Source organism: Falseniella ignava, assembly GCF_002847645.1.
GTDB classification, from domain to species: domain Bacteria; phylum Bacillota; class Bacilli; order Lactobacillales; family Aerococcaceae; genus Falseniella; species Falseniella ignava.
In genome coordinates this window covers 1-57,671 of sequence record NZ_PKHE01000009.1, presented here as the reverse complement: position 1 = coordinate 57,671, position 57,671 = coordinate 1, and the positions used below count along the sequence as shown (strand labels likewise).

The following is a 57,671-nucleotide window of genomic DNA, read 5'->3' as shown; positions in this document are numbered from 1 at the left end:
TTGATGAACTGAGTTTTCGTGTAGCCCAGTCTTGATACAATTCGATGATTGCTGCGCGCTGATCTTCAAGCTGTTGTAATAAATCCGAATACGTCCCATCTTGTTCTAAATTATTAATTTCCACTGCACAATTAGCGCGTTGATGTTGCAGTGGTTCAATACTATCTCTTAGGCTTTGTAATTTCCGTTGATGGCGTTCAATAATTGCTTCCAATGAAGCTTGATCCCCAATTTGCTCGAGTTGTGCTTCCTTATCGCCAATTTGTTCAAGATAAAGTCGTTCTTTCTCTTCTAATGAACGAATATATTCATTACGTTCTATTAATTGATCAAACTCTTTGCGGTTTTCAACATTCAACTTTTGGTATTCGTCTTGGATAAATTGATTTAAACGTTCAATTTCTTGCATATTTATATCGATTGACTCTTGTGTTGCTGTTTGACGTTCGAGATTAATCCGTGAATTATTTAATACAAGTTGTAAATTCGACTCAATCGTCTCAACATGTCGAATCAAATCACGCAATTGCGCACTTGATGCAGGGAAGCGCTCAAGCATTGGTGTTATTTTTTCTAGCCAGTTCGCTAATCTTGCTTGTAACCCACCGGCTTCCTTTTGAAATTGAGACTGCTTTTCCTTCTCATCAATATATTGTTGTACAGGATTAGTTTTAACAATTAATTCTAAATCCGCTGTAGGATAAAAACCATGCTGCGTTAACCAATGTCGTTTTTGTTGATTAAATTCTGTCAATTGTTGCTTGCTATGATTTTGTTCATCTTCACGCGCATTAATCGTTAGCGATAATTGCTGCATCTGTTGTGCAAAATGTTCGATCTCATGTTCGAGTGCTAAAATCGATTGATCAATTGCATCTAAATCATATTCCTGGCGTTTTCGTGCGTGAGAAAATGCAATGTAACCGATCATCAAGATCCCCGCAAGCAATAAACCAAACCCAGAGCGTATTAATAATTGATTGAGTGGTTGGAATTGATTATATAACCAAATCAACCCCCCTATCAATAGCATCAGCAATCCGACTAAATAATCGGATGGTCGTGTCACTTCTTTCAATTGCTCTTTTAAATTTATGGCTTGATGTTCAAAATATGTAATCTGTTGCTGGCGCTGAGCAATTTGATTTTGGACATCTTTTCGTTGATCAATAAAATGTTTTCGTTCAATGCCGATACGGTCAATTTGTCGCTCTATCTCAGCAGTTTGGCTTAATAATGATTCTGCTTCTTCATAAGGTATCGTTTTTTGTTGATTAATCTTATCTGGATAAAATTGACCTCTTTGAGCTAGCTGATTGAGGCGATGCTCAATCTCAACCAACTGTCTCTCTAACTTCTCTAAATTATTGTAATCCTCTTTAGCTTGAATCGTCAGTTGTAGCCACTGTTCTCGCTCTGTCGTCCGATTATTGGCCCATTCGAGTCGAGTTTCTTGTTTTAATTGCGACTGTAGCTCTTCGAGTCGCGATGCAAGACTTACATTTTCATTTTGAAGCCGTTCAACCATCGCTTCCGTATTGGTCAATTCAGTATTGAGTGTGTTTGTAATTGGGATATAAGTCAATTCACCCAATTCTTTTCGAACTTTAACTAACCGTTGATAAATTTGATACATCGCCAGAAGTTGTTCCGATTGATGCAAGGCAATTTCTGCTTCTTTTATGGCTGCAATATTTTGTTCGATTTGCAATTCAACTTGTTGTTTTTGGGCGATAAATTGTTGATACGTATCATTTTGACTTTCATATTGAGCCGTGCGCTGTTGTAATTCTTCATATTCATTCAACAGAACATTGAGTGGTGGAACTGACCCTCCTTTTTTATATAGCTGAGTCGATTGTTTCTCCAAATGATTTGACAGCTCAATAAATTTATCACTACCTAATGTACCAATCCCCAAAAAGTAATCGTTCAGTTGGTCCGAACCAATATTCGCTAGTTCTTGTAAATTCGCTAATGTAAATGAATAAAAACTATCATACAAGTTAACATCGAGTCCCGCCAAAATTTGATCAAGTTGACTCTCAGGTAAAATTTGTCCATCAGGGGTAGTAATAGTCACACCCGATTGCGTTCTTTCAACCCATACGTCACCCATCGTAGTTTCTCTCAATAAAAGACGACCGCCATATTTTTCGCTTGTTTTGGGCTCATAAGTATTGAGTTGATTCACTCGACGATGGCGGGTCGGAAAACCAAACAAAATAGAACGAATAAAGGATTGTAAAGTGGATTTGCCCGCTTCATTCTCACCCACAAAGAGTTGGAGCCCATCACTCAATTCAAATTGTTGATTAACCCATTTTCCATAACCATAGATATCTATTTTATCGATGATCATTGAACTCCCCCTCTTCTTATCGCTCCATCCCGACAGATTGAACGATTAATTCTTTAGCTTGATTAATATAATCTTCAGATAATGCTAATAACTCTTCTTGCTCAAAGTAACGGCGAACGATTGGATGCGCCAAGAAGTCGTCTAGAACTTCCTTCCGATTTGATACCTCAGACATTGCCTGCTCTACTTCTGTAAATTGATCCTTCAATGCTTGATCAAATTCAAACACATTAAAATTCCGAAGATTAGCAAGTTCAAATTGATTCACAAGTACAAACTGGTCACCTTTCATCCGAGTTGTAATCACTTCGAAAAGCTCTCCTTGCTGAATTTGTTGCCAGAGATCTGCGTTCAACCGTTGTGACTGTAATAAATGGACTGTCAAAATAAAGGAGACAGATTCTTCGATTGCACGTTGCTCATATTGATTCAGTTGAGAACGAATCAATTCAACCAAGTCATTGGCAGACGCATCAACTGGACACTCAATTTCACAATTTTCCCAAATAATTTCTGCCAGAGGGATAAATTCATTTTTAATAACGCTGCCTTCGACTAACTCGATTAGATAACATCCATGAGCTCCGACTTCATTCCGGTGACGTCCCTGTGGCGTTCCAGCATATTGAATGAGTGGAAATTCAGATAGTATCTGTGGTTTATGAATGTGACCTAGAGCAAAATAGCTATATTGTTTGTCTTTTAAATCTTGCAGTGTGAAAGGAGCATACCGGTTTTGTTGAGGATGACTCGTTTGCAAGGCCCCATGCAAGAGTCCAATCACATTCGAACGATTGTCTTGATTTACTGGAAATTGATCGATCATCCGCTCCGTTAATGATTGATGACAATAACTAAAGCCGTAGACCGTCAACGTTTCTTCATTTCGAGTAGTTAATTGGACTTTCGATACGCTCTCATCTTTTAAGAGATGGATGCCCTCAGGGTAGTGCAACTGAGAATACCCTTCACGGATAAAATCGTGGTTACCATGACAGAAGACAACTTGAATTTCTTCTTGCAATAATCGCTCTAACTGTTGATTAAAGAAGCGTTGAGCTTGAATTGTTTGACGCTGACTATTATAAATATCTCCGGTAATCAACATAACATCAATCTGATTCGTAATCGCATAATTAACGCATGATTCAAAGGCTTGATAAGGGGCTTGAATTAACGCTCGATGAATTGATTTTGATGTATGGCTCATCCCTTGAAAAGGGGTGTCCAAATGTAAATCACTAATATGGATTATTTTCACCTTGCTATCGCTCCTTTCATTATAATAAAAGCCAACTGCTCGTCGAATAAATGACACTGACAGCTGGCTTTCTGGTTAGATCGGTAATTATTTATGATATAAATCACTTAATGGTTGGGTAATAACGCGATTCAGATCATTAATTAAGTAACTCATTTGTTGTTCTTTAAGAATTAAATCACTAATTAATTCATCCAGTCCTACTTGCTCTGTTAAAGCTTGGATTTTCTCTAAATCTGCCTCTTCCATCTCTTGACCCGTCATTTGTTGGCTTTGTAACTTAACACTCAACTCGCTAAATTCTTCAAATAATTTCTTGCTAGTCTCATTTGCTTGAATACGTTCAAATGCTTCTTTTAACGCATTATATTGACTTGATTCGCGAATCTCTCTTTCAAGTTGATTGGCTGTGTCATAAATATTTGTTTCTGACATGCTCTCACTCCTTTATCATTTCATTCATTTTATCATTTTTTTAATAAATTATCTATTCATCCTAGAAGATAATAGGTTAATTCAGTAAACTTTTAATGGTTTCAGAGATATTTTCACTCGCATACTGAAGTTGTTCCATTAATTTTGTAATATTCTCACTGAACCACTCGCCCATTTGGGAAAGAAATTGATCTGCTTGATCTTCCCAGTGTCCTTCAGACGAATCAACTTCTTCAGGTATTTCCCCACCTTGCGAAGCAGCAGTTACTTGAAACGGTGTTTGGTTAGAATAACTCATTAAGCCGGTCGTTTGGACATTGAATAGACTCCCTAGACCACTTGGCATTAATTCATCAAGCGAGACACCGCCTTCTTCATCTAATCCGACCCATGTCGCAATCACAAAGTCTGGCGTGTAACCTACCATCCAGCGGTCACGCGTTGCCATATTTCCTTCACTTACTTCTGTACTCCCTGTTTTACCCGCGAGTTGACCATAATCAGGTCCCGCACCGTAACCCGTACCGTACCCACCATAAGTATCAAGCATCATTCGGGTCATCTCAAGGGCAACTTTCGACGTCATTACCATATGCTTCGTAGGACGTTCGTTAGAATAAATAACTTTCCCAGATGTATCTTCAATACGGCGAATCAAGGCACTTTCTAGGCGAATCCCTCGATTTGCAAAGGCACTATAAGCATTTGCTAATTCCAATGGACTAATTCCTTTTTGCATTGCTCCTAGAGCTAATGTCAGTGCTTCATCTTTTGGATCGATCGTAATTCCAAATTGCTTCAATTTATTAACCGATGTACCAATACCAAGTTTATCCATCAAATAAACAGCGGACGTATTTTTACTTTGGGCTAAAGCATAATACAACGGTGTTTCGCCACTCGGTTCCGTATAATGATTATAGTTTTCGGGTGCGTAATGATCTGGACCGTAGCCTTGAACTACGTCAGGAACTAATGTATCTACTTGATACCCCGCTTCAATAGCTGGTACATAGACAGCTAATGGCTTAATGGTCGATCCTGGAGAGCGGCGCATATCGATCGCTCGGTTAAAACCTCGGAACACATAATCTCCTCGTCCTCCATAAAGCGCGGCAACACCTCCTGTTTTCGGATCAATTACGACACTAGCACTTTGAACGAGCGGTTCTCCGCTTCCATCATCAGGAAAAACCCAAGTATTCGCATAGGCTTGATCAATCACTTGTTGATAAGCTGGGTTCAAATATGTATAAATTCGATAGCCATTTCGTAATAATTCTTGTTCAGGAATATCAGCACGCTCAATCGCTTCATCGATCACCGCATCAAAATATTGTGGAAATTGATGGTGCTGATAAGAATTATACGCATCTGCTAAGTAGATACCTGATTGATCTAGATATGCTTCATCTTCAGGTGTAATCGTCTCGTTTTTTGCCAGAACGCTTAGTACTACATTACGTCGCTCAATCGCTGCGTCATAATCATCAATTGGATTATAGATGGACGGTCCTTTAAGAATACCTGTTAATACGGCACTTTCATTCCAATCTAAAGTAGCCGCAGAATGCCCAAAATACTTCATTGAGGCATCTTCTACCCCCCAGACTCCATTGCCAAAATAGGCATGATTCAAATACATTTCAAGTATTTGATCTTTTGAATAGTGCTTCTCAACTTCTAATGCAAGGAAGAACTCCTTTAACTTTCGTTGTAAGGTTTGGTCTAGGCTAAGGAAAGCATTTTTTACAATTTGTTGAGTAATCGTACTTCCTCCACCACCACTGGCATTTCGGTTAATCAACAGCCGGACAAAAGCACGTCCCATTCCGAGCGTATCAAACCCATTATGTTCATAAAATCGTTTATCTTCTACACTTACTACAGATTGGCGCATTTGCGGAGAAATCTCACTCAATTCAACATAAGATCCTTTTTGTGACGAATAACTTCCTACCTGTGTATCATCATAGGCGTAGAGGGTTGTTTGAGAACGCAAAGCATCTTGTAGTGTCGATACACTGGTAGTCTTCGCAATAAAAACTAAGTAACTTGATGTAATTAAGGCAACTAATAATCCAATAAAAATCAGCCATTTCCATCCTCGATAATAAGTCCACATGTACTTAAAACGATAGGGTCGATTATGTCGTCTCAACTGCTTCCCTCCTTTAATCATTGTAATTGTATTATAGCATTGAGTTGTGAATTATTTTAGAAGATAAGACAGAAAAAAACCAGCCGATCACTCTTCTCAGAGTAAATCGCTGGCTTCTTAGGTTAATCATAACCTTTCGAATCGCAAAACAATACCAAAAGGTATTATCAATCAGCATTGTTCACAGCAAGCTGATACGCATCGTCTTCCTGACTTGAGATTAAACTCAGATGCTTGCATTGGACAATATAAGCTATTGTCATTCGACTCATCGCATGACAATCATTATAGACGAATCGAAGTGATTGTCAAGCGTGTGGAGATTAGTTCGATTTAAGTTTATTTCTTATTTGACATTACTTCCACACGATACCCATCTGGATCCGTTACGAAGAAATATTTATTATCGCTACCAGATAAGCTCTTGAATTCGGTCATCTCATAACCTGCAGCTTTAGCTTTCTCATAGGTTGCTTCAAGATCATCCACACCGATGGCTAGATGACTAAACCCATTCCCAATTACATAAGGATCGCTCTCGTAATTATAAGTTAACTCGAGTTCAAAATCTCCCTCTGGGGCAATTAAATAACATAAAGTAAATTTATCGTCTGGGTAATCTTTTTCACGATTAACCTTTAAATCAAATAACTCCATATAAAATTTCTTTGACGCCTCTAAATCTAATACGCGATAACATGCATGTAACATTTTTACTGCCATCTTCTTACTCCCTTTCTTTTATTAAATATCCATCGAATCAAATGCGAATGGTACTAATTCGCTAACGGTCGTTGTTAAAATTGTTCCATCCTGCCTCGTCAAATACACCGGGGTATCTGCATCACAAAATTCAACCATCACTTGACGACAAATACTACAAGGTGATAAAAAATCCTCTGTTTGTCCCGCTACAGCAATACTTTCAATGCTTTTAGGTCGGTATCCTTGACTAACCGCTGAAAAAATTGCACTGCGTTCCGCACAGTTCGTCGCTCCAAATGACACATTCTCAATATTCACTCCCGTATAGATCTTTCCATCCTTCATTCGAATGGCACAGCCCACAGGGAAATTAGAATAAGGACTATAAGAATGCGTCATCGCTTCACGAGCTCTGTTCATTAATTCAACTATGTGTTGTTCCATAAGCCCTCCTAATGTCTAGGCTAACTGCTCAACAGCTTGTTGAACATCAAAATATAGGTGGTCCGATGAGTCTATTAATAATGGAACACCGACGGCGGTTTGGCGGATCGCATCAAACTCATTTCGTTGATCACGATATTGGAGAAACTGCTTTAAATTCGCAATCGATTCATTAATATTTATGGCTTCATATGGAATTTGATGTTGGTCCAATTGGGCCATAAAAGGTTCTGTCTGAGGACACTTATCACTATAAAATAATCGATTCACTAATCACTCAACCCTTTCCAACCTCTAAATATTAATTTTATTGTATCAAATATTTGCGCCAGACAATAATAAATTGATTTAATTTTCAGAAAAGATATAATACGGATGTTATTAAAATTTGAATAAAGGAGTTTGTATCATGGAACAACAACTGAAACACCCTGGACAGAACTGGTTATTCCGTTTTGTCAAAGGAATGTTTATCGGGTCTGGTTTTATTATTCCAGGAGTAAGTGGGGGTGCTTTAGCAGCCATCTTTGGGGTCTACCAACAAATTATTACATTTTTAGCGAACCCCTTTAAAAAATTAAAAGAAAACATCTTATTCTTTATACCGATTGGACTGGGTGCATTATTTGGCATTGGAATTTTAGCATGGGGTGTAAGTTACTTACTGCAAAATTATCAAACGATTGTTAGCTGGTTCTTTGTTGGGGCGGTCGTTGGTACACTTCCAGCACTCTGGCAAGAAGCTGGCAGTCAAGGCCGAACACTTCAAAGTTATCTAACAGCGATCATCGCTTTTATCGCTGCTCTGGCCCTTTTATTTTATGGGAATCAATTATTTACTGAAGAAGTTCCCGCTCATTTCATATCATGGATGGTGTGCGGTGGATTAATTGCTTTAGGTATTTTAATTCCGGGATTGAGTCCGTCTAATTTTATTCTTTATATGGGACTTTACGAGAAGATGTCCGATGGTTTTAAACACTTTGATCTATCGGTCATTATTCCGATCGGTTTGGGTGGCATTGTTATTCTACTCGCTTTAGCAAAGCTGATTGAATGGATCTTTAACCATTATTACACGCTCTTCTTCCATTTTATTTTTGGAGTCGTCGTTGCCTCAACATTGATGATTATCCCTACTCATTATCCGGCCTCATTCGGTTGGGTACAATATACTTTTTGCGTTGGAATGTTAGTCTTAGGTACTGCGCTGGGACACTGGATGACGCAACTGGAAGCAAAATACAAGTAAACAAAAACTCGTCTACCTCTTGAACTGACCCCCTAAAGTTGGACCAAGAAAAATCCAACTTTAGGGGGTATTTGTATGGCTAAATATCGTTTAGAATTCAAGATGAAAGTGGTCGCAGAGTATCTTTCTGGAACCATCAGCTTAAGATCATTGGCTAAAAAATATCAGTTCAAATCGACTATTCAAATTAGAACATGGATCAACGCTTATCAAACTTTAGGTATAGAAGGTTTAAAACGTTCTCGCAAAAGTAATTCATACAGTGTAGAATTTAAGTTGAAGGCAATTACGTTGTATGAAGCAAGTGAGAAGTCCTATCAAGACGTAGCGAATGAGTTGGGATTAAATAATCCAAGTCTCATTGCTAGATGGCGTCAAGAGTACCATAATCAAGGGGTTGAAGGACTTTCTCGAAAACGAGGGAGGCCACCGATGTCTAGAAATAAACAATCTAAAAACAAAAATCAAATGGATTCTCAGCCACTGAAAATAACGGATTTAGAACGGGCAAACAATCGCATTAAAGAGCTTGAATATGAGCTTAAAATGCAGACCATTAAAAATGAGTACTTGGAAATGCTAAGGAGCTTGCGGCTACAGAAAGCAACGAAGACAAAGCAAGAATCATCCACAAGCTCCGTCAACAAGAAAGATTTACCTTAACTGAGATTCTTGCGGCAATCAACTTCCCTAAATCCACCTATATGTATTGGCAGTCTCAATGGAAAAAACCAGATCCAGATCAAGAAGTAAAAGAAAAAATAATGTCAATCCGTGAGGCACATTCAAATTATGGCTACCGTCGAATTCATGCAAAACTTGTAAAAGATGGCTTGAAAATCAATCGAAAGAAAGTTCAACGCATCTGTCAAGAATTAAAGATTCAAGTCAAAAACTTTGGACGCAAATATCGTCGATATAATAGTTATAAAGGCATTGTCGGACAAATTGCACCCAATCGAATCAATCGTCGATTCGAAAGCTCGATACCGTATCAGAAGATTACGACGGACACAACAGAGTTCAAATACTATGAAGCAGATGATTCGGGCAAGCTTCAAGTAAAGAAATTATATTTAGATCCTTTTATGGACTTGTACAATCTAGAAATCATTAGTTTTAAAGTTTCTCATCAGCCTAATAAAGAAACGATGCTTGAAGCATTAGTGGAAGCGATTGAAGTTTCAAAAGACTGCTCTTATCGACGAACCTTCCATTCAGACCGTGGTTGGGCTTATCAAATGAAAGAATATCAAGCGTTATTGGAAGAACATCAAATATTTCAAAGTATGTCACGTAAAGGCAACTGTTACGATAATGCACCGATAGAGAATTTCTTTGGTGTAATGAAACAAGAGATGTATTATGGAAAAGTTTATCGAAGTTACAAGGAATTGGAACAAGCAATCATTGATTATATTCGTTACTATAACGAAGAGCGAATTAAGGAAAAGTTGAGCTGGTTAAGTCCTGTTGAATATAGACAGGCACAAACTGCTTAAGGATTAAATCCTATACACATAAAAAAGAGACAAGCAAAATATGCTTATCTCTTTGGTCCAACTAATTGGGGTCACTCTATCTTTTGAAAGGTAAGCGAGTTTTTTTTAGTTATTACTCGGTTTCAAGTGTATATTCAATATTATCGAATACTAATTTATCATCTTCAATTTGTGCGTCAATGACAACAACTTTGTTATATCTAACTCTTAGAACGTTATCTTTATTATAGATATCAATTCCATTAAATTCTATAATAAACGATCCATTTATTTTAACGACATATTGAACTTGGTCATAAATTTTAGACAATTCTCCATAAATTACTCTATCAGCAAGACCTTGTTCTTCGAGTTCCTTAGCTTTTGAAACTAAAGACTCATTCGGTTGATTTTGACTTGGCATAGTTGGATTTGCATTTTTAATTGCCGCTTCGTCTTCTATTTGTAAGTATGGTATGATTTCAATAAATTTTTCGTATATAGCACCTCCAGCAAAAGATAGGATTAATGAATCTTCCGAAATTAAAATTTGTTCAATAACCGCATTTTCGTCTGAAGTTGTATATACTTTGTAATTTTCCTCAGCAAATATATTTTGTGAAGGTAACAGCCACACGATAGACACGATGGTTAAAAATAATTTTTTCATTTTATCCTCCTTTTATTAAAAACATTTGCAAAATCGACAGTACTTAGCTCGATACTATCTCCATTGTACAAAAGTTTTAATTTTTTTCAACACTTTATTATATTTTGATTAAAATATTTTTTCGTTTTTAATATTATTTTAAAAGTGTCGAAATAGGACAACGAAAGAAATGGCAGTTAAAAATAGATTTTAATTAAAACATATTATGAATGTTTTTTGAACCAATCTTTGATAGCTTGAATGCGAGCCACTCGCAAATTAGGTAGTCCATTGCGCGAAAGTCCATGGCTAGAAGATGGAAATTCAATCATCTTCGTATCAATTCCCTTTTTCTTCATAGCAATATACATTTGCTGGGCTTGTTCAAGTGGACAGCGATAATCCTCTCGACCATGGAGAATTAATAGTGGCGTTTTTGATTGGTGAGCGTACTTCAATGGCGATAAATTCCACAATCCTTCACTATCCGATAGATCACGCTCAAGTTGGCACTCTACAAAGAAAGCGCCAATATCACTCGTTCCATAGAAGCTAATCCAATTACTGATGCAACGTTGCGTACATGCCGCACGGAAACGATCGGTATGGCCTACAATCCAGTTGGTCATAAAACCACCATAACTGCCTCCTGCTACATACAAATGGGATTGATCAATTTCAGGATGTTGTTCAAGCACGTAATCTAATCCTGTCATCAAATCTTGATAATCCACATTACCATAATCACCTAAAATTGAAGCGACATGCGCTTGTCCATAACCATTCGATCCGCGTGGATTGAGCATCATCACACCATACCCTTGAGCAGCAAAATATTGCATTTCATGGAAGAATGTTTCTCCATAACAAACTTGTGGTCCACCATGAATATATAAGATCGCTGGATGTGACTTCTCGTTAGCGCTACTCTCCTCTACTGGAGGTAAATACCAACCATATATCGGCTGTCCGGTTGAATCAGTATAATTAATTTCTTCAGCTGCTTGATAATGATATTCTGTCGTAGCGTTCGGATCATAAACTAATGTCAGTGTTCGTTCTTCAATATCAAACTTTCCTAAGGCACTCGGCAAAGATACTGATGAATACGTCACTGATATTTCCTTGCTACCAGGACAAATATTACCACCTGTGAGATGTAACGGCTGGTCTAGTAGACAATGGTAATTCCCCGCAATATCTCCTCGATAGAGATCGGTTCGCCCTTGCGCTGTGACAATAAATAAAAATGCTTCATCATCGAGCCATTCAATGGGAAACTCTTCTTTATTTTGTTGGAAATCTGCCACAATAATGTCCCCAATATAATCATCAAATTCAGGGTTAATAGCAGTTAACTGACCCGTAGCAACTTCATAGCGATACAATACTGGAAGCGTCACAAAAGCATAGTCAAACGTATTTGCAATCATGAGTAAATCTGTTTGACTCGGATTCGCACTCACGAAAGATATTGAGCCTTTCTTTGGTGGAATCGCAATTAATGTATCTTCTCCATTTGAAAGATTGTGCCGATATAAATTCTCTCCAAGCTGCCATTCATCGTGGTAGCTACGGCTTTCAGACCATAGAAGATAGTTCTCATCTCGAGCTACAAAATTAACTTTAAACGGTTTAGACCGTTCCATTATTTGCTCGGATTTTAGTGAATTTAGGTCTAAATTCGATAAGTAGTACGCTTTATCATATTCAAGATAACCTGCGCCATCGGCTTTATATGTTAGGTCTTCAACGATGACTGCTTCCGGTTTTTCTGATTTTTCAGCCTGTTCAGCACCCTCTTTATCTTGAGTTGCTTCACTCCATTGGTAATAAATGGAGTGGTCATTTGCCTGTAAGTAATGACTAATGCCTTTCGGTACTTTCGTTAACTGCTCTGCAGCACCTCCTTCGAGAGACATGCGGAATAATTGTGCTTTTTTATCTTCAGTGTGATTTGAGATAAAGAATAAATATCGTTGATCAGTACTTAAAGTTAAATGTTGATTGACAGTTCCACCAGGGCTCCACACTTTTACTTCTTCCGTCTCTGTATGGTAACTTTTAATCGTTTGAACATAATGATTGGAATCCATTTGAAGTTCTGTTTCAATAAAGAATATTAATTTACCAACTTGAATCGGGTTGCTCACACTTTTTAGTTGTTCGAGTGCTTGTATATCAACTAATTTCATCGTTTCCTCCGCTTAATTAAAAATTCGCGCAAATGGATCTAAACTAATTTGTTGATCTAGTACTTGCTGGGCATAAATTTTTGCACTAAAAAGTGAATGATCGCGATAATTACCACATTCTTTTGCGGTAGTTGCTTCTACGTGGTCAGCTTCAGTCACAATTTTCAACACATCTTGAACAGCTTGTTGAATTTCCTGAACCGAATGTTCTCCCCAAATCACTAAGTAAAAGCCAGTGCGACACCCCATTGGCGAAATATCAATCACACCTTCTAGCTCATCACGTAGATGAATGGCTAGAAAATGTTCCAAAGTGTGGACTGCTGCTGTTGGGAGTGCATCTTGATTCGGTTGGATGAAGCGAATATCGTACTTTTCAATGCGCGATCCCTCTTCAGAAACTTCAACACCTGCTAACCGAATATAGGGAGCTTTTACTGCGTTATGATCTAGACTAAAACTTTCAACTTTTGCCATGATTTATTCTCCTTTTCTTTCACCAAATTTATATCGCTTTATTAAGGTAATTTCTTACCGGTACTTCGATAAATTTCGTACCATTCTGGACGGGTTAATTGAACTTCGCTTGCTTTAGCAATGGCTTCAACACGCGCTGGATTCATCGATCCTACCAGCGGTTGCATCTGAGCAGGATGACGCAATATCCAAGCAATAACCATCGCTTCAAAGGATACACCGTACTGATCAGCACAACGCGTTAACGTCTCCGTTAATTGTTGGTAGTCCGGATGCTTCATAAAGAGTCCCTCTTGTAAATTGACGTGGAACGGTGACCAAGGCTGCAACGTCATTTGGTGAATTCGACTATAGTTTAGCAAATCACCACTGCGATCAACCGATGCTTCGTTAACTAGATTGACGTTAAATTGTTGATCAATTAATGAGGCATAGGCTGGGCCAAACTCAACTTGGTTAATCTCTAATGGTCGCTCAACCGCAGTTTTTAAATATTCAATTTGCCCTGCACTATAATTGGATACACCAAAATGTCTAACTTTTCCTGTTTGATATAAATGATCAAATGCCGCAGCAACTTCTTCAGCCTCCATCAACGTATCTGGACGATGTAATAATAAAACATCGAGAAAATCAACTTGGAGCCGCGATAATATTTGATCGACTGAAGAGAGAATATGCTCTTTGGAATGATCATAATAGCCGCTACAAATTCCCACCTTCGATTGAATTAAAATTTGATCCCGGTGAATCGAACTCTTTTTGAGTGCTTGACCAAAAATTTCCTCCGATTTTCCGTCACCATAAATATCTGCATGGTCAAAATAATTAATACCGACTTGGTGCGCCGTTTCAATGAGTTCTGTCGCTTCTTCAACGGTTTTATGTTGCATACGCCAGCAGCCTAACGCTACCGTACTTGCCTTTAAGTTACTTTTTCCAATTTGTATTTGCTTCATGATTTTTCCTTTCTAGAGGGTTGCTCACTATATTGAATTGTACTTTGGACAGCTCTTTGCCAACCAGCAAATAATCGTTGACGGGTTCCTTCAGTCATCTTCGGTTGCAATAAAGCCGACTGCTCAATACCACTTGGTAATTGATCCAATGAATCCCAATAGCCCACAGTCAATCCTGCCATATAAGCAACACCTAAGGCGGTTGTTTCCAACTGGACACTTCTTCGAACCGGAATTCCTAATATATCTGCTTGAAATTGCATCAAATAATTGTTTTTAGCCGCGCCACCGTCGGCTTTTAAGACTGTGACATCGAGATTAGTATCTTTCATCATCGTATCAACTACATCACGTGACTGATAAGCGATCGCTTGAAGCATCGCTTTAGCAAAGTCAGCTCGATTCGTTCCACGGTCAATGCCATAGATTGCCCCGCGAGCCTGTGTATTCCAATATGGGGCGCCCATCCCAGTAAAAGCAGGTACGATATATAAATCATCACGCTCATGTGATTGCATTGCTAATGCTTCTGAGTCACTCGCTTTTTCAAATAATTCCAATCCATCACGTAGCCATTGAATCCCTGCGCCCGTAATAAATATCGAACCTTCAAGTGCATAATAGGTATTATCCTGTAATTGATAAGCAATCGTCGTAACGAGATTATGTTCAGATAATTGCATTTGCTGACCGATATTCATCATAACAAATGACCCCGTACCGTATGTATTCTTTACTGTGCCAGGCTCAAAGGCCTGTTGTCCGAACAATGCAGCTTGTTGATCCCCGGCTACGCCTGCGATAGGGATTTGTTCCCCATAAAAATGATAGGTCTGCGTATAACCAAAGATTTCTGAATTAGACTTAACTTCCGGTAACATGACCTTAGGAATATTAAATATCTCCAACAACTCTTCATCCCACTCGAGCGTTTTAATATTATATAACATCGTCCGAGCGGCATTCGTAACATCCGTTGCAAAGACTTTACCTTCGGTTAATTGATAAATTAGCCATGTATCAATTGTACCAAAACATAACTCTCCTGCCTCGGCTTTAGCTTGAGCATCAGGCACTTTATCCAAAATCCATCGAATCTTTGTTGCAGAAAAGTATGGATCCACCTTCAATCCTGTTTTCGATTGAATGAGTGTTTCGTAACCTGCTTCAATCAGTTGATTCGAGATGGCTTCTGTCTGACGGGATTGCCATACAATCGCTGGATAAATTGGTTTGCCGGTCTGACGGTCCCATACAACCGTTGTCTCGCGCTGATTGGTAATCCCAATCGCTGCAATTTGATGGGGTTGGAGATTACTTGTAATCAACACTCTTGAAATGACATTTTGCACACTTTGCCAAATTTCTAATGGATCGTGTTCTACCCAGCCATTTTCTGGGTAGTATTGAGAGAATTCTTCTTGCGCAACGGCAACAATCTCCCCTTGATGATTGACGATGACAGCTCGACTGCTCGTCGTTCCTTGATCAATCGCCATAATAAATTGTTTTTGCAACGCTTTCACCTCACTTTCATTTCATTTTATGGTAGTCCTTATATGAATTCAAGCAAAAAAAGAATTACCCATCAACGAGTAATTCTTTCAGAAATTATTTCTCGTACTGCGCACGAGGACCCCCAATATATTTAGGACGACTGCGTAATGCTGTTACATGAGCGCCACCTAGCTCTTTAATGGTTGGACGAACAGGGACTTGAACATGCTGAACGTGCATCCCGATAAATGTGTCACCAACATCAATCCCACCCGATACACAGACATGTTCAACATTAACTGGATCATCAAATTGATTATAAGCAGCGACCGAGGCAGCGCCTCCGGCATGCATTGCTGGCACTACATTGACAATTTCCCAGCCATGTTGAATCGCATCGGCTCTCTCTACCACCAGACTGCGATTTATATGTTCGCACCCTTGAACACATAAAAACATTTCGCGTTCCTTCAAGGCTGCTAAAAGAACACGAATAATCATTTCACCAACATCAGCATTAGATCCTTTTCCAATTCGTTCGCCCATCACTTCACTTGTACTACACCCTAACACAAACCCTTGTCCTGGCTGTGGATTCAGTTGATTAAGGACATCTTGAACGATTTCACGCCAAGTATTTTCTAATTCATTTAAATTCATCCTTCTCACCTCAATCTTATTATAACGCTTTTTTAAAAAACAAAAAAGCCAATACCAACGTATTAGCTTCAATACTGTGAATTCACACTATTTAGTTAGACGATTCGCTCGCTCATGGGTCAGCTGGCAATAACGCTTATACCATATATCGATAAAACTTGGTGAAAAAGGACCACGTTCCTCTTCTATCCAACGTACTAACTCTTGGATTTGATCTTTAATGATTGTATCAATTTCATTCGAGTAATGGTATTTTCTACCATGTAGTTCATATTCATCCAAATCTAATAAGCGTTTTTCTCCATCCGGAAATACCTTAATATCCAAATCATAGTCTATATACTTTAATGCTTCTCTATCCATCACATAAGGTGAGGCCAAGTTGCAATAATAGGTCACACCGCGTTTACGCAGCATAGCAATGATGTTAAACCAGAAATGCTTATGGTAGTATACTAAAGCGACTTCTCGAGTAACCCAGCGTCGTCCATCCGATTCAATTACAAGTGTGTGATCATTGCATGCAATCAATGAATTTTCACTTGTCTTCAACACCATATTGTCTCTCCAAGTACGGTGCAGCGAACCATCATGTTTATAACTCTTAATAGTGATGAATTCTCCTTCACGAGGTTGCTTCATCACCTAACCTACTTTCGTTAAAGGCAAGATATTTTATCCGCCAAATTCACTTCGTCAAACATTATATCATACCCTAATTATTTTGTAAGGTGATAAAGCTTTTATTATGATTTTATTTGTTTCATTAATTTTTGCTGTAAGGTGGACAAAGGTAACTCAGCCATTTGAGCCATACTTACCCATTTTAATGATTCAAAATTGGATATTGCTGAATCGTTTAATGTAACTTCTACAAGGGTCACTGTCCACTTGCGATGGCTAAATTGATGGATAATGGTAGGTGCTTGTAACTGATCACCATTAAATTGAATCAACTGAGCTTGTTGCAAGAGTGATTCGGTAATTTCGGGATATTGTTCCAACAGTGGCTCCAATAACTCATGCTGAGTCACACCTTCCATGACCATCTCAACATCTGACATGGGAAAATGCCACAATCCATGAAGTAACTCATCTTCTCTATGTTGCCGCACTAAGTATTCTCCTTCAACATTTCGAATAGCATAGGCAAATTTCATTTGTGGGATCACTTTAACTTTTTTCGCTTTAATCGGAAATAAATGCGCCGTTCCATTGTGATACGATTGATCAAAATCTAATAGTGGACTTTCAAGCGGCTCGTAATTCGTCGGCGTCATAATCGTTGCGCCAATATCCATTAAAGCTTGGTTAAAATCTCCAGGCCGCTTTGGATCAATCAATTGGTATAAGTATGCGGCCATACGTTTACGCGTACTCGTTAACGTTATATCTTGTTCAATCTCAAATAAACGGCTCATAATTCGCATCACGTTACCATCGATAGCAGGTTCCACTAACCCAAAAGCGATACTCCCGACCGCCCCAGCGGTGTAGGGCCCTATTCCTTTCAAGGATAAAAGCCCTTCTAATGTCTGAGGCATCTCCCCCTCATATTCCGACATTATTTGTTGTGCGGCAACTTGTATATTGCGCACACGCGAATAATACCCCAGTCCTTGCCAGAGCGACAACAGCTCCGCTTCACTGGCAGTAGCCAATGCTTCAATCGTCGGCAGCGCCTCAATAAAACGTTCATAATATGGCTTCACCGTATCTACTTGTGTTTGCTGCAACATAATTTCGCTAACCCAAATATAATAAGGATTATCCGTTCGACGCCACGGCAGGTCCCGTTGATGTTGGTCGTACCACCCTAATAATTGTTCACGAAAAGATTGGATTTTGGCTTCAGACCAATTCAGTGGGTACTGTTCAATCAATTGTTGTTTAGCGTTGCTCTTCAAAAGCCTCCTCCTTATCTAATAGCCATTGTTGGATTAAATCATAATCATATCCTTTGCTGTAAAGCCCGCTGGATACACGGTGTTGGAGCTCATATCCAGTATATTTACGTTGATGACGACGCAATAGGCGTTCTCCTTCTCGATTTAGACGATCATATTGTTCTTCGGGATTGCTCGAAAATTCAACTTGATCAATGGATTCTTGAATAACTTCTCTATCGAAGCCTTTTTGTAATAAATATTGATACAACTTATTTTTTAACATTGCTGGAGGATATTTCGTTTTACTGCGACAATATTTTTCAGCTAAGTCGAATGCATTTTCCAATTGTTGCGTCATTGGATATTCATCAAGCCCGGTCATAATATGGGACTCACTGATACCCCGCTGCTTTAATTCTTGCTGAATTTTTCGCGGTCCTTTTCGATTAAGGTTTGCAGCAGTACGCACATAACTTTTAGCGTATTCTTCATCATTTAAATAATTCATTTGAATTAATTTTTCAATTGTCCGTTCAATAGTCGCTTCGATATGTTCTAATTCAAAGGACTGTTGCATTAAATACTGACGCATCTCAGAAATCGAACGTAAGCCGTAACTTAAATAATTCAATGCCTTATCGATTACTTTATGTTCTTTTTCATGATGCGTTAATTGATCGAGTTGTGCTTGGGTCACTGTCTGTCCTTGGTACAGTCCCATTTGAATTAAGACTTCTTCATGGATTCCAACATAAAATTCCTCATCCACATAAATTGAATAACGCTCATGATTATTTTTTTGAAGTTCAATCTTCGTTATTTTCATGTTTACTCCTTCTATATATTAATCATCTCGATAGCTTGAGGAGCCACTTCAAACCCGCATCATTTTCTGATATGATACTATTATTAATGGACTGGAGGTGGCGAATTTGACACAACAATATATGATTTACGCACGAACCGCTGAGCTCGCTGGTAAGATCCTACTTGAATCTCGAGCAGAAAGTTACCGAGTGGAAGAAACGGCACGCCACTTCTTGTTGGCAAGTGGGTTGCCGGTGGCTGAGGTCAGTACTAATAACACGGGGCTGTATCTTACTTTGGCAGACCACGATAATAACATGATTCCTATTACTATGGTAACGAGAGTTCACAACTTTAGCAATCGTTTAGGACGAATTTATAAAGTGAACAATGTGTCCCGTCAATTAACAAGTGGACAAATCGATATTTATCAAGCTTATGATAAATTAGTCGAAATCGATCGAGCTGAATATAGTGAATTCAACAAAGATATTGCCAATATTTTTCTCGTAATGAGTTTTACAATGTTATTGGGCGGTGGACTGGTTGATATTTTAGCATCCTCTTTAGTCGGTACGATTGTTATGTTCTCTCGTATGCTTCATAAAAAATTAGGGCTTAATGAATTTATACGGGGTTCCGTCACCACTTTAAGTATTGCGCTTATTGCCCACGGTATAGACCGATTAGCACCGGGGTGGTATTCGCCGGACTTAGTAATTATTGCTGGATTGATGCCTCTTTATCCTGGAACGCTTGTAACCAATGGAATTCGCGATATGCTAAAAGGGGATTATTTATCAGGTGTTGCTTTTATTTCAGCCGCTTTAGTTACAGCCATCAGTCTTGCAATTGGTGTTGTACTGGGGATTTTTATCTTTAGAGGGGTGTTACGATGATTGCAGTCTTTACTCAATTGATAGGTGCCCTATGTGCTTCAATGGCGGCCGGAGTTACTTTCGAAATTCCCAGAATTTTTATCTTCCGAGCGAGCATCATCGGAGCCTTAAGTTATATGGTATTTTTATATGCACAAGGACGTTATGGAAGTTATCCGGCATATTTAATTGCCTGTATATTTTTCACGGTCGCAGCTCATATTTTTGCTAGAAAATATAAAGCACCGGTCACGATCTTTTTAATTCCATCTTTCTTCCTTTATGTACCTGGAACTTCAATGTACCGGATGGCTCTATCCTTTATTCAATTAGACTACGTCCAGTCGCAACACTACCTCATCGATACTTTATCGATTGCAGGTATTATAGCGGTAGGTGTCTTCTTCGTTGACTCAATGGTCGAAATTATCGTTAAAATTATCAACCATCGCCATCGAATCATTGCCAATAAATAGTAAGATAAAGAATAACATACCCAACTCCCACAGCACATAGAGCTGTAGAAATTGAGTATGTTATTTTTTATGGTTGAACTAAATTGCTTGGCTCTTCATTTATAAAATTCATTGTATTGTCGAAAGCAATGCGTGCACGATGTGCCATCGCCTCTTTCGTATAATACCCAATATGCGGAGTTAAGACGACATTTGGTGCTTCCAATATTGGCTCGTCAGCTGATAAAGGCGGTTCAATATCATACACATCCAACCCTGCTCCAGCAATCTGACCATTCTTTAACGCTTCAACTAAATCATCCATTTTAATAATCGGGCCTCGCGCAATATTAATTAATATAGCCGATGACTTCATTTGACGAAGCTTTTCTGCATTGATAATATGGCGTGTCGAGTCATTCAGTGGTAGATGGAGTGAGACAATATCACTTTGTTGTAGGACTTCATCGAGCGTCCCATATGTCATACCTATTTCTTTGGCTTCAGCATTTTCAACTTGATCATAACCAAGTAGGTTTGCTCCAAAAGCTTTGAAAAGTCGCGCCGTCTCCATGCCGATTAATCCCGTGCCAATAATACCTACGGTCTTGCCACGAATCTCTTGTCCGATAATCGCTCCAGGGTAGTTCTCAGCCATTCTTAAATCGCGTTCACTCGGTCCAATCTCTCGATACAAACTAAGTGTCATGGCAATTGCTAGCTCTGCGACAGCTGTATTCGCATACCCTGCTGCATTACAAACTTTAATCCCTTTTTCGTCGGCTTTTTTTACGGGTACATGGTCCACCCCTGTAAAGGCCACATTAATTAATTTTAAATTCGGATTGCGAGCAATAACTTCCTCACTTATCGGTGTATTGGCTAACATAATAATATCTGAACCATCCGTACGTTTTAATAGCTCGGCCTCATCTGCCCACTTTGAATCATAATAAGTGAACTGGTGCCCCGATTCTTTGATTGGCTGCGCTAACGCTTCAATCAGCTCTTTAGGAACATTCAAAGGTACGATTAAACTTACTAACATTCTGTTCATCCTTTCTATCAATTCCAGTATCTTATCTACAGTCTACTATAACCGGCGGCGAACTGCATTGAATCCGTACCAGATAAAGTAATAGATGGCTTGAAAGAGAGGAAGTTTTTCGACATTACGATATAAATGCCATGTCCGTTTTAAAGCGGTCCATCGATTGCTAGAAATCGACCCTGGAACTTGACGATAATAATTCAATACTTCATCAAGACCATAAGCTTTGATATTCCGCTCGCGCATTAACATCAACCAAGTCGCTGTGTCTTGTCCGCGACGTAAATTCGGCATTCGAAAATCTCCCACGATTTGACGATTGATCATAACAGTTGAACATGCAATCGCAGTGTTCTTTAAAAGTTGACGGTAACTCGTCTTGAGTGGTATCGGAACAGAATCTTGAATGATTTCTCCTGATAAATTCATCCGGGCCAGCCCTGTGTAAGTAAAGCCATAGTGATGCTCTTGCATAAATTTAATTTGACGCTCTAACTTTTCAGGTGCCCATACATCGTCACTATCCACAAATGCAATATATTCTCCCTGCGCCTGTTCTAGCCCCGTATTACGTGCCACAGCCGCCCCTTGATTAACGGGTAAATCAATCACTTTAATTCTTTCATCCGCTTCAGCATAAGTTTGACAAATCGCAAGCGAATCATCTTGACTCGCATCATTCACTAAAATTAATTCCCACTGAGGGTAAGTCTGTTGTTGAATTGAATCGATGGTGGGTTGAATTAAGCCTGCACTATTATAGACTGGTGTAATAATCGAGATCAAACCACTCGTATAATCCATCTGTAATACCTCCTAAGGATTTAATTGTAGTATTCGAATTGGACAGTGGTAACGTTCGGTTAATTCACGTACCCGACGATACCATGCTTTATCCGTCTGTCCTGCTTGGATTATGATCATTATTTCATCTGGCGCATCCGCTAATTGGATTAATTGACCGAAATCTGTAAGATAATGACTTTCTGAGGAGAACGAATCCGTTTCAAACAAGTTGCCAATTTGATCGAAAATCCAACGTTGAGTAACCCTTGGATATTGAAAAGACTCCACTTGGCGCGCATGATCAAAATCACGCCATGAAAGAAGTTCATGTCGATCCGATAATTCCCATGAATATTCAAATGCGTATTGAATTTTTTCACTAAATAATCGTTTTAATAACATGACGCCAAAAGCTAAGATTGCTCCTAATAAAATTCCTAATACTCCGTACAAGATTAAAGGTTTAGCGCGGGTCGAACGATAGATATTCAATGTTTCGATAGTAGGTACAATCGATAATTCATCGATATTATCTAATTCTAAAATTTCCGGCTCACTTAGGAGTGTTACTCGCTGCCCTGCATCAAGAATATCTGGTTGATTTTGAAGTAAATCGTAATAAGCATTCGCGACCGCTAAATTTTCCTCTGCTGTTTTACCAACTAAGAAACGAAACGTAAAAACACCCGAAGCTGAGTCGCGCAATGCTGCAACGCCTCCTCGGAAGGCATAATTTTTATACAACTCTACTTGTCGTTCGCTATCTAATGTACGAGAAATATCAACTTGTGTCAACGATTCAATTTGTGAAACGACTGTTGGCGTACTAAATAGCTCGTCATAGGCATATGCGTTATTAAACAGTTGTCCGTCTTCTACTAGCACAATTGCTTTGAACGTAGCGGGTTGTTGCTGATAAACTTGTGTTAAATGATTGATAGGTTCTTTAATTTCACTTAAGCGATAATTGGTAATTTGATAACGAAAAAATACACTGAGACCACCAATTAGTAGTGAGCTAAGGACAACTATTAATATATGATCTCGTAGCATTCGCCAAAATTCACGCAATATGGTTGATAAGTTCATAATATCCCTCTTTTTCATTTCGATAATGTTGATATTCAATGCGAAGATAACTGATGATAAGACCAAAATACACCCAATGCCATTCAATCTTTATATTATTTGCACTGGTAATACTAGCAAAAATATAAACAATTAAAAATGCAATAAAAACATTGGTTATCTGCCGCCTCCTAACAGGCTGCCAATTACGCAATTCAAATAATTGACGAAGCATCATCCCGTAACTAAATACATAAAATACAAAAGTAATAGCTCCATATGAGACTAAAATTTCTAACCACCAATTATGAATATTGGTAAATCCATCCACTGGGAGAAAAGGTTGCATTTGCATCTGATATTCAATATTACCAGCACCAACTCCAAGGCCTAAGCTCTGGGAAAATAAGACTAAGCCGTTGCGCCAAAGATTCATACGGCGAGAATCTCCCGTATTCATACTCGGTCCCACAATATGAATCAAATGCATGACTTTCTCTCTAAAGCTAGGTGTAATAATAATGACTCCTGCCAATATAAAGCCTGCAAGTACAGCCAGCTTGATAATTTGCTTGGCACTATAATCAATCCGATATTCAAGTAGCCATAAAATAATAAAGTAAAGCAGCGTACTGAGTAAAATCATACGGGAATCCGTGAGGAAAATTAATAAGCCCGTTAATATTAGGTAGACGAGATATAGAACTTTCCACCAGGGCTGTTTGGTTTGAATGCATCGGACAACTGTTAAGGATATGTACGCAATTAACATTGTGGCATAATCATTTTGATTGGTGAATATAGTGACCGGGATTCGTCGTGTCCATCCTAGCGCAAACTGATTATAAGGGTCTAACTTACTCAAATCTGCTAGTAAGTATGTATTTGTAAAGACTTCGAATAGCCCCCATAATAAGAGTCCTGTCATCATCCACCAAATACTTCGCGCCAATTTGTTCCAGTCGAATCGATTCTCAATCCATAAAACAAGTGCCCACACACTTGAGACGCCTACTAAAAGTAGAAAAGAGGCTTGAACCCAGTGTTTGAACGAGCCCGCCCAAAGACCAGAAAAAAGACCCCAAATTAACCAAATTAAATAAACTAGTGGATGGAGCCAAGCGGGATTGTTAGCGTCAATCTTGATTTGCCGAGAATCGATGATCGTACTATACAGTAAGATCGGCCAGCCGCCTAATGCCATGATTCGATATAGTGTCAATTGTCCCACCGGCGTGGATAACGCTAAAATTTCAGTCCCTAAAAATACCATCATGGCCATCATTAGAACATAACGACGCATTCAATCCCTCCTTTTATGTAAAATCCCACTCATCAGGTGCTTGATATATTTGATAGGTTGTCTTAAATGTAGGAATCTGAATAACGAGTGCAACTACTGCAAAAAGTGCCGTCCACAATACGATTGACGGACGTTCATATAAATTCATGATCCCAGCAATGAGCATCAGTGTCGCAACGGATAATTGCTTCACTTGGCTAAAGTAAAATCCTGTTCGCCACGAGAAGTAAGTTCGAGCTAAGTAGAAAACAAAGTAAGCGACCGACGAAGCCACTGCAGCTCCACGATAACCGAATGTTGGCGTTAAAAGACCGTTTAATGTTGCACTGACGATTAACGAAAGCAAACTCACCACAACGTTATATCCGGTACGTTTTGAGAACACAATACCTAGCGTTGTAGTTTCAGAAAGTGTATACATTAAGTGCGGAAAAGCCAATAACCCCACAATATACATTAACTCAAGATATTCTCGACTCGGATTAAGCACAAACGTAATTGGATACTTTAATAACAGTAACCCAAAATATATCAGTGACATAAACATCAAAATCAAGTCACTAATATAAGCATAATGTTTAATATCGCGCTCTTCGTGATACCAGCGGTAGGCTGTTGGTATCCAGAAACTCGTAAACGCGGTCTTCATAATACCTAAAATTGCAGCAAGCTGGCTTCCCGCTTTATAAATCCCTAAATTACGAAAATCTGAACAGCTTTGTAAAAAGATAATATCCATCAAATTCAATAACGCACTGAGCGAAACAGCCATCATAATTGGCAAACCGAATGCAAATAATTGACGGATAAGCGTGGAATCAAAATTATACCCTCTAAAATCAAGTAAATAACGATAGCGATAAAACAAAATACTATCCGCTAATATCGTCCCTAGTAATAGACCATAAATAACAACACGGAAATCCCGAAAACCTAAGAAAATCAATCCTAGCGTCGCAATAAAGATTCCTATTTTAATGCTTAAAGTAAATAAAGAATATTCAAGGGCGCGCTCTTCCATTCGAATATGTAATTGAACAAAACGTTCAATAATAGTAATAATAACCCAGCCCATGGATGCAATCACGATATAGTAATAATCCCCATTCCCTAAGCTCCACTGAGCAATCGGTCGAGCAAAAAATGACATGACCAAAGTTACAAGTGCCCCCATCGCTAAGGATGGTAACATTGCTTGCTGAATCAAATATTTCTTATCTTCGTGATGGTTAAATTCCCGCGTATAAGCCTGGTCTAATCCTAAATAAATAAACGTAGGTAATTGAACGAGCAAGCTTTGAAAACCACCCGCACGACCATATTCTCCGACAGGTAATAAATTTATAAAAATTGGAAATAAGATAAAAGAAATCGCTGCACCTAAAATTGGGCCTAAACTAAACCCAGCCAATCGTTTAATAAAGTGTTTCATAATCTCACCTATATCTTAATAACACCCGCAATGGAACTCGCATATACACGAGCAGCTTGGTGATTTGTATATTTACTACGAGTCAGAGCATAACTTCGTTCTTCAACTGGAACGGGTTGATGTGTCATGGCAGTTTGTAAGCTTTCAAGCCAGAATTCAATCGGAGCGGTTAATTTTTGACGATAAACCAATCCCATCCCTAAGTCCGCGTCAGTTGGCACATTTTCTGATAAAACAACCGGTATCCCTCCTGCTTGACTCTCAATGGCCACGGTACCCAGTCCTTCATTAAAGGAAGGGAGAATCGTCGCATCAAGCATCGGGAAGATTTGATCCATTTGCTCATATCGACCTGCTAAAATTACGATTTTTTCGAGCTGATATTCTTCAATCATTGTCTTTAACTCTGACTCCATTGGACCTTGACCAAAGAAAATAAAGCGATATGGCAGATGCTTTTCTTTAGCAAGTTGTGCAATTTGCAATGTCAGTTTGTGATTTTTTATTTTAGCTAATCTACCAATTTGACCGATCACATACTGATCTGATTCAATGTCAAAATAACCACGCCATTGTTCTCGCAATGTTTGATATTGTTCTTTTGAGTAAAGAAATTTCGACTCATCAATACTATTTGGAATAATAATACCTTGTGATTTAGACACTTGATAGCCAAAAATCGACTCAATCGCTTGATAACTACAACCGACATAGAGGTCACTTAACGACCGATTCAGTTGTTGTGTCATAAAGTATCCAATCCGTTTCACCGGATGTTCAGGCATTGTCGCGATATAATGCGCATGAATCACAAATTTACTCTGAGGACTAAAACGTCGGACCATACTCCAATAGATTCCCGCTCGATAACCTGTAATATGGCAATGAACAACCTGATAGTCATAAAGCTTTAATACCCGACTTATCGAATGTTTGAACGCTGACCAACCCGATTTCTTTGGGTTTTTCAACTGATAGACATCGCCACCCGTTTGACGAATTGCTTTGACAAAATGTTCTGGACAGTCACTGTAAGTAACCACATCAAAGACAATATGGTACTTTGACATTTCAGTCGCTAAATTATGAATAAACGTCGAGATGCCTCCACCATAAGAGCTCATAATATGTAGTATTCTGACTTGGTTCACTCGCTTCATCTTCAAATTCCCCTTACACAAAACAATACCCACTATTAGCCAATAGTGAGTATTGTCTCTGACTAATTCTCGTTATAAATATCACGGGTATACACCTTTGCCAACACATCTTGCAAATCTTGATGATATCGGTTCGTAATAATTATATCCGATTGTTGTTTAAATTGCTCTAAGTCTGCCACACATTGGTAATCTAAATAATAATCCCCTTTAATTGTAGGTTCATAAATAATCACTTGAACCCCTGCTTGCTTCAGTTGCTTCATCACACTTTGAACAGCTGATTCTCTAAAGTTATCTGACCCTTGCTTCATCGTCAGCCGATAGACTCCCACCGTTGTAGGGTTCAGTTCAAGAATAGACTGCGTTATAAATTGCTTCCGTGTATCATTCGATTGAACAATCGCTCGAACTAATTCATTCGGTACATCTTTAAAGTTCGCTAAAAGTTGTTTCGTATCTTTTGGAAGACAATACCCTCCGTAACCGAAAGATGGATTATTATAATGTTGGCCGATACGCGGATCAAGTCCTACACCTTCGATAATCGATTGGGTGTCCAACCCTCTAACTTGCGCATAAGTATCCAGTTCATTAAAGAACGCCACGCGCATCGCCAAATATGTATTAGCAAATAATTTTACAGCTTCGGCTTCGGTCGCCGGCATCTGCAAGACCTCTATTGGAGATTTCTCCGCACCTTCGACTAACATTTTGGCAAATTGATTCGCTGCCTCTCCTTCATCACTCACAATAATCCGTGAAGGGTAGAGATTATCATAAAGTGCTTTACCTTCTCGTAGAAATTCTGGTGAAAATATAATGGTTTCAGCTGGATATTGTCGATGCTTCGATTGCGTGTAACCTACAGGCACGGTGGACTTGATGACAATTGGGATATTTCTACCTAATTGAACTACCTCATCGATCACCGCGTCCACAGAAGATGTATCGAAGAAATTATTCGTTTCATCATAATTGGTTGGTGTCGCAATCACGACCATTTCAGCATCTTTATACGCTGCTTGACGATCAGTCGTTGCTTTGAAATCTAGCTGGTCCTGCTGAATAAAGGATTCAATTTCTTTATCTTGCAGATGACTTTGCTTTTGATTAAGCATTTTGACAATGTCTGGATTGATATCTAACGCAGTGACTGAATGGTGTTGTGCTAATAATAACGCATTGGCTAATCCTACATACCCAACGCCTACCACTGTAACTTTCATTTTTATTCCCTTCTTAATGACTATTGCTGCATCTATTGTATGACTTCCTGTAATGATTCTTCCCATTCATACCGATTTTCTTCTGCATTATAGCGAATATTCACTCGATTACTTAGAAATTCGGTCTCCCAATGATAGTGTTGAATCGACCATAAGTATCGGTTATTAAATGGAATATCGGTAACAACCGCTTCTTTTAAACAGTTTAAAATTTCAACCCACTTCAAACGATTCGCTCTAGATTGGATTGTCGAAAATAATTCTTGGATGATGGTTTGCTGAATTTGATAGAGGTACTGATAATCCTGACCCGTTGAACGGCTCAACAACTGATCCATTTCTAATGGTGTTAATGTGATTGTCTGTTGAGCAGGAAATGTCCGCTCTCCAATTTGTATTTCATTTGGCAAAATAATATCAATCGGCCCTACCAAATCTAACAACGGACGCAACCGATTTAACCGCACGGTAATCTGATGTTGTATGGCTACTTGCGCATCAATCAACTGATCAATACCTCGTCCAACGCCCTGGCGTCCATAATCAAATAACCAACTTTGCGATGGTAGATGATATAAATCTAACGGCATCACAAGTTGATTGACCTGCGGTTCGGTGGCGTCTAGCGTGATAATATTCAACCAAGCAACATTCTCTTGCGTTACGCCTTGTTGAATTTGATTATTTAAAGCAATCAAGGCAATTGGTCCTTGTAACCTATCCGATTCCGCTTCTGAATGCGCTTGATAGATGGTCTCTCGATAAGTCCTGTCAACTTGGTGTTGATAATACAAGACATAAGATAAACATACAAAGATTAAAACAATGAAGATTAATAAGCCAATTGGCCAACGGTGACTTCGCTTGGGACGTTGCCCATAAGTTACCGTCACCTTCGGAATCGGATGAGATGATTTGGCCATCTTAATCCCCCTTATAGCCTTTCACATTTTGTGACTGCCAGCGCCAACTATCGCGGCACATATCTTCTAAGTTATATTGCGCTTGCCAATGGAGCTCTTTTGCTGCTAGAGCAGGATTGGCATAGACTTCAGCTAAATCTCCGGCCCGACGGTCAACATATTCTAAAGGAATCGATTGCCCCGTTACCGCTTCAAAGGTATGGACAAGCTCTAAGACCGAGTAGCCTTTACCCGTTCCTAAATTATAGATTTGATAGCCTGATTGGTCTAGAGTATATTGTAGTGCTTTAACATGGGCTTTTGCTAAATCGACCACATGAATATAGTCCCGAACGCCGGTTCCATCTTGCGTAGGATAATCATTGCCGTAAACTCGAAGTACCGGTAACTTCCCAATCGCAACTTGAGTCAGATAAGGCATAATATTTGCGGGAATACCGCTTGGTTCTTCACCAATCAATCCACTTTGATGCGCTCCGATTGGATTAAAGTAACGTAGCATCACAGCGCTCCATGCTGGATTCGATTTGACTAAATCATGAATCATTTGCTCGACCACAATTTTACTGTAGCCATAGGGATTGGTTGCTTCTCCGATGGGCATCGATTCATCGAGAGGAGATTGATTATGGGCACCGTATACCGTTGCTGATGAACTATAAACGATACGCTTCACCTCATGCGCTTGCATAACTTCAAGTAGTGTCAGTGAACCTGCCACATTATTTTGGTAATAATCAATGGGTTTTTCAACGGACTCCCCGACCGATTTTAATCCTGCAAAATGAATAACCCCATCAATTGTATGTTCATTAAATATTTGATCTAATATTTTCGCATCACGAATATCTCCATGATAAAAAGGAACGTGCTGCCCCGTTATTTGATATAGCCGTTCTAATACTTCTGGGTCACTATTTGATAAGTTATCAATAATCACGACATCGTAATTATTTTCGATTAACTCAACAACCGTATGACTCCCGATATATCCTGTTCCACCTGTTACTAATATCGTCACCTTATGATCTTCCTTATCCATGTAATTATCCTATGTATTATACCATATTTAGCTATTGATGAATATGCTGACTTCTACTAATTCATGTCGAAAAAGCGTCGCGACTGTTAGCTTTTAATTTTTTTTGCTATAATAACGATGAATGTATAGAGAGGAGTGAAGCATCATGGTACGTGCTTTAATAGTTTATTCAAGTTTAACAGGGAATACAGAAGCTTGTTGTGATATTGTTGCTGAAGAATTAGAAAATCAAGGAGTAGAAGTGACGACTTTCCATGCATACGATGCAATGCCTGAAGATTATTTATCTTTTGATATTTGTGTGTTAGGAAGTTATGCCTACGGAGACCACGGCGTTGTTCCCGATGAGTTTGAAGAGTTTTACGAAGAAATGGCTCAATTGAACCTCAGCGGCAAAATCTATGGTGTCTTTGGTTCAGGCGATACTTTCTATCCTACTTTCTGCGGGCAAGTGGATGATTTCCAAGCGAGATTCGATCAAACTCAAGCCTCCCGTGGCGCTGAAGGTGTCAAAGTCAATCTTTATCCTGAAGAGGAAGATGCAGAGCGTCTCGTTCAATTTGCCCGTCAACTGGTCGAAACGTATCAGTCAACAGCATCATAGTCAGGAGGTAGCAAGATGTCTGAGCCGAACTTACTGCAATCTCAAACAGAAGAAATTAAACAACACATCGAAAAAATGGATCGCCGTATGGATAAAAGTGGCTGGCTTGTCATCACCTTATCTTTTATTGTCTTATTTATTTGCATCTATTTAGTGATGTACTTTTTCGGGATTGCAAACCACGATTCGCAAGAAACTTTCCCTGAACTTCAGAGTCAGGTGGAACAGCTTGAATTGCGCGTTGAAGCGTTAGAGGGGCAAATCGATAAATTAACGAACCTTATTGGAGAATAGGTCTTGCTATGCGTATTTTACATATTAATTCATATTATTCGACCTCTCCCCTATTCCATAATTTATATCAACGCCAACTTGAACTCGGTAATGAAGTCGATGTCTATGTCCCGATTGCAAAAGAATACCCTGAAGAACGCATCGCCGTTCGTGGAGATTATGCAACGGTCCGGCGCAATCACCCGAAGCTTTCACGTTGGGTATTCCCTTGGAAACATCAGCTAATCTTACGTGATTTAAATCAGACTTTTTCAAATATTCAGTCCTTTGATTTAATTCATGCCCATTCGCTATTTTCAAATGGATGGCTCGCCTATCAACTGCATCGTCGCGAACAAGTGCCTTATATAGTGGCTGTCCGCAATGCGGATTTGCGAACCTTTTTCCAACGGATGCCGTGGATGCGATCGACCGGAATTAAGATAATGCAACATGCCGCTCGAATTATTTTTATCTCAAAGAACACACAAAAAGAAGTTTTCGAGCGTTACATTCCGGACCATTTGAAGCAACAACTTTGGGACAAGTCGCTCGTCATTGCAAATGGAATTGACACCTTTTGGCATGAAAATCAGCCCGAAGAACCTCACTCGAGTTGGCATGATCCCATTAAGCTGGTGGTCACAAGTAAAATTCTCCGTACTAAACGACTTTGTGAGTTAGCTGAATTAGTTGAGACATATTCTCAGACAGTCAGACCGGCTCAACTCTTTGTCATCGGGCCACCATGGGATAATAAGGAATTAGAAAGACTTCAACGTTACTCATGCGTGACCTATTTAGGTCCTAAAAACCAAACTGAAATGGCTGAAATCTATCGATCGATGGATATTTATGCCATGTTAAGTTATCCAGAAACCTTTGGTTTGGTGTATGCTGAAGCGATGAGTCAAGGCCTCCCGGTAATCTATACGCAAGGTGAAGGATTCGATAATTTCTTCCCAAATTATTCGATTGGCGTTTCAGTACAACCTAAAAATCAAGCTGCTTTTAACCAAGCAGTTGATTATATTTGCCATCCGGACCATTATTCAACACTATCCAAACGTGCTCAAGAAGCAATATCGGTGTTTAATTGGGATGATATTACCCAACAATACCAAGCGCTATATCAACAAGTGAAGCAAGAGGTGAATTAGTTTATGAAAAAAGTTAAAAAAGCTGTTATTCCAGCTGCAGGGCTGGGAACGCGTTTCCTTCCCGCTACAAAAGCCATGCCGAAAGAAATGCTTCCGATTGTCGATAAGCCAGCGATTCAGTATATTGTCGAAGAAGCAGCAGCATCGGGCATTGAAGAAATCTTGATTATTACTGGAAAAAGTAAACGGACCATCGAAGACCACTTCGACACCAATATGGAGTTAGAGCACTACTTAATGGAGCATGGTCAAGAGGAACTCCTCCCCATTGTTCAAGATCATTTAAAAGTCAGCTTACTCTTTGTCCGCCAACCTTATCCGAAAGGCTTAGGACATGCGGTACTACTTGCAAAAGCCTTTGCTGGAGATGAACCCTTTGTTGTCCTACTCGGCGATGATATTATGGAAAGCGATGTACCATTAACTCGTCAACTTATCGATATTTATCAAGATACACAAAGTTCGAGTATTGCAGTAATGGAGGTGCCTCACGAAGATACCCAGAAATTTGGCATTATTGACCCCGAACAAGAATTTCTTCCAGGGTTGTACAATGTCCGTCAATTTGTGGAAAAACCTACTCCAGAAGACGCACCGAGCAACTTAGCGATCATCGGACGTTATTTATTAACTCCTGAAATTTTTCCGATTTTAGAAACGTTGCCTGCCGGAGCTGGCGGTGAGATTCAACTTACCGATGCGATTGATATTTTGAATCAAACCCAACGCGTCTTTGCGCATCAATATCGTGGCAAACGTTACGATATTGGAAGTAAGTTTGGTTTCTTAGAAATGAGTGTTGAGAAAGGTCTGGCACATCCAGAAATTTCTCATGAACTTAAAGAATATATTCAACAAACCGTTGAAAAAATAAACGCATAACTAAACAGGCTGTGGTTAAGAATTGTCTTACCACAGCTGTTTTTGTATGTTTTTTACTTGACAAGTTAGTCAGCTTGTTCCGTCATAATGATTGGTCCGTCAGCAGTAATCGCAATCGAATGCTCGTACTGTGCACAATAACCTCCATCACGGGTTCGAGCCGTCCATCCATTCGAATCCATCTTCATCTTCCATGTTCCAGTAGTAATCATCGGCTCAATCGTAATCGTCATACCTTCTTTTAGTCTAAGCCCTTTTCCAGCCAGTCCATAGTGCGGAACTTGCGGTTCTTCATGAATCGTTGGCCCGATGCCATGCCCGATAAAGTCACGGACTACACCGAATCCTTTCGATTCTGCGTACTCTTGAATCGCATGCCCAATATCACCAATACGATTGCCTACTACAGCTTGTTCAATACCGCGATAGAGGCACTCTTTGGTCACTTCCATCAATTCTTGATGTTCAGGAGACACTTCTCCAACTGCATAGCACCAGCAACTATCAGATATGGCTCCATTTAAGTCGACACAGAAATCGACCTTCACAACATCCCCTTCTTTCAGACGATAATTTGATGGAAAACCATGACATATCTCATCATTGACACTAATACAAGTTGCATATTCATAGCCTTGATAGCCGATTTGAGCAGCAACCGCCCCATGGGATTCAATTTGCTGTTGAACAAATTTATCGATGTCTCTTGTTCTTACACCCGGCTTTATACGTTCACGCAGTTGTTCATGAATCGACGCTAAAATACGCCCTGATTCTGTCATTTGTTCAATTTCACGATTTGATTTTAAAGTTAACATAGTTACACCTACCTTATTTTCTCAATTACCATGATACCCTCTTTTAGTTGGATAGACAAATTGAAAGTGAAATAGAAACGTTGAATTATTTTTTATGTGGAATTTTTAAAAAATTATTTTTTTGTGTATCTATTAGTAAGGAGGTAAAATTATGAAAGAACTTAAAACACTTTTGGTAAGATATTTCCGGGGTGACGAGACGAATCGGCTTGATAATTTTGTGATGGGTTATGAAGGCGAGCAAGATTTTCTGCAGATTGTTAAACAGTTTATCCCGAATCAGGGACTTTTTATAAAAGACTTTATTTTTGAAACGCCCGGTTTTGTTCAAGTGGATGGGGTCTTAATCATGCCTGACCAGATTCATTTGTATGAAGTGAAAAATTATGATGCAGATTGTTCGCTCATTGATGGGAAAATTTATTATAATAATCGCCATATAAATTATAATCCCCTGCAACAAATCGACCGGGCATGTGATTCTTTTAAAAACATTTTGATTCAAGAAAATATAAGAATTTCAGTTATTCCTCACTTAGTGCTGATCCATCCTTATGGAACATTTAAATCGGACAACTCTTCAGAACTTTCCATCTTATTGCGGCATGAACTACGCAGACATTTTCAAGGTCTGCAGGATCACTGTAATCAGCCCAACTATGACCCTCATTCGATTTACCAGGTTTTAAGAAAATATCAAATTGACGATTGGCACAATCATTTTAAGATTAATCCGTTCAATGTCGAAGATTTAAGGTGTGGCATTTATTGTCATCAATGTGGTAGTTTTCAGATGACCAAGCTATACAAAAGTTTTCAGTGTCAAGAGTGTTCAGCCAAGATTACGAAGCAAGAAGCACTGAAGTATATTATTGCAGAATGTTGCTCATTATATGATCGAGAGACTATCAGCCCAATAGAAGTTTATAATCTGTGCGACAAACAGCTCGATAAATACTGGATATCAAAACAGATGTCAGAGCTTTTAATAAGAGTTGATCACGGACATTACGCCAAAGTATCAGAAAGCGAATACCTCGAAGATATGTTGCGTCTGTACCATAGACTGAAGAACAAATAGATGGGATGTGGCGGGCTAGATGACGGAATGCGACAAGCAATCGATCATTCTCGTAATCTTGAACTAGGATATGCAGAACTGTACACACATTCTACTAATCATGAGTGGAAATTTGGAGAACAGCACCTGTATTCTACTAAATTTGTCTGAAGTTTTGTAGAACAACACTACTATTCTACTAAACTTGTTCAAAGTTTTGGAGAACAGCACTCCCATTCTACTAAACTTGTTCGAAGTTATAGAGAACACCACTCTCATTCTAGTATTCTTAAACAGAAGTCACGACAACCAAACATACATTCCCAGCTTTAGACTCATAAAACATAAGAAAACCCTTCAAGGACTTCGAGAATCCTTGAAGGGTTTGGTTTTGAACAATTTAAGATAAATTATGCACGTCTATTTGAGGATTTGAAAATCCATGACACGATCAATACGAGAATAATCGCACCTAAAATTGCAGGTATAATCGCAATTCCAGCTAATTGTGGGCCGAAATCTTTAAATAAATATCCACCTACAGATGAACCAATTAAACCTGCGACAATGTTCCCAATTACGCCACCAGGAATATCACGGTCAAGAATCATACCTGCGATCCAGCCGATAAGTCCTCCGACGATTAGATACCAAATTGTACTTAACATATAAATACACTCCTTTATAAAATAAAGTTATCTTACAAGTATTATTATATCAATAACTTATACTTTTTGCAAAAGATATGCATCGGACATAATTTTAAATTGTAGAATCATCAAACACGATATTGGCAGACTTTCGTAATAACTCCATTGTTTGTGCCACTTGGAGACTCAATTGCTTCCAACCTTCGTATTGAAGTTGATGGTGCAAATCGTCCGGATTTCGAATGATTTCTGAAAAATTTAACACTTCATCATACATGACATTCTCCGGCTGATATTTAATCACATTCGCAACTTGCCCCTCTTTATTTACCAAGTCAACTTGCGATATACGCGAAATATCATGGATCACCACGGTCTCATCGTCGATATATATTTCGCTTGACAACGTCGAATGGGCTGCTTTCGACACAAAAATATTCACTTGGAAATCAGTATAGGTTAGCAAAATATGGCCGAATAAATCGACACCATTAGGCCCTTTTTGTGCGTTGTAGCGCAATGAGTCTGGCGACCCAAAGAGATCCATTGCAACATAGATTGGATAGACTCCAAGATCCATCAAGCTACCCCCAGCATACTCCAAGGTAAAGACATTCGGGAGCTCACGTTGCTGTTCTAAGGCATGATTATAGGCAAAATATCGACTTGAATATTGACCGATATTAAAGTTTGCTCCCAAGAACGGTTGTTCGGCATCCATCAATTTCTTTTGTACCCATTGCTTCATCCGTTGATAATTACGGTTATGAATATGCAAAGCGGCTTCGAAAATTTTCACTCCGAGGCGTTCTGCTTCTGCATGGGCTTGGTGCCATTCTTTGGTTGAAGCAAACATCGGTTTTTCGATAATTACATGCTTGCCTGCTTTAATCGCACGCATCGCATGTTCATAATGCAGCGAGTTTGGACTAGCAACATAGATTAAATCAATCTCTGGATCAAAGAGTAAATTATTCAGCTCGTCCGAGTAGTATGTTGCTTTATAAACTGTTGCAATGTCTTTAGCGCGATAAGCGTTGCGTGAATAGACAGCACGAAGTTCATATTGGTTGGTCAGTTGACATGCTTCAATAAAGCGTTCCGTAATCCAAGACGTTCCGATTGTTCCAACTCTTATCATGGTTGGCCTCTATTCAAGTTCAGACTCAGGAATTTGCTCTAAGTAGTCACGGATCGCATGGCTGACAGATTCTAAGCTACCTTCTTGGAAAGGTACTTTCAAGTTAGCTAACTCAACAACTTGGGTAAAGGACTTCGTTCCCCCTACTTTACAAATGGCTAAGTAGTCTTCCCAGAACGTATCATCTTGAATAATTTGACCACGTTGCCAGAATTGTAATGCACAAACTTGCGCTAAAGTATAGTCAATATAGTAGAATGGTGAGTTGTAAATATGGTGTTGACGCATCCAGAACGCACCGCCTTCTAGAACTTCGTTACCATCGTAGTCTTTCCATGGATTATATAGTTTTTCAAGTTCACGCCATTTTAGACGACGCTCTTCCGGTGTCATCTCAGGATGCTCGTAAACTTCGTGTTGGAAGTGGTCCACTAGTACACCATATGGTAGGAAAATAGCCGTTCCCGCTAAATGAGCATATTTTTGTTTCGTTGTTTGTTCTTTAAAGAACAACTCTAACCATGGCCATGCCATAAATTCCATACTCATTGAATGAATCTCACAAGTTTCAAATGTTGGCCATACTACTTCAGGTGTTTCAATCCAACGAGATTCAAACACTTGGAAACCATGTCCTGCTTCATGTGTAAGGACGTCCACATCATTCGATGTGCCATTGAAGTTAGCAAATAAGAATGGGGCTTTGTAATTTGGAATATAGGTACAGTACGCGCCACCTTGTTTACCAGGTTTTGTTTCTAAGTCCATCACATCATGCTCGAGCATGAAATCAAAATATTCTTTCGTTTCAGGTGACATTTCGCTATACATACGTTTCGCATTCGCGATAATTTCTTCCGAATCCCCTTTTGGTGTTGGGTTTCCTGATAAGAAACTTAAGCCTAAGTCGTAGTTTTTCATTGAGTCAATACCGAGACGTTTGCTTTGACGTTCGTAAATATATTCGACTAGTGGAACAACATGTTTTAAGACTTCTTTGCGGTATACTTCTACATCTTCACGGGTATAGTCTAAACGATTCATTCGCGCATAACCCATCTCAACATAGTCTTTAAAGCCTAATTGAACTGCCATTTTGTGACGTAATTTCACTAATTCATCATAGATTCGGTCGAGCTGTTCTAAGTTCTCTTGGAAGAAATTCCACGATAATTGGTTCACTTCTTGACGAACTGCACGGTCTGGTGATTCAAAGAATTTACTTAATCCCGTTAAGTTATAAGTTTCCCCTTGGAATTCAATCTCTGCTGAAGCTAAAAGCTTAGAATATTCAGAAGATAATTTATTCTCTTGTTGAAGTAATGGGATAATTTCCGGACTGAAAACTTTCAAATCATTTTCCATCATTTTAAAGAACGTTTCAGGAAGTTCTTTTTTGAAGTCTTCAAGGTAAGGTGAATCTAGGATTGCCTTATAATATTCAGTATTATATTCACTAATATAAGGTAAATTTTCATCCCAAAATTCATTTTCTTTCTCATAAAATTCATCGCGCGTATCAATCGAATGACGAATTGAAACTAGCGTGTACTGTGTATCAATATCACGTTGGAGTGATTGAATTTGCTTAATCACATCCAATCCTGCTGATGCACTATCCGCTTCACGAAGCGATTGGATTAAGCTTCCATATTGCTCTTTAAGTTGTTCTAAGTTCGGACGTTGATATTCAAAATCTTTAAATTTCATCTCATAACCTCCAGTTTTATTGTTTAATTTATTATAACACATCCATGAAAGAGGATACATGAGAGATTGTTCTCGTAATCAGAAAATCAAAGCAAATTGACAACCTATGGTATAATTAATAATGCAGATAAATGTATAAGGAGGGGTGATGATGCCACATTCTAAATCGAATAAACAACAACTATCAGGGGTCGTCACCCGTTACAAGATTATTAAACCAATGGATCCAACGCTCGTTTACGTCGAAATCTCCACAGAAGCTGAGAAAATCGTGCGTTGCATTATTGCTCGTCAAGCACTCACTTTCTTAATGGATGTGGCTGTCGGTGATTTAATCCAAATCTATGGGCATTACAACGACCGCCAACAATTTGTTATTGAACGATACACTTCAAACCAAATTCAAGCAAATCGATCAGCAGTGGACCATCCACTCCATTTACGCTACCCCCATCGGAAGGAGGATGAATAATGGCAGGTTATAGCACCAATCCTGAAGTTCGTCAGCGGATTGAACAAAAATTACAACTTCTACCCGACCTCCCGGGAATTTATATGATGAAAGATCAACACGACCAAATTATTTATGTAGGAAAAGCTAAAAACTTACGTAATCGAGTTCGGTCGTATTTTCGTGGAGCGCACGATACGAAAACAACAAAATTAGTGGCCGAAATCCATAATTTCGAAACGATTGTCACTAATAGTGACAAGGAAGCGTTGATTCTGGAAATTAATCTGATTCAAGAATATAAGCCGATTTACAATATTCGACTCAAAGATTCGACGATGTACCCGTACTTAAAAATTACGAATGAACGTGATCCACAATTAATCATCGTCAATCAAGTGGAAAAGGACGGCGCCACTTACTTTGGTCCTTTCCCAAATGTATATGCTGCAACAAGTACGATGGATCTATTGAACCGTGCCTACCCGCTCAGACGCTGCAGCAAGACCGAAAAACGAGCCTGCTTCTATTATCATCTCGGACAATGTATTGGTCCATGTGACCACGAAGTCAGCCCTGAGGAATACCAAACCCAAATCCAAAAAATTAAACGATTCTTTAATGGCGATGTTAACGAGATAAAAAGTGAACTCGTTCATAAAATGGAGCGAGCTGCTGAAAATTTGGAATTTGAGCAAGCAGCAGATTACCGCGACCAAATTCAATATATTGAAAAAACCGTCGAGCGCCAAGTGATTATGAGCCAAGGTTATGACAATATGGATGTCTTTGGCTATACCTATGATTTAGGATGGTTGTCGGTCCAAGTCTTTATGTTGCGTCAAGGTTCCATAATTAAGCGTAAAGCCGCGATTTTCCCATGTGTTGGAGACCCTGAACAAGAAGTTACAACCTTTATCGCTCGCTTCTATACTGAGCAAGAACAACTGTTACCGAAATCCATTCTAGTACCGAGTCAAGTTGACCATGCCCTGCTCGAAGATTACTTTGAAATTCCTGTGACTACCCCGCTTCGTGGTAAGAAACGGGCGATGTTAGAACTTTGCGAGAAGAATAGTCGGATTGCTTTGGATGAGCGTTTCCGTTTATTTGCTCAAAATGAACAGCGGACGACGATCGCGACGACTCAACTCGCCGAAGCCTTAAATATTGTTTCCGCGGAACGGATCGAGTCGTTTGACCATTCTAATATTCAAGGAAGTCATGCGGTTTCTGGGATGGTCAGCTACTTCAACGGTCAACCTGATAAGAGCCAATACCGGAAATTTAGAATTAAGACGGTCGAAGGCGCTAACGAGTACGCTTCGACACAAGAGATTATCCGCCGCCGTTATACGCGACTTATTAAAGAAGATCAACCGCTGCCGGATTTGATTTTAATGGATGGAGGCTTAATTCAAGTTCGAGCTGCGCGCGATGTCTTAGAAAATGAGTTCGGTCTATCCATCCCCGTCGCAGGAATGGTCAAAGATGACCGACACCGGACGGCAAACTTGTTAGATGGCTACAGTGAGGAAATCATTGACTTGCCACATGACAGTCAAGCATTCCTATTGTTGCAGCGAATTCAAGAAGAAGTTCACCGCTACGCGATTACTTATCACCGTTCGGTCCGGTCTAAGTCACAATTCGGCTCCATCTTGGATCAAGTCGCAGGAGTGGGTCCGAAAACTCGTAACAAATTGTTAAAACACTTTAAAGATTTACCCGCTATGCGCGACGCAGATCTCGATGAATTCAAATTAATTGGCGTGCCGCGAAAAACCGCCGAGCGCGTCCAAGAAACACTCCGCGAGCAACTTACTTCATAAAAAATACGCTCAAAGACATGAAGTCTTTGAGCGATTTTTTGTTGCGATGGTGAACAGCTTGATGCCAAGTCGTTATGTGGTAATTTTGACTGTGGAGTGGCCTTGTGGAACAAGAATTTGGAGATTAAGACCATTGTTGTACAAATCTTATCTGAAAGTTTGGAGAATGGGACCACAGTTCTACCAATCTTATCAGAAAGTTTGGAGAATGGGACCACGGTTGTACCAATCTTATCTAAAAGTTTAAAGAATGGAAACACGGTTCTACCAATCTTATCCGAATGTTTGGAGATTACAATACCGATTCTCGTAAATCAATCCTATTTCAAAATAATCTCCCCATCTTTCAAAAAAAACAGGTTGGAACATCGTCCAACCTATTATATATTAAAAGACAATTACAGGTGTACCGTAAGTTACATAGTTGTAAATAGTGATGACTGCATCGAGTGGCGTATTGATACAGCCAAGTGATCCGGCATAAGTCCAGACATCTCCACCGTATGCGCCCTGCCAGCTTGCATCGTGGATTCCTTGGTCTTTATCATCGAAGCGAATCCAATATTTAACTGGCGTGGCATAATCAACATTTGAGAAAGGGTTAGTTCCGCGTAACTTCGTATCCGTCAACATCTCAATCACCGCACCCGCTCCTGGGACCGTTTCTGCACCAGGTTGTCCTGATACAATTGGCGTTTCTACGACCAGTTGGTGGTCCACATATAAGAACATATATTGATTCGCTAAGTCAATTTCAATATAAGTTGGACCAATTTCATCAGCTTGGCCTGCATAATTACCGACGCTAACCAAAGCCGGTGTACGCGTTACATCATGACCACTTTGCACATCATTCACGAGATTGCGCGTCTCGGTCTCAATGTCGATACCCCAGCCAAGAATGCCTGGTTCAACCGTCACCACGCCGCGCCAAGTAGACTCAAATTCACGATATTTATTAAAAGTAGCATATTTATCATCAAGTTCTAGTAAATAAGCTCGAACGGCTTCTTCATCAACAATTAAATCATTACCTTCGCCAAAATATAGCCAGCTCTCAATTTCTTGCTTCGGAATCGTAATTTCTTCTCCAGCTAACTCATACGTAATCGAAACAGAAGCAATCCGATCGATTGTATCAAGTACTTCATCAATCACCTCAGAATTACCTTCGTTAAGAGGACGCTCATACGTTGACTCTAACGAGATTGAATCTTTATTTTCAGTGATGGCTTGGGCAATCGCTTCTTTCATTAACAGCGGATCGACCTTCGTCCCACGTTTCCCAGGAACCGAATAATAGCCTGATTTCTTGTCATATTCAATTTGAGCTTCTTGAACTGGTTCACGCTTTGTATTATCAATACCTATCTTCTTCAATTGTTCAACGAGCGCTTCTTGATCGAGTTCAACCTCTTCAAGTTCCGTTCCAGCTTGATCAGGTTCTAAAAGCTTTGAAAGCCATACATTCGGATTTTGTTGATAGAATAATTCTTTTAATTCTTTATCAACTTTAAATGTTGGCGCCATCGATGACAAATCGAGTTGACCTAATGTTTTTTTCGCTTCGGTCAAGGTAAATTGACGTTGCCCTAATTCTTTTTCAATTTTTTGTTCAGCTTGAGCCATCGTCAAATTGCTGATATCAATATGATAGAATTGTGTCATTGGAACGAAACGGTCCGCATAAAAACCAATCCCGGCCATATAAATTACTAAGACGATGATGAACGATGCGACAATCGTTCCCAAAGTTTTTCGCACACAACCCCTTCTTTCTTCATAATCTCTTACCTAGCATACCAAAGATTTAACATATTTTGTAAAAATTCATAAAATTTTCATAATTCATTTTTAACATTTTAAATTTTACTTATTCATACTAACATAAATTTGATTAAAATTTAAACTTTTCTGCATATTTTCAACTAAAAAACTCCAACCTTACTTTGAAAGCGGTTGGAGTCTAAAAAATTATTTTTTAAGTTTCTGACTTAAGAGTTGATTAACTGTTTGTGGGTTGGCCTTCCCTTGGGTTTGCTTCATAATTTGCCCAACGAGGTAGCCCATCGCACGTCCTTTGCCTGCATGGAAATCATCGATAGACTCTTGATTATCTGCTAAGACCGCATCGATAATCGGCTCTAACTTCGTAGGGTCACTTATTTGAGCCATCCCTTTCGCTTCGACAACTTCATTGGCATCCCCACCGTTGGTCACTAACTCTTGGAAGAGCTGTTTTGCAATCTTACTTGAAATCGTTCCATCTTCAATTAACCCAATCATTTGCGCTAGGTTCTGTGGTGTTAACTGAGTATCTCCTAACTCTACTTGCGCTTTATTCAAGTGGGCTGAGACTTCACCCATTAACCAGTTCGAAGCTTGTTTAGGATCCGCCCCGGCTTTAATCGTTTCTTCAAAGAAGTCCGACATTACTTTCGTTAAGGTTAAGACATGTGCGTCATATTCTGGAAGACCGTATTCTGTAACATAACGTCGACGACGTTCTCCTGGCATTTCCGGAATTTCAGACTGAACTCGGTCGATCCATTCTTGTGAGATTTTAATCGGTGGAACATCTGCTTCTGGGAAGTAGCGATAATCCGCTGCCCCTTCTTTCGTGCGCATCGCAATGGTAGTATTATTCGATTCGTCATAACGGCGTGTCTCTTGCGCTACTTGGCCACCACTACGAATTAAGTTGGCTTGACGTTGTTGCTCATAGATTAAGCCTTTACGGACAAAGTTAAAACTATTTAAGTTTTTCAGTTCGGCTTTCGTTCCAAATTTCTCCGCCCCGTAAGGACGCAGTGAGATATTGGCATCGCAACGAAGTGATCCTTCTTCCATCCGAACATCTGAGACACCCGTAAAGAGCAATGTTTCACGCAAAGCTTCTAAAAAAGCATACGCTTCATCAGGACTACGCAAATCAGCCTCGGTTACAATCTCAACCAATGGTGTTCCTTGACGGTTTAAGTCCACATAGGAATAACCATCATCCGCATGAGTATTTTTACCAGCATCTTCTTCTAAATGAATTCGGTTAATACGAATTCGCTTCGTCTCACCTTCAACTTCAATATCCAAATAACCGTGTTGGCCAATCGGTTCAAAGTTTTGCGTAATTTGGTAAGCAGAAGGGTTGTCCGGATAGAAGTAATTCTTCCGGTCAAAGCTAGTTTCACGGGCAATCTCACAGTGCAACGCAAGTGCCGCTCGCATTCCGTATTCCAAAGCGCCTTTATTTAATACAGGGAGGACGCCTGGGTAAGCCCAGTCTTTCTCATTGGCATTACTATTAGGCTCTGCTCCAAAGTGTGCAGGTGAAGTACTAAAAATTTTGGCTTCTGTCTTTAATTCAACATGGACTTCCAGTCCGATAATCGTTTCAAAATTCATTCCTCTTACCTCCTACAAAGGTGCTTGCTGACCGGCAAAGTCATGGGCTTGTTCAAAATGATAAGCTAACTGGAATAAAGTTGCTTCATCTTGTGGCTTGCCAATTAATTGCATTCCAATTGGTAAATTCAAGTGATCTAAACCTACAGGAATCGACATTGCAGGCAGACCCGCTAAGTTAGCAGGAACGGTCAGTAAATCTGCCATATACATCTCAATCGGATCTTCAAATTGGCTGCCTAACTCATATGCGGTATTCGTCGTCACAGGACCTATCACTACATCATAAGATTCAAAGACACGTTTGAAATCTTCAATAATTAATGTTCGGATACGCGCTGCCTTCTCAAAGAAACGTTCATAGTTATTTACACCCAAACTATACGTTCCAATCATAATACGGCGCTTCACTTCTTTACCAAAACCTTCCGAACGTGAGCGCACATAAACTTCTTCGTTCGTATGAGCATCTGGTGAACGATAACCGTAACGAACGCCATCAAAACGTTGTAAGTTCGAACTTGCTTCCGCGGATGCTAAGATATAGTACACGTTCACGCCATGGACTAAGTTGGGCATTGAAACTTCTTCAACAATTGCACCTTCTGATTGGTAGAAGTCAATCGCTGCATCCACTTGTTTACGAATTTCCTCGTTAATCGCATCGGAACGAAATTCTTTCGGTACCGCAATCTTCATTCCTTGAATCGATTGGCCAATCTTGGCACTATAGTCTGTATCGATTTGTTCAAAAGATGTCATATCATGTTCGTCGTGGCCTGCAATAACACTCGTTACTAGTGCTGCGTCTTTCACCGTTAAAGCCAATGGCCCCACTTGGTCGAAACTTGAGCCAAAGGCAACCGCTCCATACCGCGATACTGCACCGTAAGTTGGCTTAACCCCAACGAGACCATTTAATGCGGCTGGTTGGCGAATACTACCACCTGTATCAGTTCCTAAGCTCGCAGGAACCATACCGGCAGCAACAGCTGCGGCTGAACCTCCAGATGAGCCTCCTGGTATACGTTTCGTGTCCCATGGATTATGAACCGGCCCATAATAAGACGTTTCATTCGAACCCCCCATGGCAAATTCATCTAAATTCAACTTTCCGATAATAACTGCCCCAGCATCTTTTAATTTTTTAACGACCGTTGCATCGTATGTTGGGATAAAGCCTTCAAGCATGCGGCTCGCTGCGGTCGTCTCGATGCCTTCTGTTAGAATATTGTCTTTAATACCAATAGGTACCCCATTTAAGACAGGACTATCTTCACTGTAGCCACGCTCATCAGCTGCTTGAGCTTGCGCTAAAGCCTGCTCTTTAGCGACCGTAATAAATGCGTTAATCGTGTCATCTACTTGTTCAATGCGGTCAAAGTAATGGTTGACTAACTCCACACTGGACAATTCACCTGTTTTAAACGCTGCTTGAATTGCTTCGATTGTCTTAGGAAATTGTGTCATCACTTATGCCTCCTGACTATCTAGAATGGCCGGCACTTTAATGTAGCCATCTTGTACCATCGGCGCATTATTTAATAATTGTTGGTAGTGCTCATTCTTGATCGCTTTATCTTCACGGTATACATTCATCAGATGATTACCGTGGAATGTTGGCTTCACATTGCTCGTATCCACTTCTTCTAGCGAGTCCAACATATCGAGAATCTCTTTGAAATCATCGATAAATCCAGCGACTTCGTTCGCATCAAAAGCCAACTTCGATAACTCGGCTACCTTCAATACTTCTTGTTCTTGTACCATCGCAATTCCTCCTAATTAAATACATGACTTTCGAACTGAGTTGCCCCAGCAGGTCGACCGACATACCCTTCAACGCCGACATCCGAGGTAATTTTTATTTCGATTTCAATACCACCAGGTAGGGTTGATTGGGCAACATCAGTAATATGTTGCTCGAGTGCAATAATTTCTGATTTTTGGTAGAACTGCGTCACAATTTCAATGTGTAGCGCAGCAAGACCATCATTAATATAGAGCGCTTCGCCAACAATACCGTTTAAATTCGGGAAGAAATTAACAATTTGTTGACGGAAATTATCAAAGTAACTGAATTGTTCATCTCCATCTTGCGGATTTAAAATCGGTAAAGCGATTCGATATTCATTAATTTCTGTCCAGTCTGTCACCGAGTTGCCTTCGCGTGAGATACCATCCAGTAAGAATGTACCTCCGACGATTTCTTCATTTGGCGCATTCCGGAAGATACCAACCGCAATCGGAACTGAACGCAAGTCTTGACTATTACGCAAACGACCGACAATAATATTGGCCAATTGACGTCCACGCTCACGCATCTCACCAACGGAGATTTCTTGAGTATGAATAACCCCTTCCGAATCTTGATATTCATAGACACTGTTCATTGCCAGTCCGATAACAATGCCGCTAAGGCTATAACCTTCTTCCGTCTCTACCAATAAATTCTTTTCCATTATTTGTGATAAATAAACTGGCGTTGGCGCTACGTCCGTTACTTGAGAGTCTACTTCAGTTGTTGTCGTCTCTAAGTTGGCTGCTTCGTTTAATTCATCTGCCGGTGAACCATCTTCTAATGTCGCTTCTTCCATATTGAGTTCACTCGTTTCTTCAGCAATCGACTCAATTTCTGGTAAAGCAGGGTTTAATCCTTCTGGATTGGTCTCAGATTCACGCCCAACCCAGCTTGTTAAGGTTTCTCGACCAATGACTTGCCCTTCTCGCATAAAGTATTGATCCGTTGGAAAAATACTTTGACTCATTCGAAGAAGTCCGTCTTCAAGTGCTCGAATATTGCGCGCAGAATTTACTGCGTAATAAGTACTTGCAGAGCTTGAAGGTTGATATTTGCCATCCACAATGGCAGCGCGATAATAGTTGTTCGCTAATTGGTTTGTGGTTGTCTGAACATCGACCTGATTCGGTTGATACTCGGTACGACCTTCATCCACTTCGTTGGAAATATCTCCTAAGCAGCCGGCTAGTAAAAGGATGACTGCACTCAAGAGAAATGGTTTCATAGTTTGCTTCATAGTTTACTCACTTTCTTGCTTCATTTGAATAAATTGACTTTCATCAATAATTGGAATATTCAGCGATTGGGCCTTAGTATATTTGCTGCCGGGATTTGTTCCGGTAATCAAGTAGTCCGTATTTTTAGAGACACTACCGGTCACTTTAGCTCCTTGGAGCGTCAGCCATTCTTTAGCTTCTTGGCGCGTCATTTGGCTTAAGGACCCGGTTAATACAATCGTCTTGCCAGCCCATGGAGACTCGCTTAAATCTTGCTCCGAGCGACGTGGACCTAAGTATTGCATATTAACACCCGCGTCTTTTAGCTCCTCAATTAATTGCTGGCTTTCAGGCATTTGCATAAAATGAGCGATGGACTCGCTAATAATCTGCCCAATCCCTTCAATGGTCTCTAATTGAGTGGCCGTTACTTCCTTTAAGGCATCCATATCTTCAAATTGCTCAGCAATCATCCGAGCTGCTTTTGCACCGACATGGCGTATGCCAAACCCAAATAGTAGACGCTCTAACGAATTTTCTTTCGAAGCTTCAATCGCCTTTAGGTAATTCATTGCACTTTTCTCACGAACATTCGGTAAGGTTAACAGTTGTTCCTCGGTTAAATGATAAAAATCAGCGACCGTCTCAACTAAATCCGCATCAATCAATTTTTCAATCACTTTCTCGCCGACTCCGACAATATTCATCGCACCACGTGAGGTAAAATGACTTAAGTTGGCCAGACGTTGTGCCGGGCAAAGTGAATTGTCACAGCGTAAAGCTACTTCGTCTGCGTGACGCGTTAACGGTTCGCCACACTCTGGACACTCCGTTGGAATTGCCAGAGGTTCACTCTCCGCTGAACGGCGCGCTGTATCAACAGACAATACTTCTGGAATAATATCTCCCGCCTTATGGATGGTGACGATATCTTCTAAACGTAAGTCGAGCGCTTGGATTAGGTCAACATTATGGAGCGAGGCCCGGCTGACCGTTGTGCCAGCTAGAGGAACGGGATCCATCACCGCGGTCGGCGTAACAACCCCCGTCCGGCCGACCGTCCATTCGACCTCCCGCACTGTTGTCTCAGCTACTTCGGCCTTGAATTTATAAGCAATCGCCCAGCGAGGGGATTTGACGGTATAGCCAAGTTCGCTCTGGACTGCGACGTCATTGACTTTAATGACGACACCATCAATCTCGTAAGGTAAGGAGTGACGCAACTCATCAATATGTTCAATATAGTGCCATATCTCATCAAGTGTTTGGCATAGTTGACGCTCTGGATTTGAGCGCAACCCAATTGTCTTCAGCCAATCAAATAATTGAGCTTGCGATGTTGGAGTATCGCTCCCCGCCTGCGCGACACCATACATAAAAATATTTAATTGACGCTCACTAGCAGCTCGAGGATCTACTTGTCTAAGTCCTCCTGCTGCAGCATTACGCGGATTCGCAAAGGGAGCTTGTCCTTGTTGTTCTCGGGTTTCATTTAATTGTTGAAAGACCGCCTTAGGCATATAAGCTTCGCCACGAAACTCCCCACTGACGGATTCATTGAGTCGCAAAGGTAACGATTTGATGGTCTTCAAATTCGACGTGATATCTTCGCCAACTGTCCCATCACCACGGGTTGCTCCACGAATAAACTTCCCATCTTGATAGGTTAAAGCTACCGCCAATCCGTCGATTTTACACTCACACATATAGGTCAATGACCGGCCAGCTAAAGCTTCGCAACGCTCGATAAAAGCGGCTAAATCTGCTCGATTAAATGCGTTACTTAAACTATACATTGGCTCGGCATGACTTACTTTAGAAAAGCCATCTAATAATTGGTCTCCCACGCGTTGCGTTGGGGAATCGGATCGAATCCAAGAAGGATGCGCTGCTTCTAGCTTGAGTAACTCGTGATACAGCTGATCGTATTCGTAATCTGTAATTTCAGATTGGTCTAAGACGTAATATTGATACGCATAATGATTTAATAAATCCGTCAGCTGATGCATACGCTGCTTAACATCATTCGTATGTGTTTCGACCATCCGATGCTCCTCCTTTATTCAAGTTCTACCAACAAATTGTTTCTAAGCAATTATAACACTTTTAGCGTGAATACTTAACTATTATCTGATGATACTATTCATCAAGGGGCTCAATGGGTGCTAACGAACCTAGTAGTTGTTTGATACCTTGAGATTCAAAGGCAATGCTCAGTTGTTGGTCACTGCCCTCATCTTTAATTGCCACAATCGTACCTTGACCCCAAGCTTTATGACTGACTTTGTCACCGACAGTCCAAGTTTGACTTTGATTTTGTTGGACACGTTGACGAATTTCTGCGCGAGTCGGTGTTTTTCGGCGTGGACCAATCGATCTGCGTCTTGAAGTGTTTTGCCCTAATACTGTTGATTGGAAGCTACTGCCAACGTGTTGTAGATATTGGCTGTCAATCTCATCGATAAAGCGACTTGGTTCATTATATTGATAATTACCATACAACAGACGACGGCGTGTCGAAGTTAAAAATAACCGGTCTTCTGCTCGAGTCATCCCAACATAAGCGAGACGACGTTCTTCTTCAACCTCACTTGGGTCTTCCAACGCACGACGGATTGGAAACAACCCCTCTTCCATCCCTACCATAAAGACATAAGGGAACTCCAATCCTTTGGCAGCATGGAGCGTCATCAAAGTGACTTGGTTTTCCGTCTCATTTTCAGCTGCATCGGTCATTAAGGATAAATCCGTTAAAAAGAATCGCAGACGTTGCTTCGGCGTTGCTTCGGTTGAAGTCGCATTGGCTTCTCCTTCTCGTTCCGATTGCGCCAAATAATCAGGGTCGCGCTCTAAAAAATCGGCATTCTCGAGTTCATCGTATTCATGAGCGACCGATAGAAATTCATTTAAGTTATCCAATCTGGCTTCCGCTTCAATGGTACCTTCTAGCTTAAGACTTTCTTGGTAGCCAGCCGCTTGCCAGACCGCCTCAATCAGCTCACTTAGCGTTAAAAACTCCGCCTGACGGTGCCACTGCTCTACCATATTGGCAAAGTCGACTAATTTCTCCTGGGTCGCTTTCGATAAGTTCGAATAGCTCAAACGCGAAATCGATTCGAATAAGCTCATGTCAATTGACGCTGCAAATTCTGTCAGTCGCTCAACTGTGGTCGCGCCAATACCTCGTTTAGGGACATTAACAATCCTTAAGAAACTTAAATTATCAGCTGGATTATCAATGAGGCGTAAATACGCTAACGTATCTTGAATTTCTTTACGGGCGTAGAACTTGGTCCCGCCGACAACTTTATAAGGCAAGTTCACTCGCATCAATGCTTCTTCGAGCGCACGCGACTGCGCTTGAGTCCGATATAGAATCGCAAAGTCACGGTACTCCAACCCTTGATCCTCTTTGGCTTCCATAATTTGTTGAATCACATAGCGAGATTCCTCGACATCCGTCTCCGCTTGGTAGTAGCGGATTTTTTCGTCAGATTCACGCTCACTCCACAGTTGCTTCGGTTGACGATGTGAGTTGTTTTGAATAACCGAGTTGGCTGCTTTGAGAATCGGCTGGGTCGAACGATAATTTTGCTCGAGCAGGATTACTTGTGCATCTTTGAAGTCACGTTCAAAGTTTAGAATATTTTCCATGTTAGCGCCACGCCAACCGTAAATACTTTGGTCCGCATCCCCAACCACACAAATATTTTGCAAGATACCTCCGGCTAAATAACGAATCAATTGGTACTGACTTTCGTTCGTATCTTGGTACTCGTCGACATGGATATATTGGAACTTCCGTTGATAGAAAGCCAACACCTCAGGTTGTTCCGCAAAAAGTTGGTTGGTCAGCATAATTAAATCGTTAAAGTCCATCGCATTACTCTGCTTCAAGCGCTTCTGATAGCCTCGATAGACTTGTGAATAAATATCCGCTAAATAGCCGATTGCCTCCTCGGCATATTGTTCCGGTGTTTGCCCTTTGTTTTTTGCTTGATCAATCAGGCTGAGCATTTCTTTCGGGTGATAGCGTTTGGAATCTAGATTGAGATCTTTTAGAACCTGCTTCATCACGGTCTGCTGCTCTCCAGCATCAATAATCGTAAAGTTACGGTCATAACCAATATGGTGATATTCTCGCCGTAAGATTCGAGCGCACATCGCATGGAAGGTCGCAACCCAGATCGATTCGGCACCTTCCCCAACGAGTTGCTCCACCCGTGTGCGCATTTCGCTCGCGGCCTTATTGGTAAACGTAATTGCTAAAATATTCCAAGGGTTCACATCTTGATAAGCGATTAAATACGCAATTCGGTGCGTTAAGACCCGCGTCTTACCGCTCCCGGCACCTGCCGCAATAAGTAACGGTCCTTCGGTCGTCATCACAGCTTGTCGTTGTAGATCATTTAATCGATTGATGCTGTCCATTAATCGTGACATCTTATTCTCCTTTACTAATACTGGCTGACGTGAATTGTCACGTCGTAACATTCCTCTTGACGACGAAATGGAGAATAAAATTTTCACTTCGTGAAGTGATTCTCTTTACTCTCCATCTGTTCGTTTAATTAGTTTAATAATAATTCTGTTGCTTCAATTTGACGGCGACACGATTCAAGCGAATCCCCCGTCACATTGACGTATCCTTGAATCGGCTGATGTAATGAATTTGATGGGAAAATCGCAAATCCCCAATCCGTGCGTGTTAAGTACTGAATCATCAACTTATCCGTATCGATTGCGGTAAGTGGTAACGCGATACCGGCCGGATGATTGAGCGTCAAGCTGGGTAGCGCCATGTCAAACATCGCCCGCAAGGTCGCTTCATAGTGCGACACACTCATCGTTCCAATCGTGAACATCGATTCTTCATTCATTCCAATACTAGCTTGGTTAACATACATAACCCCCGCAGACGTCACTAAGAATTTCAAAGTGAGCGATCCACGTAAATTCAGTTGGTTGGCCAGATGATAAGCGATACGTCGCATTTCTTCTTCCACCGGACGCATCAATTGCGCTGGGTAGGCTACTTGACGAGCAACTAGCATCCCTTCATGACGAATATCAAATGGTGGATAGATCAAAATCTCACCCCGTTCATTGCGTATCACAATGAGCGACACTTGTTTTTCAGCCGGAATCCAAGCTTCAAGTAAACAAGTTGTTTGAGCCAATTTAGCTTCTGCTAAGTTGAAATCATTCTCGCTATACAGAATGACGTGGTCGTCTGCTTTCGCAATATGCCGCTGTGTAGCTTTTAAGACGCAAGGGTAGCCAATATATTCGATTGCTTCTTTCAAGTCGGTCATATTGGTGACCATCGAGAACGGCGCCACTAGAATATGGTGCGTATCTAGATAGACCTTTTCAATCAGGCGATCCGTTGTAATCGCCATCAAGTCATCAGACATCGGCAAATCAGTGTGCTGATTCAACACGCGTAGTGCTTGGTTAGATAGGATTCCCTTTTCAGGAATTGCCAAATCAACACGCGCACCGAAGTACTTCAACGCCTCATCTTCATAATCTTCAACCACAGTCTGCCACAAGGCATGCTGCCGCACTGGGTTCTGCTCCTCAGTAACGAGACTCGCCACTCGGTAACCGAGCCGCCCTGCTGTTTGCGCTAAGACGGCCGCCGACAGACTAGAGCCGATAATACCAATCGTTGAACCAGGTAGATGTCGCTGAGCCATCCTATCGCTCCTTTCATTCATATCGTATATCTGATATCTTACCATTTTGTCCTCATTTACGCTAGAGAGTTCTACCAATGCCGCTTGAATATTGTGGGTGCATCACGCTTGATTAGACAAAGTGCCGGTGTGGAGGGGCTGAGTAAGCGGGATTGGGGTGGGGAGAAAAGGGAGAGACTAATCAACAGAGGGTTTGAGTTGGTGAGAGAGGGGTTAGACTAATAAAACCCAGGCTTTGGTTTGGCGAACCTCGTGCCAGACCAATCGAACACTTACTTTGGTTTGGTGAACCCTGACCCAGACCAATCGAACACTTACTTTGGTTTGGCGAACACTGTGCCAGACCAATCAAGCACTTACTTTGGTTTGGTGAACCCTGACCCAGACCAATCAGTCTATTGCTTTGGTTTGGCGAACCTCGTGCCAGACCAATCAACCACTTACTTTGGTTTGGTGAGCCCTGTGCCAGACCAATCAAACTCTTACTTTGGTTTGGTGAACCCTGACCCAGACCAATCAAACTCTTTCTTTGGTTTGGCGAATACCGCGCCAGACCAATCAACCACTTACTTTGGTTTGGCGAACACCGTGCCAGACCAATCAGTCTATTGCTTTGGTTTGGCGAACACCGTGCCAGACCAATCAACCACTTGCTTTGGTTTGGCGAACCTCGTGCCAGACCAATCAAACTCTTACTTTGGTTTGGTGAACCCTGACCCAGACCAATCAAACTCTTTCTTTGGTTTGGCGAATACCGATCCAGACCAATCAACCACTTACTTTGGTTTGGCGAACCCCGTGCCAGACCAATCAGTCTATTGCTTTGGTTTGGCGAACCTCGTGCCAGACCAATCAAACTCTTAATTTGGTTTGGCGAACACCGTGCCAGACCAAACAAACACTCCTATTGGTCCAGCAGCCCACGAGCCAGACCAATCAAACTCTTACTTTGGTTTGGCGAACACCGTGCCAGACCAATCAAACTCTTACTTTGGTTTGGTGAACCCTGACCCAGACCAATCAAACTCTTTCTTTGGTTTGGCAAACCCCGAACCAGACCAATCAACCACTTACTTTGGTTTGGCGAACCCCGTGCCAGACCAATCAGTCTATTGCTTTGGTTTGGCGAACCTCGTGCCAGACCAATCAAACACTTACTTTGGTTTGGTGAACCCTGACCCAGACCAATCAGCCTATTGCTTTGGTTTGGCGAACCTCGTGCCAGACCAATCGAACACTTAATTTGGTTTGGTGAACCCTGACCCAGACCAATCGAACACTTACTTTGGTTTGGCGAATACCGTGCCAGACCAATCAACCACTTACTTTGGTTTGGCGAACCCCGTGCCAGACTAATCAACCACTTACTTTGGTTTGGAGTGTAAATTGTAATTTTATTTTGCACTAAATTTAAGAGGTGCTTTGCACTAATAAAATAAAAAAGACTATTATTGCCTTATCATTTGCTCGTTCTTCTGTTAAGCCAGCAGTACCTATTCCAGGTTTTGTAAATATTACCCCAGGAACAGCGGATAGAGATATAAAAGATCGGAAACAAATTAGAGGGCTCTCTCAATTTGTTTCCGACTTCTTTTTTTAATGCACTTTTTCAAGCTATCATTATAAACTAAAAAAAGAAGAGATGATTTTCAAATTATTCCATCTCTTCCTTTCCTGTAAAACTATTGTATTTTTACACAATAGGGTCATTCAATTATTTCATGTGCCAAATAACGGCTTATTTTGGCTCTAATTTCAATATCATCGCATTGATGGCAACAATTACAGTCGAAAGTGACATCAAGACGGCACCGACTGCTGGACTTAATGTTATGCCAATTGGTGCTAGTATTCCTGCAGCTATTGGAATCGCGATAAAGTTATATCCTGCTCCCCAAACAAGATTTTCTTTCATCTTACGTGTGGTCTTCTGAGCCAACTCGATAAAAGATTCAATGTCGCCAGGGTCTGACTGTGTCAAGATGACATCGGCTGAATCCAATGCTACTTGAGTTCCAGCACCAACAGCTATACCAACGTCTGCTAATGCAAGAGAAGGTGCATCGTTGACCCCGTCACCGACCATGATAACTTTCTTTCCTTCTTCTTTAAGTTTTTCAACTAATTCATATTTGTCTTGAGGAGATTGATTAGCTAGATAATCAATACCTAAAATTTCTGCAACTCCTTGAGCCGCTTTTTCATTGTCACCTGTTGCCATAATCGGTTGAATCTTGTTCTTTTTAAGGGCTTGTATTAAGTCTTTACTTGTTGGTTTTAATTCATCCCCTAAAGCTACAGCACCGATTGCTTCGTCGTTTTCTACTAAGACACTGAGGGTTGCTCCTTTTGGAATATCCATATCCAGATTACGTCCATATGCTTTTTGACTGATTAATTGATAACGATGTCCGTTAGCTTGCCCTTCTACACCAGCGCCCGAAATAACATCAACCGAATCAAAACTTACTGGACGTATCCCTTGCTGTTCTGCGTAACTAATAATTGACTGAGCGATAGGGTGACTAGATCCACCTTCGATACCTGACAATAAGGCAACGATTTCATCTTTCGTATATTTATCATTAAAGAGTTCAACATCTAATACTTTAAACTCACCAGTTGTTAAAGTTCCGGTTTTATCTAAAACCATAACATCTGCGTTTGTAGTCAACTCCAGAGCTTCCCGGTCTTTCACTAATAATCCCCGACTGGCCCCTAAGCTGGTACTACGAGCAGTCACCAATGGAATAGCCAGACCCAGGGCATGCGGACAAGCAATAACTAACGTGGTGACTGTAAAAATAACTGCCGTTTGTACATCAGCTATAACCATCCATATGACAAGGGCAATAAGAGCTACAATAAGCGCAATATAAAAGAGCCATCCAGCAACTTTTTGTGCAAGATTTTCTGCTCGAGATGGTTGGTTTTGAGCTTGACTGATTAATGTCTGAACCTGAGAAATGAAGGACTTATCGCCCGTCTGCTTTATTTCCACATAGAGGACTCCGTCACCATTGGTTGATCCACCGAAGACCTCATCTCCGGGGTTTTTTTCAATTGGTTTTGATTCCCCAGTCAAAAGCGCTTCGTTTACACGTGATTCGCCACGCTGGATTGTTCCATCTGCTGGAACATTTTCTCCGGCTTGAACACGAATCAAATCACCTACTCGCAAATCAGCAACTGGACGTGTTTCAATTGAATCGTCTTCCAATACAACATGTGCATCTTTCGGCACCAACTCAGCCAATGCTTTTTGTGCATCTCCTGCTTCTCCAATAGCTTTCATCTCAATCCAGTGACCTAACAACATAATTAATATTAATGAAGAAAATTCAAAGAAAAAGTCCATCACATGTTCACCAGTCACATATCTAGCAATGACTGCATAAACACTGTAAAAGTAGGATACAGAGATGCCAAGAGTGACAAGAGCCATCATTCCAGGAGCCTTTTCTTTAAACTCATCTATTGCCCCCATATAGAAAGGTTTACCTCCATAAATGTACAAAATCGTAGAGAGAAGAACCACCAATATATCAGAGTACTGAAATGTTAATTGAAATGGTAACGAAATCCCCATCATAGGCGATAAAATCATAATGATAGTTCCTATAGGTAATGATTTTAAAAATATTCCCTTGAAATCTCCATGGTGGTGATGCTCGTGCCCGGCGTGGCCACTGTGGTCATGACCAGCATGATGATCGTGGTGCCCCCCGTGATGTTCCATTTCATTATGGTCGTGTTTTGAGTGATCCATGTCGCCGTGATTATGATGACTACGTGACGAATGTTTTTTGTTATTTCTCATTTTTAATTCCTCCTCGTATAATAAATGTAGTCTTAAATGAATGATTTTTAAGACTTTAAACTTGTTACCCCTTTCGGGGTATAATTGTTTGTAAAGATTGAGGTTGCCCAATTCCTCCTTGAAAATTATTTTTCCCTTTTAAGACTGGCACCTCATCTCTATAGACAGTATATGAATCAGCTGGATAGAACATTGTTTCTGTATCTCTTACGAGGCTATATCGTCCATAGAGTATGGGGAAAACCTCTTTCTAATTAAAGAAAGGTTGATGAATATGCAATACCTAGGTATAGACATCGGTAAGCGTGCTCATGAAGCAGCTTTACTTGATCAGGATGGAAATCATCTCGGAAAAACTGTGCGTTTTTCAAATAGTCATAAAGGTGCTGAAAAACTACTCGATTTAATGAATAGAGTGACCCCAATTAGTTGGACCAAAGAGATAAGCATATTTTGCTTGTCTCTTTTTTATGTGTATAGGATTTAATCCTTAAGCAGCTTGTGCCTGTCTATATTCAACAGGACTTAACCAGCTCAACTTTTCCTTAATTCGCTCTTCGTTATAGTAACGAATATAATCAATGATT

At 40.3% G+C, this 57,671-nt stretch carries 53 protein-coding genes (1 of these 53 running past the window's edge); 14 read left to right on the top strand and 39 right to left on the bottom strand.

What is annotated here, in order from left to right; translation table 11 throughout:
* From CYJ57_RS04555 to CYJ57_RS04525, 7 genes are all read right to left on the bottom strand, one after another.
* Nucleotides 1-2,362: the 5' portion of an ATP-binding protein gene (locus CYJ57_RS04555; RefSeq protein ID WP_101954256.1), read on the bottom strand. 425 nt of this gene lie to the left of the window's left edge; the window shows 2,362 of its 2,787 coding nt (coding positions 1-2,362); its start codon is at nucleotides 2,360-2,362; its stop codon lies off the left edge, out of view.
* Between the two features lie 16 nt (nucleotides 2,363-2,378).
* Nucleotides 2,379-3,623, bottom strand: a complete 1,245-nt coding sequence (locus CYJ57_RS04550) for a DNA repair exonuclease (RefSeq protein WP_180764390.1) — start codon at nucleotides 3,621-3,623, stop codon at nucleotides 2,379-2,381.
* Nucleotides 3,624-3,710: 87 nt separating this feature from the next.
* A complete protein-coding gene (locus tag CYJ57_RS04545) occupies nucleotides 3,711-4,058 on the bottom strand; it encodes a YlbF/YmcA family competence regulator (protein WP_101954254.1) in 348 nt (115 codons plus the stop codon).
* 76 nt (nucleotides 4,059-4,134) lie between these two features.
* Entirely contained in the window at nucleotides 4,135-6,219 is a 2,085-nt protein-coding gene (locus tag CYJ57_RS04540) for a PBP1A family penicillin-binding protein (RefSeq protein ID WP_180764389.1), read from the bottom strand.
* A 339-nt stretch (nucleotides 6,220-6,558) separates the two neighbouring features.
* Nucleotides 6,559-6,942, bottom strand: a complete 384-nt coding sequence (gloA, locus tag CYJ57_RS04535) for a lactoylglutathione lyase (protein ID WP_101954252.1) — start codon at nucleotides 6,940-6,942, stop codon at nucleotides 6,559-6,561.
* A gap of 21 nt (nucleotides 6,943-6,963) precedes the next feature.
* On the bottom strand, nucleotides 6,964-7,368 hold the full coding sequence (gene cdd / locus CYJ57_RS04530; protein WP_101954251.1) for a cytidine deaminase: 405 nt from the start codon (nucleotides 7,366-7,368) through the stop codon (nucleotides 6,964-6,966).
* Nucleotides 7,369-7,383: 15 nt separating this feature from the next.
* Nucleotides 7,384-7,638 (bottom strand): hypothetical protein, encoded by a 255-nt coding sequence (locus tag CYJ57_RS04525; protein WP_006701021.1) that lies wholly within the window; start codon nucleotides 7,636-7,638, stop codon nucleotides 7,384-7,386.
* A gap of 139 nt (nucleotides 7,639-7,777) precedes the next feature.
* Here CYJ57_RS04525 and CYJ57_RS04520 point away from each other — a divergent pair, with 139 nt between their 5' ends.
* Nucleotides 7,778-8,620 (top strand): DUF368 domain-containing protein, encoded by an 843-nt coding sequence (locus CYJ57_RS04520; protein ID WP_101954250.1) that lies wholly within the window; start codon nucleotides 7,778-7,780, stop codon nucleotides 8,618-8,620.
* A 75-nt stretch (nucleotides 8,621-8,695) separates the two neighbouring features.
* Nucleotides 8,696-10,122, top strand: a protein-coding gene (locus CYJ57_RS04515; protein WP_415751407.1) for an IS3 family transposase whose coding sequence is annotated in 2 segments (ribosomal slippage) — nucleotides 8,696-9,260 and nucleotides 9,260-10,122 — 1,428 coding nt in all. Because the reading frame shifts where the segments join, the coding sequence is not laid out codon by codon here.
* Nucleotides 10,123-10,234: 112 nt separating this feature from the next.
* Here the strand turns inward: CYJ57_RS04515 and CYJ57_RS04510 are convergent.
* From CYJ57_RS04510 to recX, 9 genes are all read right to left on the bottom strand, one after another.
* The gene (locus CYJ57_RS04510) at nucleotides 10,235-10,771 is read right to left on the bottom strand and encodes a hypothetical protein (RefSeq protein ID WP_101954249.1); all 537 of its coding nucleotides are present in this window, start codon (nucleotides 10,769-10,771) and stop codon (nucleotides 10,235-10,237) included.
* Between the two features lie 203 nt (nucleotides 10,772-10,974).
* On the bottom strand, nucleotides 10,975-12,945 hold the full coding sequence (locus CYJ57_RS04505) for an alpha/beta hydrolase family protein (protein WP_101954248.1): 1,971 nt from the start codon (nucleotides 12,943-12,945) through the stop codon (nucleotides 10,975-10,977).
* Between the two features lie 12 nt (nucleotides 12,946-12,957).
* Nucleotides 12,958-13,422 (bottom strand): S-ribosylhomocysteine lyase, encoded by a 465-nt coding sequence (locus CYJ57_RS04500; protein ID WP_101954247.1) that lies wholly within the window; start codon nucleotides 13,420-13,422, stop codon nucleotides 12,958-12,960.
* 41 nt (nucleotides 13,423-13,463) lie between these two features.
* Nucleotides 13,464-14,381, bottom strand: a complete 918-nt coding sequence (locus tag CYJ57_RS04495; protein WP_101954246.1) for an aldo/keto reductase — start codon at nucleotides 14,379-14,381, stop codon at nucleotides 13,464-13,466.
* A complete protein-coding gene (glpK, locus tag CYJ57_RS04490) occupies nucleotides 14,378-15,898 on the bottom strand; it encodes a glycerol kinase GlpK (RefSeq protein WP_101954245.1) in 1,521 nt (506 codons plus the stop codon). Before glpK ends, CYJ57_RS04495 begins: the two co-directional genes overlap by 4 nt.
* A gap of 94 nt (nucleotides 15,899-15,992) precedes the next feature.
* A complete protein-coding gene (locus tag CYJ57_RS04485) occupies nucleotides 15,993-16,538 on the bottom strand; it encodes a TIGR01440 family protein (protein WP_101954244.1) in 546 nt (181 codons plus the stop codon).
* Nucleotides 16,539-16,625: 87 nt separating this feature from the next.
* Nucleotides 16,626-17,180, bottom strand: coding sequence for a DUF402 domain-containing protein (locus tag CYJ57_RS04480; RefSeq protein ID WP_006701013.1), 555 nt, complete (start codon nucleotides 17,178-17,180; stop codon nucleotides 16,626-16,628).
* 104 nt (nucleotides 17,181-17,284) lie between these two features.
* Complete coding sequence (mutY, locus tag CYJ57_RS04475) at nucleotides 17,285-18,445, bottom strand: A/G-specific adenine glycosylase (RefSeq protein WP_101954243.1); 1,161 nt, start codon at nucleotides 18,443-18,445, stop codon at nucleotides 17,285-17,287.
* Nucleotides 18,429-19,253 carry a recombination regulator RecX gene (gene recX / locus CYJ57_RS04470; protein WP_101954242.1) on the bottom strand — a complete coding sequence of 275 codons (825 nt, stop codon included), beginning with the start codon at nucleotides 19,251-19,253 and terminating at the stop codon, nucleotides 18,429-18,431. Before recX ends, mutY begins: the two co-directional genes overlap by 17 nt.
* 106 nt (nucleotides 19,254-19,359) lie before the next feature.
* Here recX and CYJ57_RS04465 point away from each other — a divergent pair, with 106 nt between their 5' ends.
* Together CYJ57_RS04465 and CYJ57_RS04460 are read left to right on the top strand one after the other, a co-directional pair.
* Complete coding sequence (locus tag CYJ57_RS04465; RefSeq protein ID WP_101954241.1) at nucleotides 19,360-20,133, top strand: threonine/serine exporter family protein; 774 nt, start codon at nucleotides 19,360-19,362, stop codon at nucleotides 20,131-20,133.
* The gene (locus CYJ57_RS04460) at nucleotides 20,130-20,588 is read left to right on the top strand and encodes a threonine/serine exporter family protein (protein ID WP_101954240.1); all 459 of its coding nucleotides are present in this window, start codon (nucleotides 20,130-20,132) and stop codon (nucleotides 20,586-20,588) included. The genes CYJ57_RS04465 and CYJ57_RS04460 overlap by 4 nt, the downstream gene beginning before the upstream one ends.
* Nucleotides 20,589-20,655: 67 nt before the next feature.
* Here CYJ57_RS04460 and CYJ57_RS04455 read toward each other — a convergent pair whose 3' ends face one another.
* The 9 genes from CYJ57_RS04455 to galE form a co-directional block, all read right to left on the bottom strand.
* The gene (locus CYJ57_RS04455; RefSeq protein WP_101954239.1) at nucleotides 20,656-21,615 is read right to left on the bottom strand and encodes an NAD(P)-dependent oxidoreductase; all 960 of its coding nucleotides are present in this window, start codon (nucleotides 21,613-21,615) and stop codon (nucleotides 20,656-20,658) included.
* Nucleotides 21,616-21,660: 45 nt separating this feature from the next.
* Nucleotides 21,661-22,422: a glycosyltransferase family 2 protein gene (locus CYJ57_RS04450; RefSeq protein ID WP_101954238.1), complete on the bottom strand. Its 762-nt coding sequence runs from the start codon at nucleotides 22,420-22,422 to the stop codon at nucleotides 21,661-21,663.
* 12 nt (nucleotides 22,423-22,434) lie between these two features.
* Nucleotides 22,435-23,493, bottom strand: a complete 1,059-nt coding sequence (locus tag CYJ57_RS04445; protein WP_101954237.1) for a YveK family protein — start codon at nucleotides 23,491-23,493, stop codon at nucleotides 22,435-22,437.
* Nucleotides 23,468-24,775 (bottom strand): O-antigen ligase family protein, encoded by a 1,308-nt coding sequence (locus CYJ57_RS04440; RefSeq protein ID WP_101954236.1) that lies wholly within the window; start codon nucleotides 24,773-24,775, stop codon nucleotides 23,468-23,470. Before CYJ57_RS04440 ends, CYJ57_RS04445 begins: the two co-directional genes overlap by 26 nt.
* Before the next feature lie 13 nt (nucleotides 24,776-24,788).
* Entirely contained in the window at nucleotides 24,789-26,207 is a 1,419-nt protein-coding gene (locus tag CYJ57_RS04435) for a lipopolysaccharide biosynthesis protein (RefSeq protein WP_101954235.1), read from the bottom strand.
* 8 nt (nucleotides 26,208-26,215) lie between these two features.
* Entirely contained in the window at nucleotides 26,216-27,367 is a 1,152-nt protein-coding gene (locus tag CYJ57_RS04430) for a glycosyltransferase (protein ID WP_101954234.1), read from the bottom strand.
* 62 nt (nucleotides 27,368-27,429) lie between these two features.
* Nucleotides 27,430-28,596 (bottom strand): nucleotide sugar dehydrogenase, encoded by a 1,167-nt coding sequence (locus CYJ57_RS04425; protein ID WP_101954233.1) that lies wholly within the window; start codon nucleotides 28,594-28,596, stop codon nucleotides 27,430-27,432.
* A 32-nt stretch (nucleotides 28,597-28,628) separates the two neighbouring features.
* Complete coding sequence (locus CYJ57_RS04420) at nucleotides 28,629-29,519, bottom strand: hypothetical protein (RefSeq protein WP_101954232.1); 891 nt, start codon at nucleotides 29,517-29,519, stop codon at nucleotides 28,629-28,631.
* Between the two features lies 1 nt (nucleotide 29,520).
* Nucleotides 29,521-30,540, bottom strand: a complete 1,020-nt coding sequence (gene galE, locus CYJ57_RS04415; protein ID WP_101954259.1) for a UDP-glucose 4-epimerase GalE — start codon at nucleotides 30,538-30,540, stop codon at nucleotides 29,521-29,523.
* 166 nt (nucleotides 30,541-30,706) lie between these two features.
* Here galE and CYJ57_RS04410 point away from each other — a divergent pair, with 166 nt between their 5' ends.
* Genes CYJ57_RS04410 through galU form a run of 4 tightly spaced genes read left to right on the top strand, consistent with a single transcriptional unit; the run spans nucleotide 30,707 to nucleotide 33,480 of the window.
* Complete coding sequence (locus CYJ57_RS04410; protein ID WP_101954231.1) at nucleotides 30,707-31,165, top strand: flavodoxin; 459 nt, start codon at nucleotides 30,707-30,709, stop codon at nucleotides 31,163-31,165.
* A 15-nt stretch (nucleotides 31,166-31,180) separates the two neighbouring features.
* On the top strand, nucleotides 31,181-31,459 hold the full coding sequence (locus tag CYJ57_RS04405) for a hypothetical protein (protein WP_101954230.1): 279 nt from the start codon (nucleotides 31,181-31,183) through the stop codon (nucleotides 31,457-31,459).
* Between the two features lie 8 nt (nucleotides 31,460-31,467).
* Nucleotides 31,468-32,598: a glycosyltransferase family 4 protein gene (locus CYJ57_RS04400; protein WP_101954229.1), complete on the top strand. Its 1,131-nt coding sequence runs from the start codon at nucleotides 31,468-31,470 to the stop codon at nucleotides 32,596-32,598.
* A gap of 3 nt (nucleotides 32,599-32,601) precedes the next feature.
* Nucleotides 32,602-33,480 carry a UTP--glucose-1-phosphate uridylyltransferase GalU gene (galU, locus tag CYJ57_RS04395; protein ID WP_006700996.1) on the top strand — a complete coding sequence of 293 codons (879 nt, stop codon included), beginning with the start codon at nucleotides 32,602-32,604 and terminating at the stop codon, nucleotides 33,478-33,480.
* A gap of 65 nt (nucleotides 33,481-33,545) precedes the next feature.
* On the opposite strand, the gene map is transcribed toward galU, so the two are convergent.
* On the bottom strand, nucleotides 33,546-34,298 hold the full coding sequence (gene map / locus CYJ57_RS04390; protein ID WP_006700995.1) for a type I methionyl aminopeptidase: 753 nt from the start codon (nucleotides 34,296-34,298) through the stop codon (nucleotides 33,546-33,548).
* A gap of 151 nt (nucleotides 34,299-34,449) precedes the next feature.
* Here map and CYJ57_RS04385 point away from each other — a divergent pair, with 151 nt between their 5' ends.
* Nucleotides 34,450-35,379, top strand: coding sequence for a nuclease-related domain-containing protein (locus CYJ57_RS04385; RefSeq protein WP_101954228.1), 930 nt, complete (start codon nucleotides 34,450-34,452; stop codon nucleotides 35,377-35,379).
* 389 nt (nucleotides 35,380-35,768) lie between these two features.
* Here the strand turns inward: CYJ57_RS04385 and CYJ57_RS04380 are convergent, their stop codons facing one another.
* The 3 genes from CYJ57_RS04380 to CYJ57_RS04370 all read right to left on the bottom strand — a co-directional run bounded on the left by CYJ57_RS04380 (nucleotide 35,769) and on the right by CYJ57_RS04370 (nucleotide 38,859).
* Nucleotides 35,769-36,026 carry a GlsB/YeaQ/YmgE family stress response membrane protein gene (locus CYJ57_RS04380; protein ID WP_101954227.1) on the bottom strand — a complete coding sequence of 86 codons (258 nt, stop codon included), beginning with the start codon at nucleotides 36,024-36,026 and terminating at the stop codon, nucleotides 35,769-35,771.
* 94 nt (nucleotides 36,027-36,120) lie between these two features.
* On the bottom strand, nucleotides 36,121-37,149 hold the full coding sequence (locus CYJ57_RS04375; RefSeq protein ID WP_101954226.1) for a Gfo/Idh/MocA family protein: 1,029 nt from the start codon (nucleotides 37,147-37,149) through the stop codon (nucleotides 36,121-36,123).
* 9 nt (nucleotides 37,150-37,158) lie between these two features.
* Entirely contained in the window at nucleotides 37,159-38,859 is a 1,701-nt protein-coding gene (locus CYJ57_RS04370) for a M3 family oligoendopeptidase (protein ID WP_006700991.1), read from the bottom strand.
* Between the two features lie 151 nt (nucleotides 38,860-39,010).
* On the opposite strand from CYJ57_RS04370, the gene CYJ57_RS04365 reads away from it, so the two are divergent.
* Both CYJ57_RS04365 and uvrC read left to right on the top strand, forming a co-directional pair.
* Nucleotides 39,011-39,331: a hypothetical protein gene (locus CYJ57_RS04365; protein WP_101954225.1), complete on the top strand. Its 321-nt coding sequence runs from the start codon at nucleotides 39,011-39,013 to the stop codon at nucleotides 39,329-39,331.
* Nucleotides 39,331-41,142 (top strand): excinuclease ABC subunit UvrC, encoded by a 1,812-nt coding sequence (gene uvrC / locus CYJ57_RS04360; protein ID WP_101954224.1) that lies wholly within the window; start codon nucleotides 39,331-39,333, stop codon nucleotides 41,140-41,142. The genes CYJ57_RS04365 and uvrC overlap by 1 nt, the downstream gene beginning before the upstream one ends.
* A gap of 387 nt (nucleotides 41,143-41,529) precedes the next feature.
* On the opposite strand, the gene CYJ57_RS04355 is transcribed toward uvrC, so the two are convergent.
* The 8 genes from CYJ57_RS04355 to CYJ57_RS04320 form a co-directional block, all read right to left on the bottom strand.
* On the bottom strand, nucleotides 41,530-42,906 hold the full coding sequence (locus CYJ57_RS04355) for a L,D-transpeptidase family protein (protein WP_101954223.1): 1,377 nt from the start codon (nucleotides 42,904-42,906) through the stop codon (nucleotides 41,530-41,532).
* A 210-nt stretch (nucleotides 42,907-43,116) separates the two neighbouring features.
* Nucleotides 43,117-44,544, bottom strand: a complete 1,428-nt coding sequence (gene gatB / locus CYJ57_RS04350; RefSeq protein WP_101954222.1) for an Asp-tRNA(Asn)/Glu-tRNA(Gln) amidotransferase subunit GatB — start codon at nucleotides 44,542-44,544, stop codon at nucleotides 43,117-43,119.
* Nucleotides 44,545-44,556: 12 nt separating this feature from the next.
* Nucleotides 44,557-46,014 carry an Asp-tRNA(Asn)/Glu-tRNA(Gln) amidotransferase subunit GatA gene (gene gatA / locus CYJ57_RS04345; protein WP_101954221.1) on the bottom strand — a complete coding sequence of 486 codons (1,458 nt, stop codon included), beginning with the start codon at nucleotides 46,012-46,014 and terminating at the stop codon, nucleotides 44,557-44,559.
* Between the two features lie 3 nt (nucleotides 46,015-46,017).
* Nucleotides 46,018-46,314 (bottom strand): Asp-tRNA(Asn)/Glu-tRNA(Gln) amidotransferase subunit GatC, encoded by a 297-nt coding sequence (gene gatC, locus CYJ57_RS04340; protein WP_101954220.1) that lies wholly within the window; start codon nucleotides 46,312-46,314, stop codon nucleotides 46,018-46,020.
* Nucleotides 46,315-46,325: 11 nt separating this feature from the next.
* Entirely contained in the window at nucleotides 46,326-47,570 is a 1,245-nt protein-coding gene (locus CYJ57_RS04335; RefSeq protein ID WP_244896580.1) for a CamS family sex pheromone protein, read from the bottom strand.
* 15 nt (nucleotides 47,571-47,585) lie between these two features.
* The gene (ligA, locus tag CYJ57_RS04330; protein WP_101954218.1) at nucleotides 47,586-49,607 is read right to left on the bottom strand and encodes an NAD-dependent DNA ligase LigA; all 2,022 of its coding nucleotides are present in this window, start codon (nucleotides 49,605-49,607) and stop codon (nucleotides 47,586-47,588) included.
* Nucleotides 49,608-49,701: 94 nt separating this feature from the next.
* Nucleotides 49,702-52,005 (bottom strand): DNA helicase PcrA, encoded by a 2,304-nt coding sequence (gene pcrA / locus CYJ57_RS04325; RefSeq protein ID WP_101954217.1) that lies wholly within the window; start codon nucleotides 52,003-52,005, stop codon nucleotides 49,702-49,704.
* 128 nt (nucleotides 52,006-52,133) lie between these two features.
* Nucleotides 52,134-53,264 carry an ATP-grasp domain-containing protein gene (locus CYJ57_RS04320; RefSeq protein WP_101954216.1) on the bottom strand — a complete coding sequence of 377 codons (1,131 nt, stop codon included), beginning with the start codon at nucleotides 53,262-53,264 and terminating at the stop codon, nucleotides 52,134-52,136.
* Between the two features lie 240 nt (nucleotides 53,265-53,504).
* Here CYJ57_RS04320 and CYJ57_RS04315 point away from each other — a divergent pair, with 240 nt between their 5' ends.
* Both CYJ57_RS04315 and CYJ57_RS04310 read left to right on the top strand, forming a co-directional pair.
* Nucleotides 53,505-54,128, top strand: coding sequence for a nucleoporin (locus tag CYJ57_RS04315; RefSeq protein WP_101954215.1), 624 nt, complete (start codon nucleotides 53,505-53,507; stop codon nucleotides 54,126-54,128).
* Nucleotides 54,129-54,134: 6 nt separating this feature from the next.
* Nucleotides 54,135-54,506, top strand: a complete 372-nt coding sequence (locus CYJ57_RS04310) for a nucleoporin (RefSeq protein ID WP_180764388.1) — start codon at nucleotides 54,135-54,137, stop codon at nucleotides 54,504-54,506.
* Nucleotides 54,507-55,002: 496 nt separating this feature from the next.
* Here CYJ57_RS04310 and CYJ57_RS04305 read toward each other — a convergent pair whose 3' ends face one another.
* Nucleotides 55,003-57,003, bottom strand: coding sequence for a heavy metal translocating P-type ATPase (locus tag CYJ57_RS04305; RefSeq protein ID WP_425319855.1), 2,001 nt, complete (start codon nucleotides 57,001-57,003; stop codon nucleotides 55,003-55,005).
* A gap of 355 nt (nucleotides 57,004-57,358) precedes the next feature.
* Here CYJ57_RS04305 and CYJ57_RS07985 point away from each other — a divergent pair, with 355 nt between their 5' ends.
* Nucleotides 57,359-57,571, top strand: a complete 213-nt coding sequence (locus CYJ57_RS07985) for an IS110 family transposase (RefSeq protein ID WP_244896579.1) — start codon at nucleotides 57,359-57,361, stop codon at nucleotides 57,569-57,571.
* A gap of 3 nt (nucleotides 57,572-57,574) precedes the next feature.
* Here CYJ57_RS07985 and CYJ57_RS04295 read toward each other — a convergent pair whose 3' ends face one another.
* Nucleotides 57,575-57,667, bottom strand: coding sequence for an IS3 family transposase (locus tag CYJ57_RS04295; protein ID WP_483400880.1), 93 nt, complete (start codon nucleotides 57,665-57,667; stop codon nucleotides 57,575-57,577).
* Nucleotides 57,668-57,671: the final 4 nt, after the last annotated feature.

Coding starts and splice junctions, on each gene's coding strand:
- cdd (WP_101954251.1), bottom strand. CDS start 7,368: ATGGAACAACACATAGTTGAATTAATGAACAGAGCTCGTGAAGCGATG.
- gatA (WP_101954221.1), bottom strand. CDS start 46,014: ATGACACAATTTCCTAAGACAATCGAAGCAATTCAAGCAGCGTTTAAA.
- CYJ57_RS04480 (WP_006701013.1), bottom strand. CDS start 17,180: ATGAAGCAACCTCGTGAAGGAGAATTCATCACTATTAAGAGTTATAAA.
- CYJ57_RS04420 (WP_101954232.1), bottom strand. CDS start 29,519: ATGGCCAAATCATCTCATCCGATTCCGAAGGTGACGGTAACTTATGGG.
- CYJ57_RS07985 (WP_244896579.1), top strand. CDS start 57,359: ATGCAATACCTAGGTATAGACATCGGTAAGCGTGCTCATGAAGCAGCT.
- CYJ57_RS04400 (WP_101954229.1), top strand. CDS start 31,468: ATGCGTATTTTACATATTAATTCATATTATTCGACCTCTCCCCTATTC.
- CYJ57_RS04370 (WP_006700991.1), bottom strand. CDS start 38,859: ATGAAATTTAAAGATTTTGAATATCAACGTCCGAACTTAGAACAACTT.
- pcrA (WP_101954217.1), bottom strand. CDS start 52,005: ATGTCACGATTAATGGACAGCATCAATCGATTAAATGATCTACAACGA.
- CYJ57_RS04500 (WP_101954247.1), bottom strand. CDS start 13,422: ATGGCAAAAGTTGAAAGTTTTAGTCTAGATCATAACGCAGTAAAAGCT.
- CYJ57_RS04320 (WP_101954216.1), bottom strand. CDS start 53,264: ATGGCTCAGCGACATCTACCTGGTTCAACGATTGGTATTATCGGCTCT.
- CYJ57_RS04305 (WP_425319855.1), bottom strand. CDS start 57,003: ATGGAACATCACGGGGGGCACCACGATCATCATGCTGGTCATGACCAC.
- gloA (WP_101954252.1), bottom strand. CDS start 6,942: ATGGCAGTAAAAATGTTACATGCATGTTATCGCGTATTAGATTTAGAG.
- CYJ57_RS04450 (WP_101954238.1), bottom strand. CDS start 22,422: ATGGATTATACGAGTGGTTTGATCTCGATTATTACACCAGTCTATAAT.
- CYJ57_RS04445 (WP_101954237.1), bottom strand. CDS start 23,493: ATGAACTTATCAACCATATTGCGTGAATTTTGGCGAATGCTACGAGAT.
- CYJ57_RS04430 (WP_101954234.1), bottom strand. CDS start 27,367: ATGAAGCGAGTGAACCAAGTCAGAATACTACATATTATGAGCTCTTAT.
- CYJ57_RS04375 (WP_101954226.1), bottom strand. CDS start 37,149: ATGATAAGAGTTGGAACAATCGGAACGTCTTGGATTACGGAACGCTTT.
- CYJ57_RS04455 (WP_101954239.1), bottom strand. CDS start 21,615: ATGTTAGTAAGTTTAATCGTACCTTTGAATGTTCCTAAAGAGCTGATT.
- CYJ57_RS04495 (WP_101954246.1), bottom strand. CDS start 14,381: ATGAAGCAAATACAAATTGGAAAAAGTAACTTAAAGGCAAGTACGGTA.
- map (WP_006700995.1), bottom strand. CDS start 34,298: ATGTTAACTTTAAAATCAAATCGTGAAATTGAACAAATGACAGAATCA.
- gatB (WP_101954222.1), bottom strand. CDS start 44,544: ATGAATTTTGAAACGATTATCGGACTGGAAGTCCATGTTGAATTAAAG.
- CYJ57_RS04520 (WP_101954250.1), top strand. CDS start 7,778: ATGGAACAACAACTGAAACACCCTGGACAGAACTGGTTATTCCGTTTT.
- ligA (WP_101954218.1), bottom strand. CDS start 49,607: ATGGTCGAAACACATACGAATGATGTTAAGCAGCGTATGCATCAGCTG.
- CYJ57_RS04440 (WP_101954236.1), bottom strand. CDS start 24,775: ATGCGTCGTTATGTTCTAATGATGGCCATGATGGTATTTTTAGGGACT.
- CYJ57_RS04380 (WP_101954227.1), bottom strand. CDS start 36,026: ATGTTAAGTACAATTTGGTATCTAATCGTCGGAGGACTTATCGGCTGG.
- recX (WP_101954242.1), bottom strand. CDS start 19,253: ATGAAAATAACGAAGATTGAACTTCAAAAAAATAATCATGAGCGTTAT.
- CYJ57_RS04485 (WP_101954244.1), bottom strand. CDS start 16,538: ATGAATTTAAATGAATTAGAAAATACTTGGCGTGAAATCGTTCAAGAT.
- CYJ57_RS04335 (WP_244896580.1), bottom strand. CDS start 47,570: ATGAAACCATTTCTCTTGAGTGCAGTCATCCTTTTACTAGCCGGCTGC.
- CYJ57_RS04405 (WP_101954230.1), top strand. CDS start 31,181: ATGTCTGAGCCGAACTTACTGCAATCTCAAACAGAAGAAATTAAACAA.
- galU (WP_006700996.1), top strand. CDS start 32,602: ATGAAAAAAGTTAAAAAAGCTGTTATTCCAGCTGCAGGGCTGGGAACG.
- CYJ57_RS04385 (WP_101954228.1), top strand. CDS start 34,450: ATGAAAGAACTTAAAACACTTTTGGTAAGATATTTCCGGGGTGACGAG.
- CYJ57_RS04365 (WP_101954225.1), top strand. CDS start 39,011: ATGCCACATTCTAAATCGAATAAACAACAACTATCAGGGGTCGTCACC.
- CYJ57_RS04410 (WP_101954231.1), top strand. CDS start 30,707: ATGGTACGTGCTTTAATAGTTTATTCAAGTTTAACAGGGAATACAGAA.
- CYJ57_RS04505 (WP_101954248.1), bottom strand. CDS start 12,945: ATGAAATTAGTTGATATACAAGCACTCGAACAACTAAAAAGTGTGAGC.
- CYJ57_RS04425 (WP_101954233.1), bottom strand. CDS start 28,596: ATGAAAGTTACAGTGGTAGGCGTTGGGTATGTAGGATTAGCCAATGCG.
- uvrC (WP_101954224.1), top strand. CDS start 39,331: ATGGCAGGTTATAGCACCAATCCTGAAGTTCGTCAGCGGATTGAACAA.
- CYJ57_RS04460 (WP_101954240.1), top strand. CDS start 20,130: ATGATTGCAGTCTTTACTCAATTGATAGGTGCCCTATGTGCTTCAATG.
- gatC (WP_101954220.1), bottom strand. CDS start 46,314: ATGGTACAAGAACAAGAAGTATTGAAGGTAGCCGAGTTATCGAAGTTG.
- CYJ57_RS04545 (WP_101954254.1), bottom strand. CDS start 4,058: ATGTCAGAAACAAATATTTATGACACAGCCAATCAACTTGAAAGAGAG.
- CYJ57_RS04510 (WP_101954249.1), bottom strand. CDS start 10,771: ATGAAAAAATTATTTTTAACCATCGTGTCTATCGTGTGGCTGTTACCT.
- CYJ57_RS04435 (WP_101954235.1), bottom strand. CDS start 26,207: ATGAAACACTTTATTAAACGATTGGCTGGGTTTAGTTTAGGCCCAATT.